The sequence below is a fragment of the Eionea flava genome, from assembly GCF_055393785.1.
Genome location: NZ_AP036018.1, coordinates 2100172 through 2157842 on the forward strand (window position 1 = coordinate 2100172; position 57671 = coordinate 2157842).

Annotated in this window: 57 protein-coding genes and 1 other RNA gene (2 of these 58 only partly in view); 21 read left to right on the top strand and 37 right to left on the bottom strand. The window is 43.5% G+C overall.

Annotated features, from left to right (window positions below):
- A protein-coding gene (locus ACZ5O6_RS09175) for a hypothetical protein (protein WP_464283503.1) crosses the window boundary here: on the bottom strand, positions 1 to 175 show its 5' end (the start). The gene continues 620 nt to the left of window position 1, outside the view; the window shows 175 of its 795 coding nt (coding positions 1–175); its start codon is at positions 173 to 175; its stop codon lies off the left edge, out of view.
- 110 nt (positions 176 to 285) lie between these two features.
- Positions 286 to 867 carry a pilin gene (locus tag ACZ5O6_RS09180; RefSeq protein ID WP_447091859.1) on the bottom strand — a complete coding sequence of 194 codons (582 nt, stop codon included), beginning with the start codon at positions 865 to 867 and terminating at the stop codon, positions 286 to 288.
- Between the two features lie 365 nt (positions 868 to 1232).
- On the opposite strand from ACZ5O6_RS09180, the gene pilB reads away from it, so the two are divergent.
- From pilB to yacG, 5 genes are all read left to right on the top strand, one after another.
- Positions 1233 to 2954, top strand: a complete 1722-nt coding sequence (pilB, locus tag ACZ5O6_RS09185) for a type IV-A pilus assembly ATPase PilB (protein ID WP_447091858.1) — start codon at positions 1233 to 1235, stop codon at positions 2952 to 2954.
- A 79-nt stretch (positions 2955 to 3033) separates the two neighbouring features.
- Entirely contained in the window at positions 3034 to 4248 is a 1215-nt protein-coding gene (locus tag ACZ5O6_RS09190) for a type II secretion system F family protein (RefSeq protein WP_447091857.1), read from the top strand.
- A 35-nt stretch (positions 4249 to 4283) separates the two neighbouring features.
- Positions 4284 to 5171 (top strand): prepilin peptidase, encoded by an 888-nt coding sequence (locus ACZ5O6_RS09195; RefSeq protein ID WP_464283504.1) that lies wholly within the window; start codon positions 4284 to 4286, stop codon positions 5169 to 5171.
- Positions 5172 to 5195: 24 nt separating this feature from the next.
- Positions 5196 to 5795 (top strand): dephospho-CoA kinase, encoded by a 600-nt coding sequence (gene coaE, locus ACZ5O6_RS09200; protein ID WP_447091855.1) that lies wholly within the window; start codon positions 5196 to 5198, stop codon positions 5793 to 5795.
- 63 nt (positions 5796 to 5858) lie between these two features.
- Positions 5859 to 6038 (top strand): DNA gyrase inhibitor YacG, encoded by a 180-nt coding sequence (yacG, locus tag ACZ5O6_RS09205; RefSeq protein ID WP_447091854.1) that lies wholly within the window; start codon positions 5859 to 5861, stop codon positions 6036 to 6038.
- A 137-nt stretch (positions 6039 to 6175) separates the two neighbouring features.
- Here the strand turns inward: yacG and mutT are convergent, their stop codons facing one another.
- From mutT to rsmI, 22 genes are all read right to left on the bottom strand, one after another.
- Positions 6176 to 6604 carry an 8-oxo-dGTP diphosphatase MutT gene (gene mutT / locus ACZ5O6_RS09210; RefSeq protein WP_447091853.1) on the bottom strand — a complete coding sequence of 143 codons (429 nt, stop codon included), beginning with the start codon at positions 6602 to 6604 and terminating at the stop codon, positions 6176 to 6178.
- Between the two features lie 86 nt (positions 6605 to 6690).
- Positions 6691 to 7905, bottom strand: coding sequence for a bifunctional glutamate N-acetyltransferase/amino-acid acetyltransferase ArgJ (argJ, locus tag ACZ5O6_RS09215; protein WP_447091852.1), 1215 nt, complete (start codon positions 7903 to 7905; stop codon positions 6691 to 6693).
- A 153-nt stretch (positions 7906 to 8058) separates the two neighbouring features.
- Entirely contained in the window at positions 8059 to 10782 is a 2724-nt protein-coding gene (gene secA, locus ACZ5O6_RS09220) for a preprotein translocase subunit SecA (protein ID WP_447091851.1), read from the bottom strand.
- 191 nt (positions 10783 to 10973) lie between these two features.
- Positions 10974 to 11903, bottom strand: a complete 930-nt coding sequence (locus ACZ5O6_RS09225; RefSeq protein ID WP_447091850.1) for a M23 family metallopeptidase — start codon at positions 11901 to 11903, stop codon at positions 10974 to 10976.
- Positions 11904 to 12147: 244 nt separating this feature from the next.
- Complete coding sequence (gene lpxC, locus ACZ5O6_RS09230; RefSeq protein ID WP_447091849.1) at positions 12148 to 13059, bottom strand: UDP-3-O-acyl-N-acetylglucosamine deacetylase; 912 nt, start codon at positions 13057 to 13059, stop codon at positions 12148 to 12150.
- 411 nt (positions 13060 to 13470) lie between these two features.
- Positions 13471 to 14628, bottom strand: coding sequence for a cell division protein FtsZ (gene ftsZ / locus ACZ5O6_RS09235; protein WP_447091848.1), 1158 nt, complete (start codon positions 14626 to 14628; stop codon positions 13471 to 13473).
- Between the two features lie 64 nt (positions 14629 to 14692).
- Positions 14693 to 15919 carry a cell division protein FtsA gene (gene ftsA / locus ACZ5O6_RS09240; RefSeq protein ID WP_447091847.1) on the bottom strand — a complete coding sequence of 409 codons (1227 nt, stop codon included), beginning with the start codon at positions 15917 to 15919 and terminating at the stop codon, positions 14693 to 14695.
- Between the two features lie 3 nt (positions 15920 to 15922).
- Entirely contained in the window at positions 15923 to 16816 is an 894-nt protein-coding gene (locus tag ACZ5O6_RS09245; RefSeq protein WP_447091846.1) for a cell division protein FtsQ/DivIB, read from the bottom strand.
- A 14-nt stretch (positions 16817 to 16830) separates the two neighbouring features.
- Positions 16831 to 17799, bottom strand: a complete 969-nt coding sequence (locus ACZ5O6_RS09250; RefSeq protein ID WP_447091845.1) for a D-alanine--D-alanine ligase — start codon at positions 17797 to 17799, stop codon at positions 16831 to 16833.
- 15 nt (positions 17800 to 17814) lie between these two features.
- On the bottom strand, positions 17815 to 19260 hold the full coding sequence (murC, locus tag ACZ5O6_RS09255; protein ID WP_447091844.1) for a UDP-N-acetylmuramate--L-alanine ligase: 1446 nt from the start codon (positions 19258 to 19260) through the stop codon (positions 17815 to 17817).
- Positions 19250 to 20392 carry an undecaprenyldiphospho-muramoylpentapeptide beta-N-acetylglucosaminyltransferase gene (murG, locus tag ACZ5O6_RS09260; RefSeq protein WP_447091843.1) on the bottom strand — a complete coding sequence of 381 codons (1143 nt, stop codon included), beginning with the start codon at positions 20390 to 20392 and terminating at the stop codon, positions 19250 to 19252. The genes murC and murG overlap by 11 nt, the downstream gene beginning before the upstream one ends.
- The gene (gene ftsW / locus ACZ5O6_RS09265) at positions 20389 to 21591 is read right to left on the bottom strand and encodes a putative lipid II flippase FtsW (protein WP_447091842.1); all 1203 of its coding nucleotides are present in this window, start codon (positions 21589 to 21591) and stop codon (positions 20389 to 20391) included. The genes murG and ftsW overlap by 4 nt, the downstream gene beginning before the upstream one ends.
- Positions 21588 to 22934: a UDP-N-acetylmuramoyl-L-alanine--D-glutamate ligase gene (gene murD, locus ACZ5O6_RS09270; RefSeq protein WP_447091841.1), complete on the bottom strand. Its 1347-nt coding sequence runs from the start codon at positions 22932 to 22934 to the stop codon at positions 21588 to 21590. Before murD ends, ftsW begins: the two co-directional genes overlap by 4 nt.
- 72 nt (positions 22935 to 23006) lie before the next feature.
- On the bottom strand, positions 23007 to 24089 hold the full coding sequence (mraY, locus tag ACZ5O6_RS09275; protein WP_447091840.1) for a phospho-N-acetylmuramoyl-pentapeptide-transferase: 1083 nt from the start codon (positions 24087 to 24089) through the stop codon (positions 23007 to 23009).
- Positions 24083 to 25468: a UDP-N-acetylmuramoyl-tripeptide--D-alanyl-D-alanine ligase gene (locus ACZ5O6_RS09280; protein ID WP_447091839.1), complete on the bottom strand. Its 1386-nt coding sequence runs from the start codon at positions 25466 to 25468 to the stop codon at positions 24083 to 24085. The genes mraY and ACZ5O6_RS09280 overlap by 7 nt, the downstream gene beginning before the upstream one ends.
- Positions 25465 to 27024 carry a UDP-N-acetylmuramoyl-L-alanyl-D-glutamate--2,6-diaminopimelate ligase gene (locus tag ACZ5O6_RS09285; RefSeq protein ID WP_447091838.1) on the bottom strand — a complete coding sequence of 520 codons (1560 nt, stop codon included), beginning with the start codon at positions 27022 to 27024 and terminating at the stop codon, positions 25465 to 25467. Before ACZ5O6_RS09285 ends, ACZ5O6_RS09280 begins: the two co-directional genes overlap by 4 nt.
- Positions 27024 to 28826 (bottom strand): peptidoglycan D,D-transpeptidase FtsI family protein, encoded by a 1803-nt coding sequence (locus tag ACZ5O6_RS09290; protein ID WP_447091837.1) that lies wholly within the window; start codon positions 28824 to 28826, stop codon positions 27024 to 27026. The genes ACZ5O6_RS09285 and ACZ5O6_RS09290 overlap by 1 nt, the downstream gene beginning before the upstream one ends.
- Positions 28819 to 29130: a cell division protein FtsL gene (gene ftsL, locus ACZ5O6_RS09295; protein WP_447091836.1), complete on the bottom strand. Its 312-nt coding sequence runs from the start codon at positions 29128 to 29130 to the stop codon at positions 28819 to 28821. Before ftsL ends, ACZ5O6_RS09290 begins: the two co-directional genes overlap by 8 nt.
- Before the next feature lie 79 nt (positions 29131 to 29209).
- Positions 29210 to 30142: a 16S rRNA (cytosine(1402)-N(4))-methyltransferase RsmH gene (gene rsmH, locus ACZ5O6_RS09300; RefSeq protein ID WP_447091835.1), complete on the bottom strand. Its 933-nt coding sequence runs from the start codon at positions 30140 to 30142 to the stop codon at positions 29210 to 29212.
- A gap of 2 nt (positions 30143 to 30144) precedes the next feature.
- On the bottom strand, positions 30145 to 30588 hold the full coding sequence (mraZ, locus tag ACZ5O6_RS09305) for a division/cell wall cluster transcriptional repressor MraZ (protein WP_447091834.1): 444 nt from the start codon (positions 30586 to 30588) through the stop codon (positions 30145 to 30147).
- Between the two features lie 356 nt (positions 30589 to 30944).
- Positions 30945 to 31327, bottom strand: an RNA gene (rnpB, locus tag ACZ5O6_RS09310) — RNase P RNA component class A.
- Between the two features lie 49 nt (positions 31328 to 31376).
- Entirely contained in the window at positions 31377 to 32249 is an 873-nt protein-coding gene (gene rsmI, locus ACZ5O6_RS09315; protein ID WP_447091833.1) for a 16S rRNA (cytidine(1402)-2'-O)-methyltransferase, read from the bottom strand.
- Positions 32250 to 32274: 25 nt separating this feature from the next.
- Between rsmI and ACZ5O6_RS09320 the strand changes: the two genes are divergently transcribed.
- The 4 genes from ACZ5O6_RS09320 to ACZ5O6_RS09335 are packed head-to-tail and all read left to right on the top strand — an operon-like array spanning position 32275 to position 35932.
- On the top strand, positions 32275 to 34269 hold the full coding sequence (locus ACZ5O6_RS09320) for a penicillin-binding protein activator (RefSeq protein WP_447091832.1): 1995 nt from the start codon (positions 32275 to 32277) through the stop codon (positions 34267 to 34269).
- Between the two features lie 40 nt (positions 34270 to 34309).
- Positions 34310 to 34681 (top strand): YraN family protein, encoded by a 372-nt coding sequence (locus tag ACZ5O6_RS09325; protein WP_447091831.1) that lies wholly within the window; start codon positions 34310 to 34312, stop codon positions 34679 to 34681.
- A 41-nt stretch (positions 34682 to 34722) separates the two neighbouring features.
- Positions 34723 to 35313 (top strand): SIS domain-containing protein, encoded by a 591-nt coding sequence (locus tag ACZ5O6_RS09330; RefSeq protein WP_447091830.1) that lies wholly within the window; start codon positions 34723 to 34725, stop codon positions 35311 to 35313.
- Positions 35314 to 35350: 37 nt separating this feature from the next.
- Positions 35351 to 35932, top strand: a complete 582-nt coding sequence (locus ACZ5O6_RS09335; protein ID WP_447091829.1) for a BON domain-containing protein — start codon at positions 35351 to 35353, stop codon at positions 35930 to 35932.
- Positions 35933 to 36006: 74 nt separating this feature from the next.
- Here ACZ5O6_RS09335 and ACZ5O6_RS09340 read toward each other — a convergent pair whose 3' ends face one another.
- The 8 genes from ACZ5O6_RS09340 to zapE all read right to left on the bottom strand — a co-directional run bounded on the left by ACZ5O6_RS09340 (position 36007) and on the right by zapE (position 43280).
- On the bottom strand, positions 36007 to 36624 hold the full coding sequence (locus ACZ5O6_RS09340) for a Yip1 family protein (protein ID WP_447091828.1): 618 nt from the start codon (positions 36622 to 36624) through the stop codon (positions 36007 to 36009).
- A 147-nt stretch (positions 36625 to 36771) separates the two neighbouring features.
- The gene (locus ACZ5O6_RS09345) at positions 36772 to 37191 is read right to left on the bottom strand and encodes a ClpXP protease specificity-enhancing factor (RefSeq protein ID WP_447091827.1); all 420 of its coding nucleotides are present in this window, start codon (positions 37189 to 37191) and stop codon (positions 36772 to 36774) included.
- A gap of 39 nt (positions 37192 to 37230) precedes the next feature.
- Positions 37231 to 37863, bottom strand: a complete 633-nt coding sequence (locus ACZ5O6_RS09350) for a glutathione S-transferase N-terminal domain-containing protein (protein WP_447091826.1) — start codon at positions 37861 to 37863, stop codon at positions 37231 to 37233.
- Positions 37864 to 38012: 149 nt separating this feature from the next.
- Positions 38013 to 40238 (bottom strand): ubiquinol-cytochrome c reductase, encoded by a 2226-nt coding sequence (locus ACZ5O6_RS09355; protein ID WP_447091825.1) that lies wholly within the window; start codon positions 40236 to 40238, stop codon positions 38013 to 38015.
- A complete protein-coding gene (gene petA / locus ACZ5O6_RS09360) occupies positions 40238 to 40840 on the bottom strand; it encodes a ubiquinol-cytochrome c reductase iron-sulfur subunit (protein WP_447091824.1) in 603 nt (200 codons plus the stop codon). Before petA ends, ACZ5O6_RS09355 begins: the two co-directional genes overlap by 1 nt.
- Positions 40841 to 41122: 282 nt before the next feature.
- Positions 41123 to 41515: a 30S ribosomal protein S9 gene (gene rpsI, locus ACZ5O6_RS09365; protein WP_447091823.1), complete on the bottom strand. Its 393-nt coding sequence runs from the start codon at positions 41513 to 41515 to the stop codon at positions 41123 to 41125.
- A 13-nt stretch (positions 41516 to 41528) separates the two neighbouring features.
- A complete protein-coding gene (gene rplM / locus ACZ5O6_RS09370; RefSeq protein ID WP_447091822.1) occupies positions 41529 to 41957 on the bottom strand; it encodes a 50S ribosomal protein L13 in 429 nt (142 codons plus the stop codon).
- Between the two features lie 210 nt (positions 41958 to 42167).
- Positions 42168 to 43280, bottom strand: coding sequence for a cell division protein ZapE (zapE, locus tag ACZ5O6_RS09375; RefSeq protein WP_447091821.1), 1113 nt, complete (start codon positions 43278 to 43280; stop codon positions 42168 to 42170).
- Between the two features lie 257 nt (positions 43281 to 43537).
- On the opposite strand from zapE, the gene ACZ5O6_RS09380 reads away from it, so the two are divergent.
- Both ACZ5O6_RS09380 and ACZ5O6_RS09385 read left to right on the top strand, forming a co-directional pair.
- Positions 43538 to 44020 carry a Z-ring associated ZapG family protein gene (locus ACZ5O6_RS09380; protein WP_447091820.1) on the top strand — a complete coding sequence of 161 codons (483 nt, stop codon included), beginning with the start codon at positions 43538 to 43540 and terminating at the stop codon, positions 44018 to 44020.
- 32 nt (positions 44021 to 44052) lie between these two features.
- Positions 44053 to 45186, top strand: coding sequence for a trypsin-like peptidase domain-containing protein (locus ACZ5O6_RS09385; protein WP_447091819.1), 1134 nt, complete (start codon positions 44053 to 44055; stop codon positions 45184 to 45186).
- Between the two features lie 100 nt (positions 45187 to 45286).
- On the opposite strand, the gene hisD is transcribed toward ACZ5O6_RS09385, so the two are convergent.
- From hisD to ACZ5O6_RS09410, 5 genes are all read right to left on the bottom strand, one after another.
- The gene (gene hisD, locus ACZ5O6_RS09390) at positions 45287 to 46594 is read right to left on the bottom strand and encodes a histidinol dehydrogenase (RefSeq protein ID WP_447091818.1); all 1308 of its coding nucleotides are present in this window, start codon (positions 46592 to 46594) and stop codon (positions 45287 to 45289) included.
- Positions 46591 to 47220, bottom strand: a complete 630-nt coding sequence (gene hisG, locus ACZ5O6_RS09395) for an ATP phosphoribosyltransferase (RefSeq protein ID WP_447091817.1) — start codon at positions 47218 to 47220, stop codon at positions 46591 to 46593. The genes hisD and hisG overlap by 4 nt, the downstream gene beginning before the upstream one ends.
- A 38-nt stretch (positions 47221 to 47258) precedes the next feature.
- Positions 47259 to 48521 carry a UDP-N-acetylglucosamine 1-carboxyvinyltransferase gene (gene murA / locus ACZ5O6_RS09400; RefSeq protein WP_447091816.1) on the bottom strand — a complete coding sequence of 421 codons (1263 nt, stop codon included), beginning with the start codon at positions 48519 to 48521 and terminating at the stop codon, positions 47259 to 47261.
- Between the two features lie 73 nt (positions 48522 to 48594).
- Positions 48595 to 48825, bottom strand: coding sequence for a BolA family protein (locus ACZ5O6_RS09405; RefSeq protein ID WP_447091815.1), 231 nt, complete (start codon positions 48823 to 48825; stop codon positions 48595 to 48597).
- A 112-nt stretch (positions 48826 to 48937) separates the two neighbouring features.
- A complete protein-coding gene (locus ACZ5O6_RS09410) occupies positions 48938 to 49585 on the bottom strand; it encodes an MlaC/ttg2D family ABC transporter substrate-binding protein (RefSeq protein ID WP_447091814.1) in 648 nt (215 codons plus the stop codon).
- A 275-nt stretch (positions 49586 to 49860) separates the two neighbouring features.
- Between ACZ5O6_RS09410 and ACZ5O6_RS09415 the strand changes: the two genes are divergently transcribed.
- The 10 genes from ACZ5O6_RS09415 to ACZ5O6_RS09460 all read left to right on the top strand — a co-directional run.
- Complete coding sequence (locus tag ACZ5O6_RS09415; RefSeq protein WP_447091813.1) at positions 49861 to 50814, top strand: calcium/sodium antiporter; 954 nt, start codon at positions 49861 to 49863, stop codon at positions 50812 to 50814.
- A 76-nt stretch (positions 50815 to 50890) separates the two neighbouring features.
- Positions 50891 to 51862, top strand: a complete 972-nt coding sequence (locus tag ACZ5O6_RS09420; RefSeq protein ID WP_447091812.1) for a KpsF/GutQ family sugar-phosphate isomerase — start codon at positions 50891 to 50893, stop codon at positions 51860 to 51862.
- 13 nt (positions 51863 to 51875) lie between these two features.
- Positions 51876 to 52430, top strand: a complete 555-nt coding sequence (locus tag ACZ5O6_RS09425; RefSeq protein WP_447091811.1) for a KdsC family phosphatase — start codon at positions 51876 to 51878, stop codon at positions 52428 to 52430.
- A gap of 9 nt (positions 52431 to 52439) precedes the next feature.
- The gene (gene lptC / locus ACZ5O6_RS09430) at positions 52440 to 53045 is read left to right on the top strand and encodes an LPS export ABC transporter periplasmic protein LptC (protein ID WP_447091810.1); all 606 of its coding nucleotides are present in this window, start codon (positions 52440 to 52442) and stop codon (positions 53043 to 53045) included.
- Complete coding sequence (lptA, locus tag ACZ5O6_RS09435; RefSeq protein ID WP_447091809.1) at positions 53032 to 53556, top strand: lipopolysaccharide transport periplasmic protein LptA; 525 nt, start codon at positions 53032 to 53034, stop codon at positions 53554 to 53556. Before lptC ends, lptA begins: the two co-directional genes overlap by 14 nt.
- 9 nt (positions 53557 to 53565) lie before the next feature.
- Complete coding sequence (gene lptB / locus ACZ5O6_RS09440) at positions 53566 to 54291, top strand: LPS export ABC transporter ATP-binding protein (protein ID WP_447091808.1); 726 nt, start codon at positions 53566 to 53568, stop codon at positions 54289 to 54291.
- A 323-nt stretch (positions 54292 to 54614) separates the two neighbouring features.
- Entirely contained in the window at positions 54615 to 56189 is a 1575-nt protein-coding gene (locus tag ACZ5O6_RS09445) for an RNA polymerase factor sigma-54 (protein ID WP_447091807.1), read from the top strand.
- A 36-nt stretch (positions 56190 to 56225) separates the two neighbouring features.
- Positions 56226 to 56669, top strand: coding sequence for a PTS sugar transporter subunit IIA (locus ACZ5O6_RS09450; protein ID WP_447091806.1), 444 nt, complete (start codon positions 56226 to 56228; stop codon positions 56667 to 56669).
- A gap of 129 nt (positions 56670 to 56798) precedes the next feature.
- Positions 56799 to 57662 (top strand): RNase adapter RapZ, encoded by an 864-nt coding sequence (gene rapZ / locus ACZ5O6_RS09455; protein ID WP_447091805.1) that lies wholly within the window; start codon positions 56799 to 56801, stop codon positions 57660 to 57662.
- Positions 57655 to 57671, top strand: the 5' portion of a protein-coding gene (locus ACZ5O6_RS09460; RefSeq protein ID WP_447091804.1) for an HPr family phosphocarrier protein. 253 nt of this gene lie beyond the right edge of the window; 17 of the gene's 270 nt are visible here — the first part of the coding sequence; its start codon is at positions 57655 to 57657; the stop codon falls past the right edge of the window. The genes rapZ and ACZ5O6_RS09460 overlap by 8 nt, the downstream gene beginning before the upstream one ends.

Below are 57671 nucleotides of genomic sequence, written 5' to 3' on the forward strand. Positions count from 1 at the left end.
TAGCAATAATAAGAAAGAAGTTATCAATTCTGAGCATTTCTGCAAAAGGGGAAGGGAACCAAACGATAAAAACCCATAGCAAAACAGCTGTTAGGGCAACAGCAGACACCAAAGCATGAAGCAGCATTGGTTTTAATTTAGACTTTATGATAGTAATTAATGTGGTAACTTTCACTTTATTAACTACCTTTTGACATACTAGCCAAACAAGCCATCGACACGCCCAACGATCAAACCAATAAAAAAGGGCGCTGGCGCGCCCTTCTTGAGAAACTAATTAATCAATTATCGGCATTCTGATGGCGCAAAATTGGCATTTAGATTGCCATTCGGAACATCTTCAGCAAATCCCCTAGCGACCGACACAGCCTCAGTAGCTGAACCGCAAGCCCATGCCATTCCACCGGTATTACCATTACCCACAGCAGTGCCCCAAGCAGTATACTCGGGTATGCCTGCGTCACTACCACCAGTGATCATATATGGCGTATATACCAACGTATTAGATGTGTTAGTAATACTACCAACATTAGCTTCATTATATGTAACCGTCAACTGACCACAGGTAGCACATGTACCCTCACCCTCACCAACATTAAAAAGGACACTTCTCACATACGTGGTTGAGGCGCCGTTACCACCCGCTCTAGCATTCCACGTATCCATTGTGGCATCAAGCTCTACACCTGTTGCACCACCTCTAGCAAACACTTTTTTAGCATCTGCGGCAAGCGTTGTGCCTTCCGATATACGAGAAATAACCTGCTGCTCATTATAAGCAGGCAATGCTACTGACGCTAAAATGCCTACAATTGCCACTGCAATCATAAGTTCGATTAATGTAAAACCACTTTGATGTCTTTTCATAATACTCACCTATTTTAAATTTTTAATGTGTATGACGTTATTGAAAGTTTATATATTTTTCCAACTATGAATAATCATTTAGCGTGCCAACTTTTTTAACACATAGATATACGCTAAAACATTGAGAAGTTTTAACTAAAAGTATTTATTAACAAACACCACCATGAAAAAAGGTGACCAAAAATGTCACAAAAAGACATTGAATTACCGAAAAATGGCTAACGTGCCAATTTTTAGTAGTAGACTAAGGTATTAAATTCAGCAACCTAATACACGAACCTATCACTAACGCACATCCACTAACCATTGATTTGTTGGGTAGAGTAATACAGAATCGAGGTTTAAAAATAAGAAGATACTGTTTTATGAGTACATTAATGCCATTGAGCGGTCTAGCTAAAAGGCTAACCTCAGAAAAACTTGTTGAAGAACAAGACATGCAAAACTATCTGGCAGCAAGCCAAAAAAAGGGGATAGGCTTAGTTGACTATCTTGTTAAAGAGCTAGTCTTGGACGCATTAACAATCGCGATTGTAGCTACAAGAGAATTTGGCACTCCACTATACAACCTAGCAATACATGAAAGTAATCAATTCCCTATAAATTTGGTCGATAATAAACTGGTCAGCAAGCACCGAGTGATGCCATTATTTAAACGTGGCAACCGACTTTTCTTAGCTGTTACAGATCCTACCGATTTGCAAGCCTTAGACGATATCAAGTTCAACACAGGGCTAACCATTGACCCTATTTTGGTTGAAGCCGATAAGTTAGATGAAACCATTGAAAAATTTTTAACCTCTCAGGAAGAAAGCCTAGGTGAGACACTTGGAGGCCTAGACGAAGACAATTTCAGTGATATAAACCCAGAAAACGTTGATGAACAAGAAGAGGAATCAACAGACGCCGACGAAGCCCCTATTGTTAAATTTATTAATAAAATATTAGTGGAAGCCATTAGACAGGGCGCTTCGGATATTCACTTTGAGCCTTATGAAAAAAGCTACCGGATTCGATTTCGTACTGATGGCGTATTAAATGAAGTACAAAAGCCACCGGCTAATTTAGCGACACGATTGGCTGCTCGCCTAAAAGTGATGTCGCAAATGGATATTTCCGAGCGTCGCATACCGCAAGATGGTCGTATTAAATTAAAGATTTCTCGCAGCAAATCTATTGATTTTCGTGTTAACACACTACCTACACTATTTGGTGAAAAAATAGTGTTAAGGATACTTGACTCTTCATCAGCTAAGATGGGTATTGACGCACTCGGATATGAAGATGCACAAAAACAATTATTTATGGATGCGCTCAATCAACCACAGGGTATGATACTGGTGACAGGGCCAACCGGTAGCGGTAAAACCGTGTCACTCTATACTGGCTTAAATATTCTTAATACGAGCGAGCGCAATATATCTACCGCCGAAGACCCTGTTGAAATTAACCTAGAAGGCATTAATCAAGTACAGGTCAATAATCGAGTCGGGCTAACATTTGCTGAATCACTGCGATCATTTTTACGCCAAGACCCCGACATTGTAATGGTAGGGGAGATCCGCGACTTAGAAACGGCTGAGATTTCTATTAAGGCAGCACAAACCGGTCACTTAGTCTTATCCACACTCCACACCAATAGCGCTGCAGAGACGTTGACCCGCCTGTTAAATATGGGCGTCCCTACCTTTAACGTTGCAACAACCGTCAGTTTGATTATTGCACAGCGCCTTGCGCGACGCTTATGTCATCACTGCAAAAGCCCAATGGATGAACTGCCCGAAGATGTATTAAAAGAAGAGGGGTTAGCAGAGTCAGTCATTGATGTGCCGCGACAAGAGTGGCAACTTTTTAAAGCCAATGGGTGCCCAAAATGTAACAAAGGTTATAAAGGCCGAGTCGGAGTTTACGAGGTAGTAAGAATAACACCCCAAATATCCCACCTAATTATGGAAGGTGGCAACTCTTTAGATATTGCAAAACAAGCTCAAGCTGAGGGCTTTTATAATTTACGTGTTGCCGCATTGCGTAAAGTTGCACTAGGACTGACGACTCTAGAAGAAGCCAACCGTATCACAAAAGACTAATTAGACACTGTGTTATAGTATCCAATTAATTAAACGAATTTACTGACACTCAACCTTCTTCCTCACGTGGATTAATTTTATGGCATCACCTCAATCTACTACTTTTATTTATAAAGGTATCAATCGCAAAGGGAAAAAGGTTGAAGGAGAAATTTCAAGCACTTCCCAAGCACTAGTTAAAGCGCAGCTTAACAAACAAGGAATAAGGCCAAAGGTCGTTCGCAAAAAACCAAAGCCACTATTTAGCGGCTCAGGCAAAAAAATTAAACCCATAGATATCGCTTCATTCACACGCCAATTGGCGACCATGATCAAAGCAGGCGTTCCTTTAGTTCAAAGTTTTGATATTGTGGCTGACGGTGCTGACAACCAATCAATGAAAGAATTAATCCTTAATATTCGGACAGACGTTGCCTCTGGTACAGGCTTTGCCGCCAGCTTACGTAAGCAGCCTAAATATTTTGACGATTTATTTTGCAATCTCGTAGAAGCAGGAGAGCAAGCAGGTGCCTTGGAAGCATTACTTGACCGACTTGCCACCTACAAAGAAAAAACAGAAATATTAAAAGCTAAAATCAAAAAAGCGCTCACCTATCCTATTGCCATCTTACTTATCGCGGCCGTGGTTACAGGAATATTGCTTATAAAAGTCGTTCCGCAGTTCGCTAGCACATTTGATAGTTTCGGAGCTGATCTCCCTGACTTTACACTTTTTGTATTAAATCTCTCTGAGATAATGCAAAAATACTGGCTGCTAGTCGCAGGAAGCATTCTTGGTATTGTTGTACTGTTCAAGTTTTATTATAAAAAGTCTCACGGCTTAAGAAAAAGCACCGATAAATTTTTACTGAAAATGCCTATCGCCGGCAAGATAATATACAATTCCATTCTTGCTAGATATGCACGGACGCTTTCGACCACTTTTGCCGCAGGTGTTCCTCTTATCAACGCACTGGAGTCCGTAGCAGGCTCAACCGGCAACATCATTTATGAGGAAGGCGTATTATCAATAAGAGACGATGTTGCTACAGGCATTCAATTAAATGCATCAATGCGTAGCTCTGGCCTGTTTCCCAGCATGATGTTACAAATGACGGCAATAGGCGAAGAGTCTGGTGCATTAGACGCAATGCTTGATAAATCTGCAACATACCATGAAGATATTGTGGATAACACGGTAGACAGTCTTTCATCACTTATAGAACCTATTATTATGGCCATACTTGGTGTACTTGTAGGTGGTTTGTTAATAGCCATGTATCTGCCGATATTTCAAATTGGTAGCGCAGTTTAGAAAATACAAAAAACCGTTAATACATGGTTGAACCTATGGAATATTTTTTTCTACAATTTTCAGAATTTCCAATTATATACTATCCACTTGGAGCACTTATAGGCTTATCCATTGGCAGCTTCCTAAACGTCGTCATATACCGCATCCCCAAAATAATGGAGCAGGAGTTTCGCTCTGAATGCTGTCATTTTTTAGATATAAAAGATAAAAAAAAATCAGCTCAAAAACTAACACTTTCTACTCCTCGCTCTACCTGCCCAGCATGTAATACCGCTATAAAACCTTGGCATAATATTCCGGTTATTAGCTACTTATTATTAAAAGGGCAATGCGCTTATTGCGGTACAACAATTAACGCACGCTACCCTATTATCGAAGCGGCTACCGGCGTATTGAGCGTATGGGCTATTTACAGCCTAGGTTTTTCTATTGAAGGCTTAACCGCTTTGCTCTTGTTGTGGGCATTGATTTGTTTAACGATGATTGATATCGACACCCACCTTTTACCTGATAGTATTACCTTACCGTTACTGTGGCTTGGGCTAATAGTCAATAGTTTTGGTTTTTACACGAGTCTAGAAAACGCTTTATGGGGAGCCGTTTTTGGTTATTTATCATTATGGTCTGTTTACTGGTTATTTAAATTAATCACCGGCAAAGAAGGCATGGGCTATGGCGACTTTAAATTATTAGCCGCATTAGGCGCGTGGATGGGGTGGCAATTTTTACCGTTAATTATTTTACTATCTTCTTTTGTAGGTGCTGTTATCGGTATCGCCGGCATTATTATTTTAGGTAAAAACAAAAACATACCTATCCCTTTCGGGCCTTATTTAGCTATAGCCGGGTGGATTGCTTTTGTATGGGGCGATCACATTATTAACTATTATTTAAACAGCTTAGGGCTAATGGGCTATTACTAATTGCGTAGATCTGTCGACAACAACATGACATTTATTTTAGGTGTTACCGGGGGCATTGCTAGTGGCAAAACAAGCGCGACTAAGGCTTTTCAATCACTAGGCATTAATGTTGTTGATGCCGATATAGTGGCTAGAGAGCTTGTATCTTTAGGTTCCCCTGCGCTATCGACCATAAGCCAGCACTTTGGTAAAAGTATTTTATTGGATTCTGGCGAGTTAAATCGTCAACAATTGCGTGAAATTATTTTTTCTCAACCTGAAGAAAAAACATGGCTAGAGAGTACATTACACCCTCTTATTAGGGAGGCAATTCAACAACAGTTATTATCAATAACATCTCCCTATGGTATTTTATCTTCACCACTGCTATTCGAAACACAACAGAATACGTTGACTCATCGAACACTCGCCATTGACTGCCCAACGGCATTACAAATAAAAAGAGCAAGTCAGCGTGACAGTGTTGAACACTCGCAAATAGAGCGTATTATACAAACGCAATTATCGAGAACGGAGCGCAACCAATGCGCTGACGATATTATTATTAATGACGGAAACCTTGAACAGCTAACGAAAAACATTGAGGATTATCACAACAAACTATTAACGGCTATCAACAGATAGGCTTCTTGAGTGACACCCTAAAATGACACATAAAATAGTTTATTACCCAAAAAGAGCATCACAATGACAAGCGAACTCCCCTGTCCTCAATGTAAAAAAAGCATACTGTGGAATGACGACTTTCCCTATCGACCATTTTGCAGCAAACGCTGCCAACTTATTGACTTAGGGGCATGGGCAGACGAAAAATTTTCGATCCCTGTAAGCGAAGAAAACAACAATGATGGCAACTGGGAACAGTAGTAAAGGAAAGGCCATGAAGTGTATAAAAATGAGCGATATACATTGTCTACTGCTGAATAAAACCGCTACTTTATGAGTATCTGCAGATGATTCTTGCACGATGCGCCGCGCGTAGAAAAAGTCACTAATAGCGACAGTTATAAATGAGATAACTGCAATTGCAAAGCTTGAACAATCGCTTGATTAGCTTCGGGGAAAGGGTAATTATCCAGCTCGCTAATACTCACCCATTGAATAGGTTGCGCTTCTTTACCGCGAGCCACGCCTTCAAAACTTTGACTTAGCCATACATCTAATAACACACGTTTATCACCATAATCGTGCTCGACTTGCTGAAAAGGTGTAGCCTGCGTAATTTTTACATCGACTTCTTCTATAAACTCTCTGACTAAAGCATCAAATGCCGTTTCATTTTTTTCAACTTTGCCCCCGGGAAACTCCCACAAATCGCCTTGATGCTGATGCGACGCTCGCTTAGCTAATAGAATTTTTCCATTCGTATCTTGCAAGATACCTACAGCAACGTGAACCATTTTTTTTGAATCGGCTGGAGTCGTTTTTGTCATTGATTACATTTTTCCTCGATACCCCCTTGTGGGGTAAACGCCGCATGAGAGTGAAATGGTTTTCGTGTGAAGCTCTCCAATAATAACTACGTTCTATACTCAGCATTAATAGTTACATATTCATGAGATAAATCGGTGGTCCAAATTGTTTCGGAAAAACGCCCTCGATCCAACACAACACGCAACGTAATATCCTGCTGATCCATGACTAACTGGCCCGCCTCTTCGGTATAACTGCTGGCACGCCCACCATTTTCGACAATTAATTGATCGCCTAAGTACACCCGCAACCGTTCAACATCCAACGCATCAACACCTGCATAGCCGATAGCCGCCACAATACGCCCCCAGTTAGGATCGGAAGCAAAGCACGCCGTCTTCACCAGCGGTGAATGCGCAATCGCATAAGCCACCTGAAGACACTCATCCGCTGTAGCGCCTTGCTCAACATGGATCGAAAGAAATTTCGTAGCGCCCTCACCATCGCGAACAATCATTTGTGCTAATTCGGTGTACACTTCGTTAATCGCTTGCTCTAAGCGCTGATAAAACGCACCCGACGTACTATCAACAACAGACGATGTCTGGTTAGCGGCCATCAATAGGCAACTATCATTGGTCGAGGTATCACCATCAATCGTAATACGGTTAAATGACTGATTAGCCGCATTAAACGACAACACATCTAACACATCTTTGCTAACCGTCGCGCTAGTCGCCACGAATCCCAGCATAGTCGCCATATTCGGATTAATCATTCCCGCGCCTTTGGCAATACCATTAACAACGACGGTTTCACCTTCGTATTCGAACGAACGCGTAGCGCCTTTAGGGCAAGTATCTGTAGTCATAATACTTTGCGCCGCCAGTGACCATTGCGCTTCGCTAAGCTGGTCAAAAAGTGCAGGTAAGGCATCGATAATTTTTTGAGCAGGTAATAGCTCGCCAATCACACCGGTAGAAAATGGCAGCACTTGTTCACGTTTGATCCCAGCGTGAGAGGCAATGGCAGAACAGCAATCTAGTGCAGCCGCCATACCTAATTCGCCGGTACAGGCATTGGCATTACCTGAATTGACAACAATATAAGACGGCTGATGCTTAATATGCTCTCTACATACAGCAACAGGCGCTGCACTGAATGCATTTTGTGTAAATACACCAGCAACCGTGGCATTGCTGGGTAGCGCTATCATCAATACATCAAGTTGGTGATTTTTTTTGATACCCGCACTGACAGCATTCAGTTTGATTCCCGAGATAGGAGGCATTTCTGGAAAAGGTAATTGACCTACAGGCATACAAGTCGTCTCGCTAAAAGTATTGGTGGGTATGGCTAGCCGTTCTTTTTGCCATAGTATTTCACACCGGTATAGACAAAAATTGAGTAGATTCCGGTTTTCACCGGAATGACGGAGCTAAATGTCAACGATCGGGCTAAGTGTCGACGCATGTTAGAGCTTGCCGTGGCATTGCTTATACTTTTTCCCTGATCCACAAGGACAAGGCTCGTTACGTCCCACTTTTTTACCCTCGCGCACAAAAGTTTGTTCATCTGCCGGTGGTTCTTGGCTCTTATTATCTGCCGTTAACGATGGAGAATCAGCATGTTCCATTTTCATTTCAGCTTCCATTTGCCGGCGGCGTTCAGCTTCCATCGCAGCCATTTGCTCTTCTGACACTGGTTCAACTCGTGTCACGATACGCACGGTTTCTTCTTTAATCGTTTGCAGCATCGATTGAAACAACTCGAATGATTCACGCTTATATTCTTGCTTAGGATTTTTTTGCGCATAAGCCCGTAAACCAATCCCTTGACGTAAGTGATCCATATTCAGCAAATGATCTTTCCACTGCATATCGAGCACTTGCAACATCACTTGTTTTTCAATTTCTATCAAGCTGTCAGATAAACGCTCACATTTTTTGTCATAAGTTTCTTGAATCGCAGCCGTCAATTTTTCTAACAACGTTTCTTCGTGCAATGACGGATCATCGTCTAGCCATTGCTGCACTGGTGCTGGAGTATCAAACTCAGATTCGATGTATTGCTGCAAACCTTCAACATCCCATTGTTCCGCCATACTTTGCGGTGGTACAAAACCGCTATACGTGTCGCTAACTACATCCCTACGAATATGTGTAATAACATCACGAATGGATTCTGCCTCAAGAATTTCATTACGCTGATTATAAATCACCTGACGCTGATCATTCGCTACATCATCAAACTCTAGCAACTGCTTTCGAATGTCAAAGTTACGCCCTTCTACTTTTCGCTGTGCTTTTTCAATCGCGTTAGAAACCATACGATGCTCAATAGCTTCGCCTTTTTCCATACCGAGTGCTTGCATGAAATTACGCACACGGTCAGAAGCGAAAATACGCATCAGATTATCTTCCATCGACAGATAAAAGCGTGATAAGCCAGGATCACCCTGCCGACCTGCACGGCCACGCAATTGGTTATCGATACGACGAGATTCGTGACGCTCTGTACCCAAAATATGTAAACCGCCCGCTGCCATTACGGTATCATGGCGCTGCTGCCAGTCGGCTTTAAGTGCGTCGACTTCTGCCTCTGACGCAGAGTCCCCTAAGGTAGTTAGTTCAACCTGCAAGTTGCCCCCAAGAACAATATCAGTACCGCGACCGGCCATATTAGTTGCGATGGTTATTGCACCCGGACGCCCTGCCTGAGCAATAATTTCAGCTTCTTTTTCGTGGAATTTAGCATTGAGAACATTGTGAACTAGCTTGTCTTTATCGAGTCGCTGGGATAGTGCTTCTGATGATTCAACAGAAGCTGTTCCCACCAAAATGGGCGCATTATTTTTTTGGTATTTTTTAATATCTTCAACAATGGCATCATATTTTTCTTCGATGGTGAGATATACCAAGTCATTCAAATCTTTCCGCTGGACTTCACGATTAGTCGGAATAACGACAACATCTAAACTATATATTTGTCGAAATTCAAAAGCCTCGGTATCGGCCGTGCCGGTCATCCCCGACAGCGTAGGATATAAACGGAAGTAATTTTGGAAAGTGGTCGATGCCATTGTTTGAGATTCATTTTGAATCGACAAAGCCTCTTTCGCTTCAATCGCTTGGTGTAAACCCTCCGATAAACGGCGGCCCGGCATGGTGCGGCCGGTATGCTCATCAATCAACAACACTTCACCATTCTCTACAATGTAATCAACATCTTTCTGGTACATGGAGTGGGCTTTAAGTGCAGAATGCACATGATGAAGTAAGCTCAGGTTAGTCGCTGCATACAGGCTTTCGTCTTGTTCAAGTAAGCCAGCCTTAGTGAGCAGTTCTTCTATACGCTGATGACCTTTTTCTGTTAATTCTACCTGCCGCTGTTTTTCATCAATGGTAAAGTCGATACTCTCATCAATTTCTGCATCTTTTTCAGTGGCGATAGGCTGGCCTTGTAACTTGGGAATAATACCGTTCATCGTCCGGTAGAGTTCTGCGTTATTGTCGACCTGTCCTGAAATAATTAACGGTGTTCGCGCTTCATCAATAAGAATAGAATCTACTTCATCGATAATGGCAAAATGCAATGGGCGCTGTACCCTATCTTCTTTTGCGAGCGCCATATTATCGCGCAAGTAATCAAAACCAAATTCGTTATTTGTGCCATAGGTAACATCGGCTTGATACGCAGCCTGCTTATCTTCCAGAGCCTGCATAGAGTGCACAACACCCACAGTCATCCCTAAAAATTCATAAATAGGTGTCATCCACTTGGCATCACGACTAGCCAGATAGTCATTCACGGTCACAATGTGAACACTACCGGTTAACGCATGTAAGTAAGCGGGTAAGGTAGATACCAATGTTTTACCTTCACCTGTGCGCATTTCTGCAATACGCCCTTCATGTAAAGTGATTCCGCCGATAAGCTGCACATCAAAATGCCGCAAGCCTAGTGTACGTTTGGACGCCTCTCTAACCACTGCAAATGCTTCGGGAATGAGACTCTCTATGGTCTCACCATCTGACAAACGTTGCCTAAACACGGCTGTCTTTGCTTTCAGCTCATCGTTTGAGAGCGATACCATATCGTCCTCTAGTTGGTTTACTTTGCTAACCAACTTACCCATACGTTTGATTTCACGTTTATTTTTGGAACCAAACACGGTGCGAACTATTTTATTGAACATAACTGACCTAAATTATTATTGTAGGAGCGACTACGGGCTCGTCTCGTTTAAAACATTCGAAACGTACATCGCTACGAATAGATGGTAATTAAGTGGGTGCAATATGCGGTAAATCAACCCGTTAAGCGTCTGTAATAGAGGCTATCTATTAGGAAAAGGTTGTTACCGCTGTTAATTAACCTGGAGGGATATTATCGGTAAGTACGATTGATATAAGAGGCCGGATCGACTGTACGGCCGTATTTATAAACTTCAAAATGCACATGAGGGCCGGTAGAACGACCTGTGCTGCCCATTAGGGCGATGACTTGTCCTTTTTTAACAACATCACCTATTTTTACTAAATTCTTCTTATTATGCGCATAGCGTGTTTGAAAGCCATTACCATGATTCACTTTGATCATGCCACCGTAGCCTGCACGCTCACCGGATTCAATAACAACACCAGAAGCTACCGCAACAATTTCGGATCCCATCTTGCCTGCAAAATCAACACCGCTATGCCAAGCTACCTTCCCAGTAAAAGGGTCTGTACGGCGGCCAAAGCGTGATGACATCCAGCCTTTAAGCACAGGGCGGCCAGCCACAAATACGTCATTTTGAAAGCTACGATCTACCATCAATGATTCGAGCGTTTCTAGCTGCTGCTCTCTATCATCAATTTTATCGGCTAATTGATTAATGAGGTCTATGAACTTAGGAGGGGTATGGGAGTCACCCAATTCAGCGGTTTCTGGACCACCAACGGCGGGCTGTTGCGTAAAATCAAACTCACCTTGGTCAAGGTCAGCCATGCTAGTTAAGCGCTCACCTAGCGCGTCAATTCTGACGAGACGGCCTTGCAGCTCAGCCATTCTCAGTGTCATCGCAGACAGCGTTTCTTGTGATTCTTGTTTAACGTCTTCGAGGGCTTGCTGTTGCTCTGCTAGCGTATCATCCCATGCCTGATTAGCCATATCTGTCATCAGACCATCGGCCGCTATTTTATTAGACTCATGACCAATATAAATGCCAGCTCCCAAGGGTAAACCAAGAAAGCAAAGTGACAATAGGGCTCTCGTCCAACCAGCTAAGGTGAATTGACGAGTTTTCCCTTTATTATTAACGAGTATGACTTTCACAATAACCAATATACATCTTATGGGTGAAACTAAATTCAAATACTAAAAGCAAATAATGCTATGTAAATAGAGTATAGATGACTTTCTAGCGATTCCTGCTGGAAAAATTAATTTGATCTAAAAAAAGTGTTTTTATAGCTAGAATTATTATAAAAAGAGAATTTAACTATGCATGGCGCAATATAGCTTATTTTTTCACCAAAAAAAAGCCATAAACATACGGCTTTTTTACTGTTTCTCTACCTTAAACCGCCAGTATTGGCTTGGCATACGAGATAGGTGCCGCACTATCGTCTTCAAACGTTACAACTTCCCATGCATCTGGTTGTGAAATCAGCTTTCTTAGTGACTTATTATTCAACGCATGACCTGACTTATGCGCACAAAATTCACCTATTAGGCTATTACCTAATAGATAAAGATCGCCAATAGCATCTAGTACTTTATGCTTAACAAATTCATCTTCATAGCGTAAACCGTCCTCATTAAGCACACGAAAATCATCAACAACAATTGCATTATCCATGCTGCCACCTTTAGCGAGACCTTTGGACCGCAAGTGCTCAATTTCATGCATAAAACCAAAAGTGCGCGCACGACTCACTTCTTTCACAAAAGAGGTACTGGAAAAATCAACCGAGGCATGCAACGAACGATCTTTGAAAGCAGGGTGATCGAAATCAATACTGAAACTGACTTTAAAACCATCGAAAGGACGAAAGCTGGCGGTTTTATCGCCATCTTCAACGGATACCGACTTTTTGATGCGAATAAACTTTTTAGGCGCAGATTGCTCTTGAATGCCCGCAGACTGAATCAAAAAGACAAAAGGCCCTGCACTACCATCCATAATAGGTACTTCAGCGGCACTGACCTCGATAATCGCATTATCGATACCCATACCCGCCATGGCAGAAAGCAGATGTTCCACCGTGGAAACTTTTACATCGCCACTTACAAGGGACGTCGATAGTGTCGTATCACCAACATTCTCGGCTTTAGCTGGAATATCTACCGATGGCTCTAAATCTACACGCCTAAAAACAATACCATAATCCTCAGGCGCGGGTTTTAAGCACAAGTACACTTTATCACCGGTGTGTAAACCAACACCTGTAGCCTGTATTTCGTTTTTCAATGTTCGTTGGCGAATCATTATAAGTTGTTGTCCTGTAAGGAATTTTTAATAGATAAAAATTCGATAGATAAATCGTAGACGATGGTTATTGATAATACAAACATGCATACCAAAAAAGGCGCGCATTGTAACAGCATTTATTCGCTAGCTCTATGCGACTTTACTATGACCTATCAGCGGCGCTGATAAACGCCACGATAAGCCGATGGGAAAGAATTCACATAAAACGAGCCTGCCTAGCGGGCAAAGCATAATGAATTCAAGGGGAAAGAATCCATCATGAACATCGCCCATTTTAGCAGTCAAGCCAACAACCACCATAAGGTTAAACTATCAATCAATGACAAGCCTTCTTTAAGAAAGTTCCTCAATGGGTTAACACATCGCTAAACCAACACAGCAACTGCTTGCTTTACTTTACAATTTTACTTAGTCCGCTTGGTTTCTTAAGAAAGCGGGGATATCAAGGTATTCAAAATCCTTGTCCGATACAGGATGATCTGCTTCTACCGCAGCCGTCGCTGCACTTGTGTTGCGCATAACGGTAGGACGATCCAATTCACTATAATTGGTTACGGGCTGCTTACGTGCATTATTAACAACCATTTCAGGTGCTTTTTTCTGCACTTGAGTATCTTGTAGGCCGGTAGCTACTACAGTCACTCGAATTTCATCACTAAGCTCGGGGTCAATGACCGTACCCACAACCACTGTTGCATCGCCCGCTGCAAATTCTTCTATGGTTTCACCCACTTCGTTGAAATCCCCCAAAGAAAGATCTAAACCTGCTGAGATGTTCACCAAAATACCACGAGCACCTTGCAAATTAATGCCTTCAAGTAACGGACTTTTAATGGCAGCTTCAGCGGCTTCACGAGCACGACCTTCACCAGAGGCAGAACCACTACCCATCATTGCCATGCCCATTTCAGACATCACTGTTTTCACATCGGCAAAGTCAACATTAATCATACCGGGGCGCATAATAAGATCTGCAATACCTTGTACGGCACCGAGTAATACGTCATTAGCGGCTTTAAAGGCTTCGATTAAACTGGCTGAAGCTCCCAAAACAGATAGTAAGCGCTCGTTAGGAATAGTAATGAGTGAATCAACATGCTGCTGCAACTCAAAAATACCTTCGTCTGCAACAGCCATACGCTTCTTGCCTTCGAACGGAAAAGGACGAGTCACAACCGCAACGGTTAGAATACCCATTTCTTTGGCCACTTCGGCCACAACCGGTGCAGCACCAGTACCTGTACCACCACCCATACCGGCGGTAATGAAGACCATATCCGCTCCTTGTAGTACTTCAGCAATACGCTCGCGATCTTCGATGGCAGACTGACGGCCAACCGCAGGATTTGCTCCAGCGCCTAGACCTTTAGTCATATCACCGCCCAATTGCAGGGCTGTGCGTGCATCAACATCACGCAATGCCTGCGCATCGGTATTTGCGCACACAAACTCTACACCCTCGACATGTGACTCCATCATATGACGTACAGCGTTACCGCCACCGCCGCCAACACCCACAACTTTAATCACTGCGTTTTGCGGCATATTCTCTACTAATTCAAACATGGCATTTCCCCTTTTTTTAAAATACGTAAATAACTATTGATATCAAAATAATAAACACAAATGATTAATGGCCGCCTTGGAACCAGCGTTTCATTTGCTGTAAAAATGTTGGCTTACTTTCTTTGTAAACCGTACGGCCGTCTTGATGTCGTTTTTGCGCATAGTGCAACAAACCAACACCCGTTGAATAAATAGGATTACTAACAATATCAGACAGGCCTTTAACATGCTGAGGTGCACCTAAACGCACAGGAATATGGAAAATTTCTTCGGCCAGCTCGACCACTCCTTCCATTTTTGCTGTGCCTCCGGTCAGAACGATGCCGGCAGCGATTAAATCTTCAAAGCCACTACGACGTAGTTCGGCTTGTACTAATGTAAATAACTCGTCATAACGCGGTTCAACGACTTCGGCTAATGATTGTCGAGAAAGTGCGCGAGCTGGTCGCTCGCCAATACTTGGCACCTGTATCGTTTCATCAGCACCCGTTAGCTTGGCCAAGGCACACGCATATTTAATTTTAATATCTTCCGCATGTAATGTCGGAGTGCGTAAAGCCATCGCAATATCGTTAGTTACCTGATCACCCGCGATCGGGATCACACCGGTGTGACGAATGGCTCCATCAATAAATATTGCAATATCTGTTGTACCACCACCGATATCTACCATGCACACACCTAGCTCTTTCTCATCTTCGGTGAGTACTGAGTAGCTAGACGCTAACTGCTCCAAAATAATATCTTCTACTTCTAAACCACAACGTCGAATACATTTTTCAATATTCTGCGCAGCATTAACTGCACACGTAATAAGGTGAACTTTCGCCTCTAAACGCACACCTGACATGCCTAATGGCTCTTTAACACCTTCTTGACTATCGATCAAATACTCTTGTGGCAAAATATGCAGCACTTGTTGATCAGCAGGAATAGCAACCGCTTGCGCGGCATCAATCACACGATCAATATCCTGACTAAATACTTCTCTATCTTTAATCGCCACGATACCGTGCGAATTCATACTACTAATATGGCTACCGGCAATACCGGCATAGACGGAATTAATTTCACAACCTGCCATCAATTCAGCTTCTTCGATCGCACGTTGAATAGATTGTACGGTTGATTCGATATTGACTACCACACCCTTTTTTAAGCCGGTTGAGCGATGTGAACCAATGCCAATAATTTCTAATTCGCTGCCATTTAATTCACCAACGATGGCAACGACTTTGGATGTTCCGATATCCAAACCGACAATTAAGTTACTTTCTTGATTCTGCGACATTATTTAACCCCTTGCATACTGTTTATCGCTCGTTTTTCGCTGCCTTATTGTTGGACGATACACCGAACTATTTATTTCTTTAATGATTGTATCGATCTCATCAAGCTCTTCTTGATTCTGACGATGACTTTCAACTTCTTTCCAACTAACCGCTAAACCATTGGGATAACGAAGATCTATCGTATCGATATTCATGGTTATATTTAGTACTTCCTGATCTAATAAATAAGTAAAACGCTGTAATTTTTTATTCATTTCACCTCGCCCAATCATTATTTTCCACTGATTAGCCAATTCTATTCGCCAAACACCGCGACGACTTTTCTCTAACACCTTAATCGATAAACCATACTCGCTTAACATGCTCGCTAGTACAGAATATCGTTGCATAATAATTTCTGCATCTTTCTCTTCCCCTACTAATACAGAAAGTTGCGTTAAGTGCGAATCACCAGCCAGAAAAATAATCTCTCCGCGAACATTAACAAAGCCGTCATTACTCCATCGCGCAATAGGAATCTGTTCTTTAACGATGACTTCTAACTTGTCAGGCCAGCGCCGACTTAAATCAACACTGTCTACCCATGGCATCGCTTCCAATGTAGCTTTAATACGGCTTATGTTTTCTCCAATAAAACTGCCGCCAATCATTTCTTTTGCGATGGATGTCATATCTTGTTCGGAGACATAATCAAACTGCCCTTTAACAACAATACTCGCGATAGGACGATTTAAAAAATCTTGCGTAAACCTCGCACCATAAAACCCAATAACGCCTAATAAAAAAATACCTATTACGGTAACCGATAAAATACGTAGCACTGTGCGTATTTTTTTCAAAGGCAAAGAAAGCGGCTTTTTTTCTTTTACCCTAATTCGTCGGTTGCTTTTTTTCATCAAAATAATTTTATTTAATGATCTGCAATTGCCAGAGGGGAAATAATTTCTCCTACTAGCTCGTCAAAGCTATACCCTGCAGCTTTTGCTGCCATAGGCACTAAGCTATGGCTCGTCATGCCCGGTACGGTATTCACTTCCAATACATTAAACGCATTATTTTCATCACGCATGATATCCACACGCCCCCAGCCTGAACATTGAAGGCTATTAAATGCAGACAATGCTAGCTGTTTAATTTCTTCTGTCTCTTGATCATTTAAGCCACACGGACAAATGTATCGCGTTGTATTATCTCGATACTTTGCATCGTAATCATAAAACACTCGATCGGTTTCTAGTTTAATCACGGGCAAGGCTTCGCCATTGACAATAGCAATCGTATATTCATCACCAACGAGCACTTTTTCAGCCAAAACGGTGGCATCATATTCGGCTGCTACCTGGTACGCTGCTTTTAGCTCTTGCGCGCTATGAGCAAAACCCATCCCAATACTTGAGCCCTCATGTGCAGGTTTGACCATGGCGCTACCGCCCAAATAATCCATCGCTTTTTCAAAGTCAGTCGTCTGACTCAATACAACAAAAGGTGATGTCGCAACACCAACGCCTTTCCACAATTGTTTGCTTAACAACTTATTCATCGCGAGGGCCGATGATTGTGTATCACTACCCGCATAAGGAATATTCAACAGTTCTAACAACGCTTGTAATCGACCGTCTTCACCAATACCGCCATGCAATACAATAAAAGCCGTATTAATATTTGCTTGTAAAATTTTCTCAACGACATCACCGGTAAGATCAATAGCCACTGCGTCAGCACCGAGATGACGTAACGCATTAAATACGGCTTGACCGCTTTCTAATGAAACCTCGCGTTCGGCTGACACACCACCAAATAGCACGCCTATACGACCTAAATCGGATAGTTTATTTATCTTTTTTTCCATTGCTTGCTTATTACTACTCATATTATTCATTAACTGACTATCGACTTACGACAACTCGCGTTTAGCTAACTCAACAGCCAAGCCACCAACGTTGCCTGCTCCCTGTGTCATTACAATATCATTAGGCATAACCACTTCTTTGACGATCGCTGGAACGCCATCAACCCCTTCAACAAAAATAGGATCAACTTTACCGCGATTACGAATACTACGACTCAAATGGCGGCCATCTGCACCCACAATAAGCTCTTCACCCGCAGAGTAAACATCTAACAAAATAAGCACATCGACTTTTGATAATACATCGATAAAATCTTCATAAAGATCTCGTGTACGAGAATAACGGTGCGGCTGATAAACCATCACCAAGCGCCGCTCAGGCCAACCTGCTCTTACTGCCTGAATGGTCGCGTCAACCTCACGTGGATGATGCCCGTAATCATCGACCAACATAGCAGTTCCATTTTCTGCCGCATCATCCTGACTCTTGACGGGGTATTCTCCGTAGATTTGGAAACGACGACCCACGCCTTCAAAACTAGATAAGCCTTGCTGGATCGCCTCAGCGCTTATATTTTCATCATTAGCGATAGCAATTGCCGCCAGCGCATTAAGCACATTATGTTGGCCTGGCATATTCAGTTGAATCTCAAGTTGCTCCCCACCAAGATGGGTACTTTGTACTGAGAACTGTGTACGGGTTTTATCTTGGCTAACATTTATTGCGCGGTAGTCATTACCTTCGTTAAAACCATACGTAATCACCTGACGAGAAATGTCTGGCAACAACTCCTGAATCACTGGATCATCACCACACACCACTAACAACCCATAAAAAGGTAGATTGTGAATAAACTCAATAAAGGTTTTTTTCAAACGAGAAAAGTCACCCTCATAAGTATCCATATGGTCAGCATCGATATTGGTGATGACTGCAACCATCGGTTGTAAATGTAAAAATGATGCATCACTCTCGTCAGCTTCTGCGATCAAATATTGACTGGTCCCTAATTTAGCATTGCTGCCAGCGCTATGAACAAGACCACCGATAACAAAGGTGGGGTCTAACTTCGCGGCAGCAAAAATAGAGGTAATCAAACTCGTTGTTGTGGTTTTTCCATGCGTGCCTGCAACAGCAATACCATGCCGATAACGCATTAACTCCGCTAACATTTCTGCACGACGCACAACAGGAATTCGATGTTCGCGGGCACTAACAATTTCTGGGTTATCTTCATCAACAGCACTCGAATTAACAATAACATCGGCGCCAATAACATTTTCCATGTGATGACCAATAAATATATTCGCTCCCATGGCTTTTAAACGATCAACCACGGCTGAGCCACGTAAATCAGAGCCCGATATTGTATAACCTTGATTCAATAGTACCTCTGCAATACCGCTCATTCCTGCACCACCAATACCAATAAAGTGGATACGCTTAATACGGCGCATTTCGGGTACGCAAAAATTCATACTAGACGGCATGGCTCGTCCCCTTTGTCGATGAAGCACATAATGCCTCGCAATAATCTGTCACACGCTCGGCTGCTTGAGGAAGAGCAAGCGCATGCAATTTTGTTTTCATAATGGATAATTTTTGATGATCAGCCGCTAATTGAGTTAAGCATTTTGCTAATTCAGTACTCGTTAGTGATTGCTGCTCAATTAACAATGATGCCTCACTATCCACCAACCACTTAGCATTGTGGTATTGATGATTATCAATCGCTGAAGGTAAAGGAATAAAAATAGCAGGCACACTCGCAACGGCGATTTCACTCACAGTTAGCGCCCCTGCACGACAAATCACAACATCCGCCCACTGGTACGCCGCAGCGACATCACCAATAAACTCTTCTGTCGTTGCTTTGATGCCTAATTGAGCATAAGCCTCGGTAACCGTCGACTGTTTGCCTTGACCTGTTTGGTGTAATACCTCGATATTTAACGGTAAATTTTTCTCTTTTATGGTCGATAGTAATTCGGCTATAGCATGAGGCATGACATCGTTAATAGCTTTGGCACCTAAACTGCCACCAGTAATTAATAGATGAAATGTATTGTTTGATGCTTGAGCAGTTAAACATCCTGAAGCAACCGACTGATGTAAATTAACAATATCGCTACGCACAGGGTTACCTACATGTACAGCATTCGGCAATGCCCCAGGGAAGGCAGATAAGGTTTTAGCGGCTAGTTTATTAAGCAATTTATTAGTACTACCTGCGACCGAGTTTTGCTCATGGATAATTAATGGCTTACCCATCAAACGCGCAGCAATGCCACCTGGAGCCGCAACAAAACCACCAAACCCAACGACAATATCAGACTGTGTTTTTCTTATAACCTTCATTGCCTGAAAAACTGAACTCAAGAGATACAATGGCGCCAACAATTGCTGCAATATATTTTTACCGCGAAACCCTTTAACTGGTAACGCGTAAAAATCAATATGGTGATTAGGTACTATGGTTGATTCCATACCTGATGTTCCCAACCACGAAACACTAGCACCACGCTTCTGCAATTCTTTCGCGACAGCTATTGCTGGAAAAATATGGCCGCCGGTGCCACCAGCCATCACTAAGTAGCGGCATGCTTTATTTGTCGCTGTCATCGTGCTGCCCCTCTTTTTGTGGGCCTTTTGCTTTCACCAACCAGTGCGCAATCCAAGTCATAATCAATCCGTAAAACTAACGCTACTAACAAACAAGTAATAATGAGGCTACTGCCACCATAGCTAATAAAGGGCAGGGTTAAGCCTTTTGTCGGCAAAAAGCCTGACGCCACGCCAACATTAATAATGACTTGTGTCGTCAATAAAATAGCCACGCCAAACACGGCTAATGCACTAAATACGTCTTCTCGTTCCATGGCCTTTTTAGCGATGGCAAAAATATGAGTGATCAGTAAAAAGAATATAGCCAACAAACAAAGTACACCGACAAAACCATATTCTTCTGCAAAAATCGCAAACACAAAATCTGTATGTGCTTCAGGAAGATAAAGTAACTTTTGTATACTATTACCCATTCCCAAACCCCACCATTCGCCTCGTCCAAAAGCAATAAGTGATTGCGTAAGCTGATAACCGCTATCAAACTGATCTTTCCATGGGTCTAAAAAAGTCACGAGTCGTTTCATGCGATAAGGCGTAAAGAACGCTAATGCGGCCAAAATTCCCAAACCGGAAAAAAGCAACAAAATACACTGCCAAAGTTTAGCGCCTGCTAAAAACAACATTCCACCCACGGTAACTGCTAAAACAACCGCTCCGCCAAAATCTGGCTCTAATAGGAGCAACCACATTAATAGCACTAGCATTAATAGTGGTTTAAACAATTCTTTCCATTGCGTCTGTAAAACATAATGGCTATTGGATAAATAACTAGCAAAAAATATAACGCCGCATAACTTTACAATTTCAGATATCTGAATCGTAATGGGACCTAATTGAATCCAACGCTGGCTACCATTAACACGCTTGCCTATACCCGGCACAAGTACAATGAGTAGTAATACACAGGCAATCAAAAATAGTACCCAACCGTACTTTTTCCAAAAACTAGTAGGAATGCTTAACATCACCACACTCGCCACAAGGGCAATGCAGAGATACGCGAGATGACGTTTAATAAAAAACCACGGATCGTTATAGTTAACGGCCGAATAGTCGATCGATGCCGAAGCAATAATAATGATACCCACCGAAATCAAAATAGCCGAAAGCAGCATGACCGAGTAATTCAACCCAACATTCGTATGTGGCGGAGAATACAATGGCGATGATAACGGGAGTTGACGTAGGCTTATCATGCCGCTAACTCCCTAACAATTTGAGAAAATTGGCAACCACGATCCTCAAAACCTGCAAACATATCAAAGCTGGCGCAAGCGGGTGATAACAAAACAACATCACCGTTGGCGGCATATTCTAATGAGCGTTTAACCGCATCACTTAATGTCGATTCGTTAATACAGCTAACAACAGAAGCCACCGCTTGTTCAATCATCGGCGCATCGCGGCCGATAAGAATGGTGCACTTCACATGTTTTTCTATCGTCGCCATCAGCGGTGAAAAGTCCGCCGCTTTACTTTCGCCACCGGCAATCCATACGATATTTTTACCGTCAGCAAAACCATCAATCGCAGCTAATGTGGCGCCTACATTTGTTGCTTTAGAATCATTAATATATATAGCGCCATTGATTGTTTCGACATACTCACAACGATGCGGCAAGCCTCTATAACGCTTTAACGTTGAAAGCATTTTCGCCATATCAAAACCCGCTGCCGTGCCCAGCGCTAAAGCTGCCTGCGCGTTAAGCTGATTGTGCCGGCCTTTTATAGCAATATCTTCTACCGCAATTAATGGAGAAAATTGGTAACTAATCGATGTTTTATCCCCTTGCTGTAAAACACCAAAGCTCTTCATATCTGATGCATCACTGCCAAAGCTAATGACTTTCGCATCTTTAGCGAGGGGCGGGTGAGTCAGTGCATCTTGGCGATTGATAACCACGGTTTGTGCGTGTCGATAAATGCGTTGTTTTGCCTGATGATATTCCGCAAAAGAAGCGTAGCGATCCATGTGATCATGGCTAACATTCAAGACTGTTGCGGCAATCGGTTTAAGCGAGGACGTTGTTTCTAACTGAAAGCTTGACAGCTCCAACACAAAAATATCGATGGCTTTTTGCGCCAGTAACTCAAGCACCGGCACACCCAAATTGCCTCCAACACCGACGGACAAACCACATGACTCAGCCATTTCGCCCACCAATGTTGTGACCGTTGACTTAGCATTCGAACCAGTAATGGCAATAACCGGCTGCTTCACTGCGCGTGCAAATAATTCAACATCGCCAATAATAGAAACACCTGCTGTATGCGCTGTTTGCAATTCGGGCGTCTGCAAACTTAAACCTGGGCTAATCACAACTTCACTGGCCTGCATTAAACGCTCTTCATCTAAACCGCCTAAATACAGCTCGACATCACCAAATTCTTGTTTAAAAACTTCAAGATTAGGTGGAGATTCACGTGAATCCATAACAACAAAATGCTGTTGTGTATCGCGCAAATAGCGGGCAACCGACAAACCGGTCACACCAAGACCGATAACGACGATAGATTGTGAACTGGCAATCAGTTGCATATTATTTTTACTCTAACGCTCTCAATCATTCTGTTTATAGATACCGACCCATTCGGCATAAAAAATTAACCATTAACGTAGTTTTAGTGTGGCTAAACCCAGCAACACTAGCATCACTGTGATAATCCAAAATCGCACAATCACCCGAGGCTCTGGCCAACCTTTTAATTCAAAGTGATGATGAATCGGTGCCATTCTAAACACCCGTTTACCGGTTAACTTAAAAGAAGCTACTTGAATAATGACCGACACCGTCTCCATGACAAAAACGCCACCCATAATAAACAAAACAATTTCATGACGAATAATAACGGCGATAACACCCAGTGCAGCTCCTAAGGCCAAAGCACCGACATCCCCCATAAAAACTTGGGCTGGGTAAGTGTTAAACCATAAAAAACCTAAACCCGCACCACCGAGTGCCGCACAGAAAACTAACAACTCACCCGCGCCTGCAATATAGGGAATATGCAAATAGCGAGAAAACTCAACATTACCCGCAAGATAAGCAATGATACCTAAAGCTCCACCCACCATTACTGTTGGCATAATCGCCAAACCGTCTAAACCATCGGTTAAATTAACCGCGTTACTGGCACCGACGATAACGAGGTAAGTGAGTAAGATATAAGCCAAACCTAAATCGATACTGACCTGTTTAAAGAAAGGAATAATCAACGCTGTCTCTGCTGGAGTAGCCGCATATTGATATAAATAAATGGCTGCACCTAAACCAGCAACAGATTGCCAAAAATATTTCCAACGTGCGGGCAAACCACGCGTATCTTTTTCAACGACTTTTTTATAATCATCAACAAAACCCACTGCACCAAAAATACCGGTCACGATTAGCACTACCCAAACATAACGATTATCGAGATCTGACCAAAGCAGTGAGCTCATAAAAATGGCTAGCAAAATCAGCGTACCTCCCATCGTTGGCGTACCTGATTTTGACAAATGTGATTCAGGGCCATCATCTCTAACCACTTGCCCAACTTGCAAAATATTTAGACGGGAAATCATCCATGGGCCAAGAATAAAACTAATCACTAACGCAGTTAATACCCCTAAAATACCTCGTAATGTCAGATACTGAAAAACAGCAAAGCCGCCATAAAATTGTTGTAAATATTCTGCCAACCACACTAGCATTGCGGGGTACCTCGTAATGTTAAGGCTGTCACTACTCTATCCATGCGAGCACTGCGTGAGCCTTTAATAAGAAAAACTGTATTGCTATTTGCCTGTTGTTTCGCCTCATCAATAAGCTCACCCACATCGGCAAAATGCTTTTTATCGCCTTCAAAAATGGTATGAGCAAGCTGCGACTGCTCTCCCAACGTTAACAAGCAATCAATATTTTTTTTTGCAGCATAAGCGCCTACTCTTTTATGCGCGGCTTCTGACTCACTACCTAGCTCACCCATATCACCCATGATTAATACTGTGCGAGCAGACATATCCGCCAGCACATCAATAGACGCACAAAAAGCATCGGGGTTGGCGTTATAACTATCATCAATTACTGTCGAGTTATTCATACCTTCCAAACACTGCAAGCGACCCGCTACTCCACGAAAGTCACGCAAGCCCTTTTCTATAGAGTGCAAGCTAACACCCATTGCCAGAGCACACGATGATGCCGACAGTGCATTAGCAACGTTATGTAGACCCAACACAGATAGCGAAATAGCGACTTCAATATCATTGGCCTGCAATTGAAAAGACGCACAGCCATTAGATTGTTGCTGTATGTTACGAGCAACAATATTGGCGACAGCATCGGGTTCTGCAGAAAAGGTGAGTGTTGCTCGCTGCGCATTTTTCGCTAACCACTGAGGAGCATATTGATCAGCAATATTAATGATTGCCACACCATCTTGAGCAAGGCCGTCGTAAATTTCGCCCTTACCTTTGGCAATATTTTCGATAGATCCGAAACCTTCAACGTGTGCTGACATAACATTATTAACAACAGCCACATTAGGCTTTGCTATCTGCGTTAAATAAGCAATATCACCAACTGCACTGGCTCCCATTTCTATTACTGCGTAGCGATGTTTCACACTGAGCGATAGCAATGATAATGGCACGCCGATGTGATTATTCAGATTGCCTTTGGTGGCAAATACGGCATCGCCTGCTTCAACACGCAAAATGCTCTCTAGCATGCCTTTAACGGTGGTTTTACCACTGCTGCCCGTGATGGCAACCAACTTACCTGAAAAGTGGTCGCGCTGAGCCTGAGCGATATCCCCTAAAGCTTGGGTTGTATCGGCGACTATCCATTGGGGCAGTTCACTTCCCACTATTTCTTTTTCTACAACCAAGGCACTTGCACCTTGCTTGTGCGCCTCGTCAATAAAGTCATGCGCATCAAAACGCTCACCTTTTAACGCAACAAATAAATCACCAGCCGACATATCACGGGTATTAATACTGACTGATTTGATTATCAAGTCTTTATCCGGGTGAACAACCGTCCCACCAAACTGATCAACTAACGACAACAATGAAATGGGAGACATCATAATCGACACTCCCTTTGGTGAATGGCATTTTGTGCAACGAGCTGGTCACTAAAATGCAACTTTTCTTGCCCTATAATTTGGTAACTTTCGTGACCTTTACCAGCAATGAGAATCGCATCTCCCGATTTAGCCTCTTCCACCGCCAAGCAAATCGCTTGCTCACGATCCATAATGACTCGATGACCAGACCGGGAAAAACCCTGTGTAATATCTGCAACAATACTCTCCGGGTTTTCGGTACGCGGATTATCATTCGTCACTATAACGTGTTGCGCATAACGCTCAGCAATAGCGGCCATTAATGGACGCTTATCTGCATCTCTATCACCACCGCAACCAAATACGCAATACACATCACCGTTCACTTGCTCATTGATAGCTTGCAAGGCATTCTGCAAAGCATCAGGTGTATGTGCAAAATCAACCACAATCTGAAGCCCTAATTTATTTTCTAGCGATTCCATGCGGCCATCAATCGACATCAAATAGGGCACTAAAGAAATAGCTTTTTCAAGCTGCCCCGCTTCATCAAAGATACTTAACACGGCCAATAAATTAGACAAATTAAACTCACCAACAAATGGCGTAGATAGCGAATAAACGCCCTCTTTAGTATGCACGTTAGCCAGTGTTTGGCTGTTGGCATGGCGAACATTGCTCAAATAAATATCTGCATTAGCGTTATGAATACTATATTGAGTGACCCGCACTGAAGGCGCTATTTGCTTTATTAACTCAACGCCAAATTCATCATCTACATTGATAATGGCGTGTTCCACCGAAGACATACAAAACAATCGAGACTTCGCCTCGCCATACGCTGCCATATCACCGTGATAATCGAGGTGATCATGCGTCAAATTGGTAAAAATAGCCGTGTTAATATCAAGCGCAGCAACACGATACTGAGACAGTCCATGCGACGATACCTCCATCACAAGACGAGTAATAGGCAAGTCATTGGACGATGCGCAAGTCGATGGCGCCATTAATTCAGAGCATAATCGCTGCACACTAATCGCATCCGGTGTGGTCATCCCTGTCGACGATAACGCTAACGATGTACGATATTGCTGATTAGTTTGCAAAGCACACACACCTACGCCTGTCGTCCCAATAACTCCCGCGGTCTCACCGAACAATGCAGCTAACTGCGCATACATTTGCGCACAACTGGTTTTACCATTCGTACCGGTAATGCCAACCACAGGCACATAGCGCGTTGGGTGAAAATAAAAATTCCCCGCAATCTCACTCAAATAATTTTGCAAATTAGGTATGGTAATGACCGGAACAGAGTGGCTATTACTCTCGATAGGCATATCACAAAGAATCGCAAGCGCACCTCTACTCACTGCATCGGCAATATACTGCTGTCCATGCACAGACACTCCTTGTACAGCAACAAATACATCGCCTTTATTAATGGCTCGACTATTAATTGATAGTCCATGTATGGCTACATGCGCTAACTGGCCCGGCAAATAATCTAATAACGCATGAGGCAATAGCTGCCCAAGCGTAAACACATCCGCTTTATCCTTATAAAGTGCCATCACGACAATGGCTCCTTATGCTTAATTTTTGACTGACTTTTAGTTAACTTTTTACGATTTGACACTGCGGTCGTTGGATATTTTTTTTGCGCCTGCTGCATTTTAATGTCATCGGGTGGCACTTGTAGCAACTGCAAGCCGCGTTCAACAACGGTTGCGAATACCGGAGCAGCTACCTCACCCCCATAATACTGGCCTCGACTCGGCTCATTCACTACAACAACAGCAACAATTTTTGGGTCATCTGCAGGCGCAAAGCCAGCAAACAAAGAGGTATAGCGATTATCTGAATAACCCGACTTGCCCACTTTGTGAATCGTGCCGGTTTTTCCTGCAACAACATAGCTATCAAGATTAGCGCGCTTCGCGGTTCCGCCGGGTAACACAACCGTTTTGAGCATATCCACCATTTGGTTGGCAATTTTTTTATCAACAACCGATTCTATCGAAGGCGCTTGATCTATTTTCAATAAAGAGACCGGCTTTTTATTTCCATTATCAGCAATCACCGAGTAAGCCTGCGCCAACTGCAATGCATTGAGAGTTAAGCCATAACCAAATGAAAAGTTCGCCTGCACAATAGGCTGCCATTTTGAATGGTTAGGCAAAATGCCTACCGACTCACCGGGAAAACCCGTACCCGTTGTTTGCCCCAAACCTAACCGAAAATACAAATCGCGAATATCGGTCGCCTCTAAATCAAGGCTCACTTTGGTCAACCCTACCTGACTAGACTTCGTTATGATTTTTGTTAAATCCATCACGCCGTAATTAACCGGATCAAGCAATGTTTTTTTACCCACACGATAATAACCGGGGTGCGTATCAATGGTTGAACTTGGATTGTATCGCCCGGTTTCTAATGCAGCCATAATGGTCAAAGGCTTCACGGTAGATCCGGGCTCAAACTGATCGGTCATTACACGATTGCGTAACGCTTTGGGGGTTAAACGCCGACGGTCATTAGGGTTAAACGATGGTTGGTTAACCATCGCCAATACTTCGCCGGTTTCAGCATCCAACATAACCATCGAACCCGACTCTGCATTATGCGCCTTCACCGATGCTTTAAGTTCTCGGTAGGCCAAATACTGTAAACGAAGATCGATACTGAGACGAATATCCTTACCCGGAGTTGCGGTATCAAGCTGCGCCACATCTTTGATAATACGACCCGACAAATCTTTCAACACTTGCTTACGGCCAACACTTCCCGTCAACCAATCATCATAGGCTAACTCAACTCCTTCTTGCCCCTTATCGTCAATATTGGTAAACCCCACTAAATGCGCGGTGACTTCACCTGCAGGATAAAAACGCTGATATTCTTGCTGACCATAAACACCCGGAATGGAGAGCGACAAAACACGCTCTGCCGCTTCTGGTGCGAGCTGTCGTTTAAGGTACATAAATTCTTTATGACGAAAGCGCTGCACTTTATTCGCGAGTTTTTTTCGATCTAAGTCCAAGGCATCAGCTAAAGCATTCCATTCGCTCTCTTGCTTTTTAAGCTGCTTAGGATTTGCCCATAGTGATACAACCGGAGTACTCATCGCCAACGGCTCGCCATATCGATCAGAAATCACACCCCGATAAGCCGGGATAGTTTCTGTGCGCAATGTTCTCGCTAGACCTTGCCCCTGTAAAAACTTAAATCCTCTTTCACTATCAGGCAGTACCTGCAATTGAACCAAGTGCCATAACAGTAGTGACAATACGACACATAACAAAAATGCGACGCCATAAAAGCGCCAGCGATAAATAGCTCGTCGTTCGTCTTTTTTATTCGTGAATTTATTCATCAACAGCCACCACAACTAGTTGCTGACCTACAGGTATTTGCATACCTAAAGTATCAACGGCTGTTTTTTCAATACGCTCAAATGAAGCCCACGCACTCTCTTCAAGTAGGTACTTTCCCCATTCAACTTGCAAAGCATTACGCTCGCTACGTAATACTTCTAATGCATTAAACTGATTACGAGTATCAAAAGATGAATAGATGACGATTAATGCTGAGGACAACACCGCTAACCACAGCACGCACACCCAAAGCATTTGCTGGCGAAAGGCTTTTTTCTTTTCAATATGAGATAAGCTTTTCATGGTTGTCGGTTATTTTATAATTATGATAAAAAGGGTTAATAAATTTCGATGACTTGAATACCGGCATCAACAATGGTCGTTATGCGATTTTTTCAGCAACACGCATGACCGCACTACGCGCTCTTGGGTTATTGAGCAACTCTTCTTTACTTGCTTTAACTGCTTTTCCAATATTGCGCATGCGTTTATTTAATTGCGCATCGCGAATAGGTAAACCGAGCGGTAGGTCATCACCCTTAACTTGCTGACGAATAAAACGCTTAACGCGACGATCTTCCAGAGAATGAAAACTAATAATAACCAGGCGTCCACCTATCGATAACGCCTCCAAGGCTTGCTCCAAGGTCGCATCTAAATCTGTCAGTTCATCATTAATATGAATGCGGATTGCTTGGAACGCACGTGTCGCTGGATGCTTACCTTTTTCCCATGCAGGGTTCGCTTCGGATACTACTTTTGATAAATATTGAGTGGTAGCGAATGGCTCAATAGCTCGAGCCTCGACAATTGCTCTCGCAATACGTTTAGAAAAACGCTCTTCGCCGTATTCTTTTAACACCCAAGCAATATCTGACTCACTCGCCGCATTAATCCATTCTGCCGCCGTCTGCCCTGTCGACCGATTCATTCTCATATCTAGCGGGCCATCGTTCATAAAACTAAAACCACGCTGAGCTTCATCTAGCTGCGGGGACGACACGCCCAAGTCAAGCAAAATACCATCCACAGTTCCTTGCTGCTCACGCGCTTCCAACCATTCAGTGAGTTGAGCAAATGAACCATGCTTAATAGCAAATCGTTTATCGCTGGAAAAGTTTTGTATAGCCTCGGCAATCGCCTGCTCATCTTTATCAATCCCCATAAGCTGTGCAGTTTCAGATAAACGATTGAGTATTGCTTTACTGTGACCACCGCGCCCAAAAGTTCCATCAATATAAAACCCTGAGCAATCAGTAATTAGCGCGTCAACTGCTTCATGCAGAAGAACGCTTTGGTGTATTTCCTGACTCATCGTTATAGTGCCAGTGTTTGCATGCCTTCCGGCATAACATCATCATCTATCGGCGAATCGATATAGCGAGAGAACTCCTCTTCACACCACAACTCTAAACTTTTACCTTGTCCAACCAGCATAAGTTTTTTCTCCATCCCAGCGTACTCACGCAAGGTAGGCGGAAGCAATACACGGCCGTTGGCATCTAACTCAAGCGGAGATGCATGACCAATCAATAGCAACTTAGCTCGACGAGACACTTTATTAAAGCTAGGCAATGATTCGATTTTAGGCAGTATTTCTTGCCACTGATCCTCAGGGAAAACGTGTAAGCAACGATTTTCCGTATGAGCAGTCACCACAATCCGGCCACTGCAAACCTCTTGCAGTAACTCACGCACACGAGTAGGGATTGCTATACGCCCCTTCGCATCCATATTGATTGAATGACTACCTAAAAACATACTTACCCACTAAGCTCCACAATTTTTCAGAAAAAGGTTTAAAAAACCACAAATATTCACTTTTTCCCACATTATGACACTATATTGACCCACAAATTAATGTCAATAGAAGTTGTTGGGAAATGAGACGAAAATCGTATTCTTTGCAGAGAAAAAGTAGCTAAAAAGCAGAAAAGTGTTGAAAAACAGCAGGAAAAACAACAATAAAACAATGAAAAACAGGAAGATAAAAACACTTCTTAAAGTAACTTGTTAAGAGTGAGACTATTTTATTATTTAAAGAAGGTTTTTTGAGACAGAAATGTCATATTGAATGGTCAGCTTTAGGAGTGACACCCCCAAAAGCAGAGGGTAAATATCGGAGCTGGCCTGTAAGCCGGGTTCTGTCGTGGACAATCATTCATCTACGATGTACGTCACCGCACATCTTTAGCAATCTACCCGAATCCAACGCGGATCACGCCTTATGCCTTACAGCAAACGGATTCCTATTTGATCTTGCTCCGAGTGGGGTTTACCATGCCACAAACGGTTACCCGTTGCGCGGTGCGCTCTTACCGCACCATTTCACCCTTACCGACTATAAATAGCAGGCGGTTTATTTTCTGCTGCACTTTCCGTAGGCTCGCGCCCCCCAGGCGTTACCTGGCACTCTACCCTATGGAGCCCGGACTTTCCTCTTAACACCACCGTAATGACAAAGCATTAATAGGTATCAAGCGATTGCCGAGCCAGCTCCGAAATGCAAGATAACGGCTAGCACAACTAATTACAAGCATTTAGGTGATTCAATCACCTACACTCTCATCTTTAACTGATAATGCCCATTGATAAAGGTCGCGCTTTTTAAGGCCGGTGGCTTTAGCACCTATGGCAGCGGCAGTTTTTACAGGCACGTGCTCAAGTAACGCAGCCATCCATTGTTTGACCTCATCACTGATGCCCAATTCACTAACAGAAGGCTTGGCCACCCCTTTAACCAGCACAACAAATTCGCCTCGCTGCTGATTACCATCTTGCTCAAGCTGCTTAATTAAAGACTCGACTGCCCCCGACAAAACCGTTTCATAAGTTTTTGTGAGTTCGCGAGCCAAGACGACATGACGCGCCACACCCAGTTCTGCCATCAGATCCCGTAGACTCTCCAATATGCGATGAGGCGACTCATAAAATACGGTAGTTCTTCCCTCATCCACCAGAGCCCCAAACACTTGGCGACGAGAAGATGATTTAGCTGGTAAAAAGCCTTGGAACGTAAACTCATTACAGGGAAGTCCTGATACGGATAACGCTGCAATGACCGCACAGGCACCGGGCAAAGGCACAATGGGTATGTCACGCGATCTAGCCGCATTCACCAAGTCGTAACCGGGATCAGAAATAAGCGGCGTACCCGCATCCGAAATTAAGGCAACCGACTCACCACCCAACAGCAAGGATAAAATCTTATCCAAGCGTTGTTCATTACTGTATTCGTGATAGGCAATCTGGCGTGTTGAAATACCAAAATGTTGTAGCAACTTCCCACTATGACGGGTATCCTCAGCAGCAATAATATCGACTGTATTGAGCACATCAATCGCTCGCTGAGAAATGTCGCCTAAGTTACCAATCGGTGTCGCGACAATATATAAAACACCATAATTGTGATCTGCTACCATTCAGAAAATACTCTAGAGAAATATTATGTTATTGAAACATATTAACCGCATACTCATGAACATTCAGGCAAAATTTATTCTTACATTATGCGCAACGGTGCTATTAAGCCTTACCGCCTGCACGACGCCAACAAAGGATAATTCATCAACAATCACGACAAACTCGACGACGAGCCGAAGTGAGCTACTGGCACAAGCACAACAAGCCGAGCAACTAGCGCCTCTCGAAAAAAGCCAAACCTTATTAACGGTAAGTGAACGCTTATTATCCATGCAGGCCGAAATAGAAGCCAGACAAACGCTACAAAAAATAGATACATCACTTTTAAATAATAGCGAGCGTGCGCGCTATCTAATAAGTATCAGTGAAGCGTACTTATCTGCTACTCCGTCTACCATTTCATCATTAGCCATCCCTAAGCTAACAGACGAGCAGCTAGTTAATGCGATCAATAATGCCAGCATAGAACAACAGCAGGCGTTTTATCGTAACAGTGCCTCACTTTATGAAATAACCGGCAACGCCGCCAGCAGTATCCAACAACGGATAACGCTCGACACATTACTCGCCGACGACGTTTCCCTACAGCGCAATAGCAATCAATTATGGGCTTATCTATCCAGCCTTGACATAAACACACTTGAGCAAATCAACACAACAACCTCAAATACGGGCAACGTGATGAAAGGGTGGATTGAACTAGCCACCACCCAAAGAGATGCTTCTCAAAATTTAAACACCCAACATCAATCATTAAAAGCGTGGCAAGATCGCTATGCGCAACACCCAGCCAACATTTACCTACCTGATAGCCTACGCTCTTTAGACGCACTGATTGCCGAACAACCTCAACACATAGCATTACTACTTCCATTAGAAGGAAAGCTAGCAAAAGCCGGGGAAAGCATTCGAGATGGTTTTTTTGCCGCCTACTACAACCACCAAAATACGCAATCAAACACGCCAAAAGTAACGCTATACGATACCGGCAATAACAATATTGACAACATTTATGAGCAAGCCATCGGTAATGGAGCAGATTTAGTCATTGGACCTTTATCCAAAAAGAATGTAGATATTCTTTCCCAAAAAAATAATACCCAAGCACCCATACTCGCGCTCAACTACATCGATGAAAAACCTTTCGCCGACCCAGTGAACGACCCAACAAGCATTAACCCAAAAAACACCTCAGCTAGCACTAACACTGAACAAGAAAAGCCAGAAGAAACACAAGCACTCGCTCAGCAAGCATCATCGGCTTTTTACCAGTTTGGACTATCGCTCGAAGACGAAGCAACCCAAGTCGCCGACAAGGCATGGCAAGATGGTCATCGACGAGCACTGATTATTGCCTCACCTGCTGACTGGAGCCATCGAGCCACCCAAGCATTTATCAACCAATGGCAAGCGCTGGGGGGAACCATCGCAGAAAATACCACACTAGATCAAACCGATAGCTACTCAGATAGCATTCAGCAGGCGCTTCACATAGACCAAAGTAAAGCTAGGGCGTCAGCATTAAAGCGATTGTTTGGCCGCTCATTTGATTTTGAGCCTCGGCGCCGACACGACATTGATATGATTTTTCTGGTAACACGAGCAAGAGAAGGCACTCAAATAAAGCCTACCCTTAATTTCTACTACGCGAGCGATTTGCCGGTATATGCCACAAGCCAGCTCTACGCAAGCACGAATAGCAAAAGCCAAAATACAGACCTTAATAAAATTCAGCTAACCGTAATGCCTTGGATAACACAAGAAAACAATCCCGAAAAGATAACACTAGAAACACATAGCAACATGACACCCGGCTATGAAAAACTATATGCTCTAGGCGTGGATAGCTTCTTGATATCATCACGACTTTCTCAGCTATCACAACCAAACAGCCCACAATTATATGGCGCCACAGGCCAATTAACGATGGACAACCATGGCCGTATTTCACGCCAACAAGACTGGGCCATCATTAGCAACGGAAAACTAGAATTATTACCTAGAGACAATAGCTATTAGATTAAGCCTCTTTTTATAAACGACAGAAAAGGAATTCGTCATGACAAATCTTAGCGGAAAAAAAGCCGAAACCGCGGCCAAGCACTATTTATGTCAGCAAAAATTAGCCTTTATTGAGGAAAATTACTCATGTCGCCAAGGCGAAATTGACTTAATTATGAAAGAAGACAGACAATTAGTTTTTGTCGAAGTAAAATATCGTAAGAACAATACATTTGGCGACGGCTTCGAGCATGTAACTTGGCACAAGCAGCAACGCATTATTAAAACCGCACGCCATTATTTACATACTCATAAAATAGGAGAGACTGTAAGCTGCCGGTTTGACGTGGTAAGCATTACACCCTCACCCACAAAACATAGCGCCCCCTTATCTATCCAATGGATTAGAAATGCCTTTACACTCTGCTAGTGCTTTTTATTAGCATCACTTACTCCCCCAACAGGTTAACGATGTTTGAAGAACGTATATATCAAATTTTCCAATCGAGCGTGAATGCAAAAATCCAGTGTAGCGAACAATTATTGCCTCACATTGTAGAAGCAAGCGCCATTATTGTAGAAAGCCTGTTAAACGGTAACAAGCTATTAACCTGCGGTAACGGCCCTTCGGCAGCTTTAGCGCAATTATTCACCAACAACCTAATCAATCGATTCGAAAGGGAGCGACCCAGCCTACCGGCAATTACTCTCGGCTGCGACTTAACGAATGTGACATCGATTGCCTACGAAAGCAGCTTTAATGAAATTTTTGCTAAAGAGATTCGCGCGCTAGGCAACCCCGGCGATGTACTAGTCATCTTATCTTCAAGCGGTAATCCTTCGAACTTATTACAAGGCATACAAGCCGCTCACGAAAGAGGAATGCGCGTTGTAACTTTAAGTGGTCGCGATGGAGGGAACTTATCTTCTCTTTTAGACACTGAAGATAAAGAACTACTGGTACCTATCGATTCTCGATCTCGAATACACGAAATTCATTTACTCATATTATTTTGTTTATGCGACTTAATTGATGAACAATTATTTAGCTCTACAGAATAAAATCCATACAACAAGCAAATTAAGGTAACCGCCAACAATGAAAACTCTGAAAGCTATCGGTCTTGTTAGCGCACTTGTGTGCCTATCCGCATGCACAACCATTATCGACAATACGACCAATCAACCTATTGAAACCGATCCTGGTGAACGTTCGTTTGGCACCTATTTAGACGACCAACGACTCGAAGTCATTGCCAGCGTTAACATCAATAAAGCCGATCCTGACTTACGACTTGCCCATGTCGACGTTACCAGCTTTAACAATATTCTCTTGCTAACAGGCCAAGTACCTAACGAAGAACTTAAACAGCTAGCACAGCAAACCAGTGAAAAAATTCATACTGTGCGCAAGGTCTACAACGAATTACAGATAAAAGGCAACACAGCCCTTCTTGTTCGAACGAATGATTCTTGGCTATCTACCAAAGTAAAAGGTGCATTTATTGCTGACGATATTATTGACAGCTCAAAGATTAAAGTAATTGTAGAAGATGGCGTGATTTACTTAATGGGCTTACTCACACAGACCGAAGCAGAATATGCATCAGGGGTTGCCAGCAGCATTAGCGGAGCTCAGGAAGTCGTCAAAGTATTCGAGTATGTCGACAACAACGAGTAAGTAGTAGTAAGCAGGTATAAAAAAAGCGGGATATCCCGCTTTTTTTATACCTGTACTTTACGGCTCATTAACAATTAGTCCACATAAATCGGACCAACACCGGTATTCCATAGAATTACCGCGGCAACACGAACAATCACCATAAGTACCAATCCTACTGTGACCACAGAGCTAGCATACATAAAAGCTCGATCCTTATCGATATTCATCAAAATAGGAATACCCTCATAAATGAGATATACCGCATAGGCACCCGCAATCCCTGTAGCAATTGCGTTAACCCAAATATCCGGATAAAGACCAAATACACCAGCCAAGAATACAGGCGTGGTGACATACACCGCCAGCGCCGTCCCCTCATAATGACGTTTTTCAGCCGAATCTTTAACACCGTAGGTTTTGGCCATAAAATTGATAAATTCGCCTAAAATAAAAACACCGAAAAGCAAAGCAAAATAAGTTAGACCACACAGCTCTAACGCGCTAGCCGCAGTAAGACGAACCGGCTCACCACCACCGACACTCCAACCAACTTGCGTGACGCCGATATAAAAACAAATAGTGGGAATAAGCGCCAAGATTGGAACATGACTCAAAAAAACTTGCTTGAACGAATGCCTCTCGCTGCGAATCGCTTTCCACTCGCTGTCGGGATGCAACATAATACCAAGGGTATGTTCTAGAAATGCCATGTGAAACCTCTTTATTTTTCTGTTTATTACATTATTTTTTTTATTTGAACGCTATTAAGTATTGATGACAAAGGCATTTTTCACCAATAAGAAATAGAAATAAAAAAATAATAGTAAATACTCAAAAAGAATAAGCAGATGACACCGCTATTTGACAACCTTTAAGCTGGGTCTTTTCTTATCGCTAGCTGAAGGCTTAGGGTTTGACGGGCCTGGTGTTGGAGTAGGCGTGGATGGGGGCGGACTATCAAGCTCTGGCTCGGCCTCGAAAATCATTCCTTGCTGATTCTCTTTTGCATAAATGCCCATTATTGCTGCATATGGAACATATATATCTGTAGGAACACCACCAAAACGAGCACTGAAGGACAAATCATCCCCTTCCATGGAAAATTCACTAACCGCAGAAGGCGAGATATTTAATACGATCTGCCCATCTGGGTTAACATGATCTTGGGGCACAAGCACGTCGTCATGAAGTGTATTAACCAATAAATAAGGCGTGCATTGATTATCAACAATCCAATCATACAACGCACGCACTAAATAAGGTCTACTAGAACTCATTCTAGACATAATGATGCCCCGTAAAAGTCATTATCGCGATTATGCTCGCATTTCTCTTTCAAGCTCAGTCAAGCTTTCTTGGAATGCTTCACGCGCAAACAATCTTTCCATGTAATCATGTAAAGGTTTTGTTTGGCGAGTATTTGGAAGCTTTACACCAAAATGATCCAAGCGCCACAAAACAGGAGCAAGACAACAATCAACTAATGTAAATTCTTCGCTCATAAAAAATGGTTTTTCAGCAAAAATAGGCGCGACGGTAGTGAGACTTTCTTTAAGCTCTTTTTTTGCCGCAGCCACTGTTTCAGCATCGGTATTAGCGACAATAGCATCAACCAATGGCGACCAATCTTTTTCTATTCGATGCATCCACAAACGACTTTGCGCACGAGTAACAGGGTACACAGGTAAAAGAGGTGGATGAGGAAAACGTTCATCCAAATATTCCATCATCACCTTAGACTCATACAATACCAAGTCTCGGTCAAGCAATACCGGCAAAGAATTGTAGGGAGTTAGCTCACAGACCTCCTCAGTTAACTCTGTAGGGTCTATATCTTCCAAGTCGTAAGTGACACCCTTCTCTGCCAATACGATTCTAACACGATGACTGTAATGATCCTGAGCATCAGAAAAATACGTCATTGATGAGCGTTTGGTAACAACACCCATTGCTTCACCTCAAATAATAGTTGATTGTCGATTTATGCGTCACTTCATGAATGCACATAACAAGAAATAAAAACGGCTTTATTACCCAATATATTTTTAAAATACATCACGCAATAAAGCCGCAGGATTCTAACATAAAAATGAGGCGCTTAGTGGATACCTTTCCAGTACTCGCGATTTAACAAGAAGGTAAATACAAACAATACCACTAAGAACAATAAAACAAATACGCCTAAGCGCTTACGTTCTTCAGCGATAGGCTCACCAAGATATTCAATAAAGTTGACCAAATCATAAATAGCTTTATCGAACTCTTCTTCACTCATCGACCCTTCAATATCACCTTCAACCAATGCACCACAATGCTCATCGGTTACCGCTTCGCCTAAGGCATTTCTTTCGACATTGCCATAGCCATCCAATTTAGGGCCCGGGCCGCAGTTCAACAAACCCTGCAATTCCATCATGACATGAGGCATACCGACGTTAGCAAACACACGGTTATTAACACCTAATGGGCGACTCGGATCGCTGTAGAAATTACGCAAATACGTATACAACCAATCGGGTGAACGCACACGAGCAACCAAAGTAAGATCTGGTGGTGACGCACCAAACCACGCTTTTGAATCAGCAGGACCCATTGCAATCTTCATCAATGAACCAATTTTTTCATCACCAAAAATAAGGTTGTCCTTCATGACATCGTGAGGAATACCCAAATCATCAGCAACACGCTCATAGCGAGAATACTGAGCAGAGTGACATGCCAAACAATAATTCATAAACCACTTAGCACCGCTCTGCAATGACTCTTTATCTTTTAAGTTAGTTTCATGGGCATCACAAGGAATCCCACCACAATCAAATGCACCGCCTGCAGCAACCGCCTTAATAGGCAATACAGTCATCACCACAAAGAACAACAAGCCTAATAGAACAATACCTAAGGGCAAACCTTTAGGTTGCGTTCTTGTCGGCTCTTTTCCTACCGTATCTTTTGCCGTTAATGCTGGCAACAAAATAGTTAATACTGCCAAAGCAACGCCAAAGATACGAATAAAAGCAGGGACTTCTTTGTCCATAGCGCTAAACGATATGTTGAGCAACAATAAACCCAGAGCAATACAAATAATCCAATTGAGTATTGATTTCACCTTAGGATTTTCTGGGTTAGACCAGACAGGCATCGTCAAGAAAAACACAAAGTAAAATACTGTACCCAACTGAGACAGTACAGTACGACCATCGGTTGGCGCCTTAACACCTAAGTAGCCCAATACCACGAACGTTGAAGCAAATAACAACAACATGACCTTCGGCAGCCAACCTTTATAACGAATAGAACGCACAGGACTTTTATCTAGCCAAGGCAAGACAAACAAGATCGCAATAGCAGCGCCCATTGCCATAAAGCCCAACAGTTTCGCTGTAAATACACCACCCAGATCAATGGTTACCGCACGTAAAATCGCATAAAACGGGGTAAAGTACCAAACCGGCGCGATATGCTCAGGCGTTTTAAGATTATTGGCCGCCTCAAAGTTGGCATATTCTAAAAAGAACCCACCCATTTCCGGCATAAAGAATAAAACAAAACAGAACACAAACAAGAATACTGTAATACCCACCAGATCATGGACTGTATAGAACGGATGGAAAGGAATACCGTCTTTTGGCACGCCGTTCTCATCTTTATTTTTCTTAATATCAACACCGTCAGGATTGTTTGAGCCCACTTCGTGCAACGCCAAAATATGCAACACAACCAAGGCCAATATAACGATAGGAAGTGCTATAACGTGTAGCGAGAAGAAGCGGTTAAGTGTAATCCCAGAGATAAGGTAGTCACCTCGAATCCACTGCACTAAGTCCTCACCCACATAAGGGATCGCACCAAATAGAGAAACGATCACCTGCGCACCCCAATAGGACATTTGTCCCCAAGGCAATACATAGCCCATGAATGCTTCTGCCATTAAGGCTAGGTAGATAGTCATACCGAATATCCACACAAGCTCTCGCGGAGCCTTGTAAGAACCGTAAAGCAAGCCACGGAACATATGTAAATAAACAACAACAAAGAAAGCGGAAGCGCCCGTTGAATGCAAATAGCGAATCAACCACCCCCACTCAACATCACGCATGATGTACTCAACTGATGCAAAAGCACGCTCAGCAGACGGCTCATAACTCATTACCAACCAAATACCGGTCAGCAACTGGTTAACAAGCACGATGAGTGATAAAACTCCAAAAAAATACCAAAAATTAAAATTCTTTGGTGCGTAGTATTTACCCATATGGGTATCCCACGCACGAAGCACTGGCAAGCGATCATCGATCCAGCCTAACAAACCTGTTGCTTTACTCATTATGCTGCGCCCCCATCTTCACCAATAACAACCACTGTATCTGTCTCATAAAAATGTGGTGGCACCTCTAGATTCGTTGGCGCAGGAACATTTTTATAAACACGGCCAGCCAGATCAAATTTAGAACCGTGACAAGGGCAGAAGAACCCACCTTGCCATGCATCGCCACCCAAGTCTTTCGCTCCCACATCAGGGCGAAATTTAGGCGCGCAGCCTAAATGGGTACAAACACCTAACATAATCATAAACTCAGGATTTATCGAACGGCTATCTTGCCCAGTAATGTATTCAGGCTGAACAGACTTTTCTGAGCCAGGATCACTAATATCACCTTCAACTTTAGATAATCCATCAAGAGCTTCTTGCGTACGGCGAATAATATAAACAGGCTTACCTCGCCATTCTTCGGTGATCATTTGCCCGGGCTCTATTTTGGCAAGATTAACAGTCACTGGCGCACCGGCGGCTTTCGCCTTCGCACTCGGATTCCAAGACCCTACAAACGGCACCATAAAGCCAACGGCACCTGCCGCACCCACTACAGAGGTGGCCGCAGTCAAAAATTTACGTCGACCTTGGTTCACTACTTCGCCATCACTCATGACGTTTTTCTCCCCATCACTGCTGATTTTTACCTATTTAAAGGAATGTAATTTTGATATTTCCAGTAAGAAGGCCATTAGATTTTGCGCTTATATACGATTTATATACGTAAGGTATCGCACGACCTACTGCTATTGCACTCACAATTAACCGGCACATGGTAATGAAATTAGACCACAGTGACAAGAATCGCCACACATTATGTACGTATTATTAACTTTAAGACAAAAAAAATGCCCAGACCGAAACCGATCTGAGCATATTTTGAGCACAATTCGCAATTAACGTTTTGAGAACTGTGGCTTCTTACGTGCTTTACGTAGACCAACTTTCTTACGCTCTACTTCACGCGCATCACGAGTAACGTAACCCGCTTTACGTAGTGCAGGACGATTTTCTTCGTCATACTGCATAAGCGCACGTGTTAAGCCGTGACGAATAGCACCTGCCTGACCAAAACTACCGCCGCCTTTAACCGTAGCATTGATATCGAATTGCTCAGCAGCTTCTAATAACTCAAGCGGCTGACGCACGATCATACGCGCTACTTCTCGACCAAAGTACTCTTCAATAGTACGACCGTTAATAGTAATCGCACCCGTACCTTTAGTAATAAATACACGAGCAGTCGATGTTTTACGTCGGCCTGTACCGTAATATTGAGTCGCTGTCATAATAAACTCCTAATTATAGTGTCAGTTCTTGCGGTAACTGAGCAGCATGTGGGTGCTCGGTACCGGCATAAACTTTCAATTTTTTATACATTGCACGACCTAACGGGCCTTTAGGTAACATACCTTTAACCGCGATTTCGATGGTGCGCTCAGGAGCTTTATCAATCATTTTTTCAAAGCTGAGTGACTTAATTCCACCAACATAGCCTGTGTGACGATGATACATCTTGTCTTTTGCCTTATTGCCCGTAACACGAACTTTTTCAGCATTAACAACAACGATATAGTCGCCAGTGTCTACGTGTGGAGTGTACTCAGGTTTATGCTTACCGCGTAAACGGGTAGCAATCTCTGTAGCCATACGACCGAGAGTTTTGCCATCAGCATCAATAACATACCAGTCACGTTTTACCGTTTCTGGATTGGCACTTATAGTCTTCATGTTGTGGTTGCCTTTATTGAACCGTGAAATACAGGATTTACTTCCGCCATCCGCAAAAACAAGCAAACAGTTAATATCGGAAATAAGTCCATCCAAAAAAAAGAGCGCGAATTCTATACAATTGCCCAACCATAAGCAAGCAATATATATTCGAAAGAAATGCTATCGACAAGCCACTGAACTTAAGGCGATTTTACTTAACCGCCCAATTCATGGCTTATGCGGGCGAGAGAGATACTCATGACTTTGCATCTCCAAAAGGCGGCTGACGGTACGCTCGAACTCAAAGACCAACCGGTGACCACTGTACAAGCTATTGAGCGGCTTGTCGGCAGAAATGATGAGCTTAACGCTGCGATCATAAAATTCATCCACTAGATTAATAAACCGCCGCGCCTGATCCTCTCGTTTTTCGGAAAGCTCGGGAATATTAGATAGAAGTACAGCATGGTATTCACACGCAAGCTCAATATAGTCATTCTGCGATCGGGGGCCATCACACACAGCCATAAAATCAAACCACACCACATCCTCTGCATGATAGCGAGCCTGAATAACACGCCCTTCAATCTCCAAATCAAAGACTTGACTAATTTTTTCCTTATCAGGCACCAAGCTATAGAAACTCTCATAGAGGCTTTTGTCTGCACCTTCGTCTAACGGATAATGATACAACTCTGCTTGTTCCAAGCTTCGCAGGCGATAATCCGTTCCTCCGTCAATATTAACAACCTCGGTATGCCGATTTAGCAAATCAATAGCCGGTAAAAAACGAGCACGCTGAAGACCATCTTTATAAAGCCCATCAGGAATAATATTAGAGGTGGCAACTAACGTTACTCCCTGCTTAAATAGATCGTCAAACAGTGTCGCCAAAATCATTGCATCAGTAATATCAGACACAAAGAACTCATCAAAACAGATGACTCGAGCTTCTACAGCAATTTTTTTTGCAACGATCTGTAACGGATTTTTTTCGCTATCTAGTTCTGCAAGATCACAGTGGACTCGGCGCATAAAACGATGAAAATGCGCGCGCATCTTGCGCTCAAATGGGAGACTCTCGTAGAAATTATCCATAAGATAGGTTTTTCCACGACCGACGCCCCCCCAGAAATATAAACCCCTTATAGGTACGCGATGGCTCGACAAGGAAAAACCATTCAGCACCCGAGTAATCCAGCGTGTTTTGTCCATATGATGAGCCACCAATGATTCGTATAGCGACTGCAACTTATTAACGGCGAGTTGCTGAGACTCATCAAATAAGAAATCTGGGCGTTGCAAATCTTTCTTATAACGCGCCAAAGGGGATAAATTCATTACACATAAACCTACAATTAAATAAATGCGTATTATAACGCAAGCGTTCCATTCTTTTTTCACTCATAAACATACGAGTAAAAAAGCAATATATATTATCTGTGGTGCATTCCGAGCTAGGCTGTATTCATAGAATAAAAAAGCAGGTTTTAGAGTGCGCCACGGGTTATATATTTTAATCACCTATATGCTCTAACGTTTTACTCTTCACAGACTTGAGCGTATTATCTGCTTATACACTTTACGAGGAGAAACCTGTGTTTTCATTGACCACTCTGCTTATTGCTGCAGCAACCGCGTTTATCGCCGGATGTTTATTAAGCCTATTACTCAATCGATCACTTTCACCCAGTGAAAAAAAATCGCGCGCACTAGAAACTCGTCTCCAAGAAACGGAAGAAAAGCTCACTAACTACCAACAAGAAGTCACAGACCACTTCGCTCAAACAGCACAATTAGTGAACAATTTAACTCAAAACTATAAAGATGTTCACGAACATTTAGCGGGTAGCGCTCTCAAGCTAGCCAACGTTGACATTAGCCGACAACTGCTTTCAACCGGTGTTAACGATAATGACAAACCACTAAATGATAACGAAGAAACGTTTCAACCACCTAAAGATTGGGCTCCCGGAGAAGGTGCTCTTAGCGAAAGTTATGGCCTAGAAAAAGAGCGCGACGCACTCGTTAAAGAAACAACACCTGAAAGCCCGCTCAGTCAAAGCAATACAAGCCAATAATTAATTGAGCAATGTAATGACCAAAGATAAGCATGCGTAAACTATTTTCATTTTTAGGCTGGCCTATCGCTATTGGCATTACCGTTGGCCTAATCACCGTACTGGCAACACCCAGTCTACGCTACACACTTGGGCAACAACTTAGCGCCCAATTTATACCCGCCAATCAGCAGCCCATATCATACGCAGACGCTGTCAGCCGCGCAGCGCCAGCTGTTGTAAATATTTTTTCACGCAAGCGTATTAACTCACCGCGCAACCCACTGTTTGACGACCCTCTGTTCAGACACTTTTTTAACAGTGCCGACATCCCTCAACAGCAACGTATGTCTGCTGCGCTAGGCTCTGGTGTCATCATCAATAATGAGGGGTACTTACTCACCAACGACCATGTCATTGCTGATTCTGAGGAAATTATCGTCTCTCTATATGATGGACGAGAAATGCGTGCAGAAGTTATTGGTTCAGACCCCGAAACAGACTTGGCAGTATTAAAAATTTCCGCCAAAAATATTCAATCCATTACGCTAGGCGAACCACAAAAAACTCGAATTGGCGATGTCGTTCTTGCGATCGGCAATCCGTTTAGTGTCGGACAAACAGTCACCCAAGGAATTATTTCCGCCACGGGACGACATGGTTTAGGCATTAATGTTTACGAGAATTTTTTACAAACAGACGCCGCCATCAATCCAGGAAATTCTGGCGGCGCACTGATTGACGCGCGCGGCAAACTTCTAGGTATTAACACCGCCATATTAAACAATAAGTCATCAGGCTCTGGCGTTGGCATTGGCTTTGCTATTCCTGCTGACATTGCCGTCAATATCATGACCGATATTATCGCTTCCGGGCAAGCGATTCGAGGATGGCTAGGTATTGAAGCGCGCACATTAGATGAAGGCATTATTCGCACTTACAACTTACAAAGTGGCAGCGGAGTAATGATTACAAGCATTTATCCAAACGGGCCGGCAGACAAAGCCGGCATTTTGGTTGGCGACATTATTACGCATATCAACCAAAAGCCCATCGTCAACGGTCGTGAAGGTATGAATTTAATTGCTAGCGTTAGACCTAACGATTCGGTACAGGTGACAATATCAAGAGAAGGGAAATCTCAGCGGTTAAGCGCGACTGTCGGGACACGCCCTAAAAACTTATAGAACCACAGCGATAAACTTTTACTCAGTAGTACCCATAATAACCAAAGCGGCGAACGCTCCTTAAGCTGACCACTTTGCTATTTACTACCAATCGTCAATATCAATCGCTACCATCAAGAATACGGTATTCTGCCGATCGAGCATGAGCCTCAAGGGACTCTCCCCTCGCTAATACAGAGGCTACCGCACCTAAACGACTTGCACCCTCGGCAGAGCAATAAATTAAGGAGCTACGTTTTTGGAAATCATAGACACCCAAAGGCGAAGAAAAACGCGCTGTTCCCGATGTTGGCAACACATGATTGGGGCCCGCACAATAATCACCTAAGGCCTCTGACGTATGGCGCCCCATAAATATAGCGCCCGCGTGACGAATATCATCTATATAGGATTCTGGATCATCAACAGATAACTCAAGATGCTCTGGCGCGATACGATTAATAAGCTCGATCACTTCTTGCTTATTCGCAGCAAGAATTAACGCACCTCGGTTTTGCAAAGACACTCGAGCAATAGACTCACGAGACAACGAAGGCAGCAAGGCTTGAATACTTTGATCAACACGCTCAAGAAACTCTGCATTATCTGTAAGCAAAATCGCTTGGGCCTGCTCATCATGCTCAGCCTGAGAAAAAAGATCCATCGCAATCCAATCTGGATCGGTATGACCATCACAAACAACCAGTATTTCCGATGGCCCCGCAATCATATCAATCGCCACTTCACCGAAAACGGCACGCTTAGCGGTAGCCACATAGATATTGCCCGGACCAACAATTTTATCTACTTTAGGGATCGATTCCGTCCCATAAGCTAGCGCTGCAATCGCCTGCGCACCGCCAATCGTGTAAACCGCATCAACCCCAGCTATTGCTGCAGCCGCTAGTACCAGCGGATTAACCTCACCGTCAGGTGCGGGCACCACCATGACAACCTCACTAACACCTGCAACCTTGGCCGGAATCGCATTCATCAAAACAGATGACGGATAAGAAGCCTTACCTCCGGGCACATAAAGACCAACACGATCCATTGCCGTCACCTTTTGACCCAACACCGTGCCGTCATCCTCTGTAAACTGCCACGACTGCTGCACTTGGTGCTCATGATACGCACGCACTCTATTCGCAGCCGTTTCTAGGGCATTACGCTGATCAGTCGGCAAGCCTGCTAATGCATCGTCAAGAGCCTGCTGAGATATAGTCACTTGAGTGATATTGCTCACAGAGCGTCGATCAAAACGATTCGTGCAATCTAATACCGCTTGATCGCCATCACGCTTTACATTTTTCAATATTTTATCGACGGTTGCAGCAACTGCAGGGTCGGAAACAGAATCCCAAGCTAACAAGGCATCTAGTTTTTTAGAGAAACCACCGTCGGTCGTCGATAAATGTGAAATCGTCACGACACGACCGCCCTTGCAACCGCATCAACTACAGGTTGCATCAACGCATGCTTCATTTTCATGGATGCTTTATTAGCAATAAGACGTGAGCTAATGTCGGCTATCTCTGTACGCGCCTCTAAACCATTGGCACGCAATGTATTACCGGTATCGACAATATCCACAATCTCATCGGCCAACCCCATGATCGGCGCTAACTCCATTGCACCATATAGTTTAATAAAATCGGCTTGCCGCCCCTGCTCTGCATAAAACTGCCTAGCAACATTGACATATTTTGTCGCGACTTTGATACGCCCACTTTTTTCTGGCTCACCTTTAATGCCTGCTGTCATTAGTTTGCAACGAGCAATACCCAGATCAACCAAGGAATACAAACCATCCCCGCCATGCTCCATTAGCGTATCTTTTCCTGCAATCCCTATATCTGCAGCACCTAGCTGTACATAAGTGGGAACATCGCTACCGCGAAGCACTAACAAACGCACGTTGGCTACATTCGTTTCAAAGGCCAACTTGCGGCTTTTCTTAATATCTTCTGCAGGGACAATGCCAGCCACTGCCAACAATGGTAAGGTTTCTTCTAGGATACGGCCTTTAGTTAAGGCCAAGGTAAGCTGAGACATACGATACTCTTGAATAATAAAATAGCAGGGCAAAGCCCTTAACCCGGGACACGACGAATGTTGACGCCCAACATTTGCAATTTTTCTTCAATACATTCATAACCACGATCGATGTGATAGATACGGTCAACCACTGTGTCGCCATCGGCCACTAAAGCCGCAATCACCAAACTCGCCGACGCGCGTAAATCCGTTGCCATTACCGGCGCCGCCTTCAAACGCTCAACACCGGTAACTAAAGCCGTATTTCCCTCTAAGGTAATTTGGGCTCCCATACGATTTAATTCGTGAATTTGAATCAAACGATTTTCGAAAATAGTTTCGACCACCGTAGAAGAACCTTCTGCAACCGCATTCATTGCCGTAAATTGTGCCTGCATATCCGTGGGAAACGCAGGATACGGCGCCGTTTTGAGGCTCACAGCTTTAGGTCGACGCCCTTCCATATCTAATGCAATCCAATCTTCACCACTCGTGATAATAGCACCCGCCTCTTCTAACTTAACGAGCACCGCTTCCAATATATCGGGGCGAGTATCTTTTAGCTTCACCGAACCACGCGTTGCGGCTGCTGCCGCTAAAAAAGTGCCGGTTTCTATCCGATCAGGCATAACCTGATAATGGCACCCCTGAAGACGGTCGACACCCTCAATGGTCAGAGTGTCCGAACCTATACCTTCAATTTTGGCGCCCATCGCAATTAAGCAGTGGCTTAAGTCAACAATCTCAGGTTCACGCGCAGCGTTTTGCAATACCGTACGCCCTTCGGCTAGCACAGCAGCCATCAGAAGGTTTTCTGTACCACCTACGGTAACAGTGTCCATAAAAATATTAGCGCCTTTTAAGCGACCATTACTTTTTGCACGAATATAACCTTCATCCACTTCAATAATTGCCCCCATTGCTTCCAATCCACGTAAGTGAATATCAACAGGACGACTACCTATCGCACAACCACCGGGGAATGAGACGTTCGCCTCGCCATAACGAGCCAATATCGGGCCTAATACTAAAATTGATGCGCGCATCGTTTTTACCAACTCATAAGGAGCGGTGTACTCCTTAATCGTATTGGCATCGATCTCAACCGTCATTTTTTCATTCAACGTAATCGACAACCCCATGCTACGCAATAAAGCCAACATCGTTGTAATATCGTTAAGGTGAGGCAAGTTACCAATTTGAATGGGAGAATCAGCAAGAATAGTAGCGGCCAAAATAGGCAACGCGGAGTTCTTAGAGCCGGAAATTCGAATTTCGCCACTTAAGGCTCCGCCGCCTTTGATAATGAGTTTATCCATGAATATATACTATGTAATTAATAAGGAAATAAGGTGAGAAAAACTAAAAATGATGGCGCCAATATGTCAATCGCTACCCAGCTTCTTCAGGAGTCAGTGTTTTCATATTCACCGCATGGATAACACCACTGGCAATATGTTGTGAGAGTGCGGCGTACACGTTTTGCTGTCGCTTCAACGTGTTAAGGCCATCAAATTCGCTACTAACTATACGCAGCGCCACATGGCTGCCTTCGACCTCAACTTCAATAGTAACGGCGTTAATATGCTGCTCTAAAAGGGATTTAATGACATCAGGTTCCATAATACTACTCAATAGATAGGTTAATAATTGCGAATATTTGTCTACGTCGACTTAATTAGTGAAAAACCATCGAAAAAGGCCGCAGTGTAATCAATATTCACTAGCAATGCACTTAAAGGACACCTTTTTCCCACTCTTCGATTGTTTTGATCACATCACCGTCATTTTTTTCTACCGCTGCAGCAAATTGCCCACGGAATGTTTGACCAAAATTAATGCCATTAAGAATCAGGTTAATCATTTTCCACTGCCCTTGGCGGTTCATCGCCATCGAGTAAGACACTTTTGTCACACCCGACGAGCTGGAAACTTCTTGTAAAACAGTTGTTCGGCGCGCATCACCCAAAGGCTCTTGAGGCGGTTTAACGTCAATAGACAAACCCTTAAAGCCAGACAAACCCTTACCATAGGTATTCACTAAACCTTTTTTAAACACCTCTGCAAACATACGCTGCTGCTCTTTAGACAATCCTTCTCCATGACGACCTAGCACGCCACGAGCGATATAATCAAAAGCGACCACAGGATCGAGTATCTCTGAAATTTTTTGGATAAAAAGATCAATATCTGCTGCAGGATCAATGCCCGTTTCCAAAAGCGCCAATACATTTTGTGTTGTTTCATGTACCACTTGATGGGGAGCAGAATCAAACGGCTGTGCCTGAACATTGGTCACAGCCAACATTAAAACGCAGACAGAAATAACATTGACTACTAGCCGACGCAGCGCTTTAAATAATAATTGATAGCCATTCAACATAAGATTTCCTTTAAAATAAGATTACGTCATTCTTTACCGCATACTAATGCAGCAAAAATCGTACTGACAATCGCTTCACATGACGAGCAAACGCCATAAAAACATACCTTAATAGCAAGACCACCAAGTTACAGTAAACAACTGAACACAGCATGAATAATTGCTGACTTTTAAGGCCGCACACTATACCATTTGCCGCCTTCAACTGACATGACATAAACCATTTTTCTGGCAGGCAAATACAATTTACTGCCGTCAATTACATGAGAGCAAGTATGATAACAAGTATTTTACCGTGGCTAGCCATACTCGCTGGATTTGCAGGACTAATATGGAGCGCTGATCGGTTCATTGATGGCAGTGCTGCTATTGCCAATAACTTTGGCGTCCCCAAATTATTAATCGGCCTAACCGTTGTCGCATTTGGCACCTCAGCCCCGGAAATTGTGGTATCCGTCAGCGCTTCTTTGCGTGGCGCGGGCGAAATTGCTATCGGTAACGCGATTGGGTCTAATTTAGCAAACATCGGCTTAGTTCTCGGCATAACAACGCTACTCGCTCCCCTTACCTTTAAACATCACATGCTACGACAAGAAGTGCCTATTATGCTGGCGATTATGGGCATTGCTGGATGGTTTTTGTATAACGGTGAACTCAGCCAGCGCGAAGGAATACTTCTCGTATCACTCATGATTCCATTAATCGGGTGGTTGATTTACAACAAAAAGCAACACCCCGAAGAGGAAGAGGACATCCCATCTATGGGCATGCTAAGTGCTGCACTCTGGTTCGGCATTGGCCTAGCACTCTTGGTGACTAGCGCTGAAGTACTGGTATGGGGAGCAACCACCATTGCGACAGGGTTCGGCATTAGCCCACTCGTGATAGGGCTCACTGTCATTGCCATCGGTACGAGCTTACCCGAGCTTGCTGCATCAGTGATGAGTACACTCAAAGGGCATTACGATATCGCCATTGGCAATGTTATCGGCTCTAATATTTTTAATTTGCTGTTAGTCGCTGGCATACCTGCCATTATCCATCCACTATCGATGACGGAGGATGTTTTTTACAGAGACTATCTTTCAATGATTGCACTGACCGGTGCCCTATGCCTGCTTATGCTCTGTGCCGTTTTTATTCGCAAAAAGCCAACCATTGGCCGCATGTCAGGCATCGCTCTCTTGATACTTTATGTAGGATATTACACACTGCTAATCTTCGGCTGATACAATAAAATCGACCAATAACAGCGATAATGATGGCTCATTACCCCCTACTTTCTTCAAAATGATCAACAACATTATGACAACAGCAAACTATATTGATATTGGCAAACGCACGATTGAAATGGAGGCGCAAGAAGTGCGACGACTGATTGATCGTATCGACGACACCTTCCACAAAGCCTGCGAGCTCATGGCAAATTGCCAAGGAAAGGTCATTATCACCGGCATGGGGAAGTCGGGACATATTGCAAAAAAAATTGCAGCAACACTAGCCAGTACGGGCACTCCCGCTTTTTTTATCCATCCGGGAGAAGCTAGCCATGGCGACTTAGGGATGATTGATAACAATGACGTCATTGTGGCGATTTCAAACTCTGGCAACTCAGCAGAAGTTGTCGCACTCATCCCTCTTTTTCACCGCCTAAAAACACCACTAATAAGTATGACGGGGAATAGCGACTCACCACTGGCTCTAGCCGCTGACGTCAATCTCGACATTAGCGTTAATTGCGAAGCCTGCCCTCTCGATCTTGCGCCGACGTCTAGCACGACAGTTACACTTGTGATGGGAGATGCACTCGCGGTTGCTCTTTTAGAAGCCAAAGGATTCAGCGCGGAAGACTTTGCCTTTTCTCACCCGGGTGGCGCATTGGGCAAAAGGCTACTGCTTAAAGTATCGGACATTATGCATACCGCGAGCGATATACCTCGCGTTGATTGTCAGCTATCGTTAAGCGATGCACTATTAGAAATGACACAAAAAGGCTTGGGCATGACCACAGTTATTGATCAAGATGAACAACTGGCTGGCATATTTACAGACGGAGACCTGCGAAGAACTATCGACTCAGGACAAGACATCAGACAAACCCGCATTGACACCGTTATGAATACATCTCCCAATACCATCAATGAAGGCATGCTCGCTGCAGAAGCGCTAGGGTTAATGGAAGATAAATCGATTACATCACTCGTGGTATGCAATACTCAAGGCCAGCTCACCGGTGTTATACACCTGCATGATATTTTACGATCAGGCATTCTTTAATGAGCATTTTTTAATGAACAATAACGCATTAACACATCCCGTCGTTGCCGACGATATTATCCAACGGGCAAAAGACATTACTCTGCTTGTACTCGACGTGGATGGTGTTCTTTCCGATGGAAGATTATTTTTTTCAAATAGCGGCGAAGAAATTAAAGCTTTTCACTCACTCGACGGGCACGGCATCAAAATGCTTCAGCGTTCAGGTGTAGATGTTGCCATTATTACTGGACGCACCAGCCATATCGTTGAACGACGAGCCCACAGCTTAGGTATAAAATATTTATTACAGGGCAGAGAAGACAAGCTGAATGCATTAACAGAGCTGCTCGAACAACGCCCTACCGAATATAGTAATATCGCACACATGGGAGACGACTACCCAGACTTAGCCTTAATTCGTCGAGTAGGCCTAGGGCTAACAACCGCCAATGCACACTACGCCGTCCAACACTATAGCCATTGGCAAAGCCAATTCAATGGTGGCGAAGGCGCTGTTAGAGAAGCCTGTGACCTCATTATGCGAGCACAAGGCACTTTCGATGATGCGCTCGCCAATTATCTATAGCTAGACATTATGAGTAAATTACATATTGCCGCCATCATTGGCCTATCACTGATACTGTGCTTTATTCTCTGGCAATCCCCACCCCAATTATTAAAAGAATTAGGTGATAGCGATACAACTCAAGCATCAATACACCCTGATGGTTTTTTAGTGAACTCAAAAACGACTCAATATAACGAAGACGGAAATATTTCACACATAATGACCAGCGATAGGACTCACTATTTTCAGCCTGAAAACGCACCCCACTATAGCTTGCTCACCACCCCCTATATCCGCGCATACGACACAACATCCATGGCAACTCAAAAAGAAGCCAATGCTACATGGCAAGCCTCCTCTAAAGCCGCAAAAGCAACTGACGATGACAAGGTAATCACCATGAGTGGTGACGTATTACTCATACAACAGGCCAATACCCAAAACGCACCAGCAACAACGATAGAAACTGAAACCCTATTGCTTAAGCCAAACGAGCAATACGCGGAAACTGACAAACCTGTTATCATAAAAAACGCCTCTGGAGTGACCACATCAACTGGAATGACGGTTTCACTAGACAAAAATACAATTGAGTTACTATCAAATGTTAGGAGCCGGTATGAGCCTCGTTAAACCCGTAGCACTTACTCTATTTGGGATATACAGCATGATGTTAATCATGCCTCAAGCCGCTATGGCGCTGCCGGATGATAGGCAGCAACCCATTAATGTCAGCGCAGACAAAGCAAGAAAGAACAGCAACCAAGGGCTGACGACTTATCAGGGTAATGTCGTCATCACACAAGGATCAATCCGCATCACCGGCGATGAAGTTGCCATTTACGACGACAATGGCCAAGTGAACAAAATGATCGCTAAAGGCCAGCTAGCGGAATTTAGGCAGCGACCCCAAATAAATGAGCCAGAGACGATCGCTAACGCCTCAACCATTGAATACGATATTAATGACGAAACACTTGTCCTGCTAGACAATGCCAAATTAGAACAGGCTGGGGATATCACCACCAGCAATAAAATCACTTATGACATGAAGAGCACAATAGTGAATGCGGGAGATGATAATGGCCGAGTCATTATGACACTTCAACCATCCAACCCGACCGACCAAAAAACACAGCCCTAGCCTTTTACTATGCCCAGTCTACACGCTACACATCTTGCCAAAAGCTACAAAAAACGCCCTGTCGTTATCGACGTTTCAATGACCGTAAAAAGCGGGCAAATTGTGGGGTTGCTAGGGCCAAATGGTGCCGGTAAAACCACCTGTTTTTATATGATTGCGGGCCTAATTCCTGCTGATAGAGGGGCTGTCAAAATTGACGACAACGATATTAGTGAACTGCCAATGCATGGTCGAGCGCGCGCAGGTATTGGCTACCTACCGCAAGAGGCCTCGGTATTTAGGAAGCTCACTGTCAGCGAAAACATTTTAGCCATATTAGAAACACGTAAAGAGCTTAATCGTACACAACGCCTAGAAAAGCTAGAAACCTTACTGCAAGAATTTCACATTACGCATATTAAAAACTCCCTTGGCATGGCGCTATCTGGCGGAGAAAGACGACGTGTCGAAATTGCCCGAGCACTTGCAACAGAGCCTACGTTTATTCTTTTAGACGAGCCATTCGCTGGTGTCGACCCCATCTCGGTGAACGATATAAAACAAATTATTACTCACTTACAACAACGCGGCATCGGCGTGCTAATTACCGACCACAATGTACGCGAAACACTCACTATCTGCGAAAAAGCCTATATAGTCAGCGAAGGCCACATTATTGCTCAAGGCTCACCCGATGAAGTGCTACAAAACGAGCAAGTTAAAGCCGTATACCTTGGTGATAATTTTTCACTTTAAACAGCGTTTCACCACCCAAGCCTGAACAAAAAGCAACCAGTGAAGCGGGACTGCTTTGCCTAAACTATAAAAGGCATAAGTCTTGCTTATCACCCACTGACTGACTAGAATCATAACAGTTAATAAATATTTCATTGGCATAGCACCATAGATATAGATACCCTATTTACGCTCGCCAATTAACTTATACAGGTGCAGATAGATACCGCTCCTTTACGTTCAATTGAGACCTTTGCACGAAAGCTATTTTGCCCTCATTTCACGCAAAGATTTCAATAGGTGTTTTAGGCCTCACTCAGACAGTAACGAGATACGTTGGCGAAATGAAGCAATCACTACAGCTAAAAATGGGGCAAAGCCTCACGATGACCCCTCAGCTACAGCAGGCCATTCGCCTGTTGCAGCTTTCTACTCTCGATTTACAGAATGAAATTCAAGAAGCTCTCGACAGCAACCCCATGCTAGAAGTGGAAGAGAGCTTCAAAAACGATGCCAGCTCAGCAACAGAAACCAGTGTCAACTCGCAATCAGAAACCCCCGCCAAAACAGACGATGGAGCAGATAAAACAACGGATCAATCGATCGGCAGCGACGTATCTGAGCACGATACTCGCGTAGACCGTGACGATAAAAATGATGCATCATCACCAGAAACCGAATGGTCGCAAGATAATATCCCAGACGACTTACCTGTGGATACTAGTTGGGATGATGTATACCAGCCAAGTGGTTCGTCAGCCGCATCGACTCCCAATGAAGACTCAATGTTCGAAGCGCAGCGTAGCGGGTCGGAGAGCCTTCAAGACCATTTAATGTGGCAACTAAACCTTACCCCCTTTTCTGACAAAGACTACTCAATCGCTCTTACGATTATTGATGATATTCAACCCTCTGGCATGCTGTCATCCAATATGGACGATATTATTGAGGGGCTGCAGCGAGCATTGGACGACGTTGAAGAAGATGAAGTGTACGCCGTACTGCATCGCTTACAACAATTCGACCCCCCGGGTGTCGCGAGCCAAAATTTAAGCGAGTGTATTGTTATACAGCTTAATCAGTTACTTCTGCATCACGATTCAAATCAAACGATACCTGGGCTAGAAGCTGCTAAGCGCATCGCAACCGATTATCTGCCGTTACTGGGTACGCGCGACTACAAAACTATTATGCGCAAGCTACGAATAAAAGAAGATGAGCTGAAGTTAGCCATTAGCTTAATTCAAAGCATTAACCCTCACCCCGGCGAAGATATTGGTAGTAGTGATACTGAATACGTGGTGCCAGATGTTTTTGTTAGCAAGCACGAAGGACATTGGCTCGTAGAGCTCAACCCTGATATTGCCCCTAAAATTCGTATTAACGATCAGTACGCCAACTTGGTCAAGCGAGCCGATTCCAGTAGCGACAACACATTTTTAAAAGATAACCTACAAGAAGCCAAGTGGTTTTTGAAAAGCCTACAAAGTCGTAACGAGACACTATTAAAAGTCGCCACCGCTATTGTCGAAAAACAAAGAGGCTTTTTGGATTTTGGCGAAGAAGCTATGAAGCCTCTCGTGCTACACGACATTGCTGACATTGTAGAAATGCATGAATCAACCATCTCTCGAGTCACTACGAATAAATATATGCATACCCCGAAAGGGATATTTGAACTGAAATATTTTTTCTCAAGTCACGTAACAACCGACAGCGGGGGAGAATGCTCTTCTACGGCAATCCGCGCTATTATCAAAAAACTCATTGCAGCAGAGAATACCGCCAAACCGCTAAGTGACAACAAAATCACTAATTTATTGGCAGAGCAAGGCATCAAAGTTGCCCGCCGAACTATTGCAAAATACAGAGAGTCAATGTCAATTCCGCCATCCAATGAACGCAAGCAGCTCATGTAAAGGCACTTAATACAACCATAGAGATTAAACCGAAAAATGGATATACCATCACTTCTATCATCGACTAATGTGCTCTGCCAACAAGACAGTAGCAGCAAAAAAAGACTACTAGAAAATATTGCCGAACACCTTAGCCAAGTGAATCAAGATCTCAGTGCTACCGATACATTCAGCGCTTTAATCGCTCGTGAAAAACTCGGCTCAACAGGAATAGGCAATGGCATAGCGATTCCTCATTGTCGTATTAGCGAATGTAAAAAAATCACTGCAATGCTAGTTACACTAAAACAAGGAATTGACTTTGACGCCATTGATAACGAAAAAGTGGATGTTATTTTTGTCCTAATTGTTCCCGAAGATGCCAATGACGATCACCTTAAAACACTCGCAAGCATTGCGGAGGTGTTTTCAAATGATGCTATTTTACAAAAAGTCAGGCAAGCACAAGACATCGATACCTTAATAAAAGTATTTATTTGATTGACTTTTAACCGAGAAAAACAGCAAACGCGACACCTATATCAGATTCAAAACCATCGGCGTTTAACGAAATAATGAGAATCGCGCGATAAACCAAGCAATGCCATCACATTGCAACATGAGGCAATTATGCAACTGATTATCATAAGTGGTAGCTCTGGATCGGGGAAAAGTACTGCACTTCATGTTTTGGAAGATATCGGCTTTATTTGTATTGATAATCTACCCACCTCGCTAATTACGACATTAGCTAAGCATAGCGCCTCTCTTTCTGATGTTCGGTATGCCATTAGCATTGATGCGCGCAACCATAATAACTCGCTAGAACAACTGCCTGAGATACTCGCTCAAATTTCTCATCACAATTTACAACACCAAATTTTATTTTTCGATGCTACTGAAGATGTATTAATTCAACGCTTTAGTGAAACACGGCGCAAACATCCACTCAGTAACGAAAGCACAGACCTCCGTGAAGCGATTAGTAAAGAACAAAAACTGCTCAAGCCAGTACTTGATGCTGCAGATGTAAGAATTGACACCAGCGAGCTCAAATATCATGATTTACGAGATGTTATTAAACGTCGCTTTCTCGATAGCAATGAAGATAATGCCGCCATCATGTTTCAATCTTTCGGTTTTAAATATGGCATTCCTAAAGATGCCGATCTCGTCTTTGATGTCCGCTGCTTACCTAACCCACATTGGAAACCAGAGCTGCGTGCACTCACGGGTAAAGACAAAGCTGTCGCTGACTTTTTAGACCAACAAGTTGCCGTCGATGAAATGTTTCAGGACATACAACATTTTTTGACACGCTGGCTGCCAAGATACCAAGAAAATAATCGAAGCTATATTACCATCGCTATTGGATGTACCGGGGGGCAACATCGCTCAGTTTATCTTTGTGAAAAGCTCAGTCATCACTTTGGTACCACTGACCTTTCCAACAATATCCAGCACCGGCATAGGGAGCTTGTAAATCATGGTTAGCGAACCACT

What these genes read in the sequence shown, in the direction of transcription:
- secA (WP_447091851.1), bottom strand. Translation starts at nt 10,782, where the DNA reads ATGTTCAATAAAATAGTTCGCACCGTGTTTGGTTCCAAAAATAAACGT.
- zapE (WP_447091821.1), bottom strand. Translation starts at nt 43,280, where the DNA reads ATGAATTTATCCCCTTTGGCGCGTTATAAGAAAGATTTGCAACGCCCA.
- petA (WP_447091824.1), bottom strand. Translation starts at nt 40,840, where the DNA reads ATGAGTGATGGCGAAGTAGTGAACCAAGGTCGACGTAAATTTTTGACT.
- ftsZ (WP_447091848.1), bottom strand. Translation starts at nt 14,628, where the DNA reads ATGTTTGAATTAGTAGAGAATATGCCGCAAAACGCAGTGATTAAAGTT.
- hisG (WP_447091817.1), bottom strand. Translation starts at nt 47,220, where the DNA reads ATGTCTCAGCTTACCTTGGCCTTAACTAAAGGCCGTATCCTAGAAGAA.
- ACZ5O6_RS09290 (WP_447091837.1), bottom strand. Translation starts at nt 28,826, where the DNA reads ATGAATAAATTCACGAATAAAAAAGACGAACGACGAGCTATTTATCGC.
- rapZ (WP_447091805.1), top strand. Translation starts at nt 56,799, where the DNA reads ATGCAACTGATTATCATAAGTGGTAGCTCTGGATCGGGGAAAAGTACT.
- ACZ5O6_RS09335 (WP_447091829.1), top strand. Translation starts at nt 35,351, where the DNA reads ATGAAAACTCTGAAAGCTATCGGTCTTGTTAGCGCACTTGTGTGCCTA.
- pilB (WP_447091858.1), top strand. Translation starts at nt 1,233, where the DNA reads ATGAGTACATTAATGCCATTGAGCGGTCTAGCTAAAAGGCTAACCTCA.
- ACZ5O6_RS09445 (WP_447091807.1), top strand. Translation starts at nt 54,615, where the DNA reads ATGAAGCAATCACTACAGCTAAAAATGGGGCAAAGCCTCACGATGACC.
- ACZ5O6_RS09245 (WP_447091846.1), bottom strand. Translation starts at nt 16,816, where the DNA reads ATGAAAAAAAGCAACCGACGAATTAGGGTAAAAGAAAAAAAGCCGCTT.
- lptC (WP_447091810.1), top strand. Translation starts at nt 52,440, where the DNA reads ATGAGTAAATTACATATTGCCGCCATCATTGGCCTATCACTGATACTG.
- lpxC (WP_447091849.1), bottom strand. Translation starts at nt 13,059, where the DNA reads ATGATTCGCCAACGAACATTGAAAAACGAAATACAGGCTACAGGTGTT.
- ACZ5O6_RS09330 (WP_447091830.1), top strand. Translation starts at nt 34,723, where the DNA reads ATGTTTGAAGAACGTATATATCAAATTTTCCAATCGAGCGTGAATGCA.
- ACZ5O6_RS09415 (WP_447091813.1), top strand. Translation starts at nt 49,861, where the DNA reads ATGATAACAAGTATTTTACCGTGGCTAGCCATACTCGCTGGATTTGCA.
- lptB (WP_447091808.1), top strand. Translation starts at nt 53,566, where the DNA reads ATGCCCAGTCTACACGCTACACATCTTGCCAAAAGCTACAAAAAACGC.
- mutT (WP_447091853.1), bottom strand. Translation starts at nt 6,604, where the DNA reads ATGACAAAAACGACTCCAGCCGATTCAAAAAAAATGGTTCACGTTGCT.
- lptA (WP_447091809.1), top strand. Translation starts at nt 53,032, where the DNA reads ATGAGCCTCGTTAAACCCGTAGCACTTACTCTATTTGGGATATACAGC.
- ACZ5O6_RS09405 (WP_447091815.1), bottom strand. Translation starts at nt 48,825, where the DNA reads ATGGAACCTGATGTCATTAAATCCCTTTTAGAGCAGCATATTAACGCC.
- ACZ5O6_RS09180 (WP_447091859.1), bottom strand. Translation starts at nt 867, where the DNA reads ATGAAAAGACATCAAAGTGGTTTTACATTAATCGAACTTATGATTGCA.
- ACZ5O6_RS09425 (WP_447091811.1), top strand. Translation starts at nt 51,876, where the DNA reads ATGAACAATAACGCATTAACACATCCCGTCGTTGCCGACGATATTATC.
- argJ (WP_447091852.1), bottom strand. Translation starts at nt 7,905, where the DNA reads ATGCCTGTAGGTCAATTACCTTTTCCAGAAATGCCTCCTATCTCGGGA.
- ftsL (WP_447091836.1), bottom strand. Translation starts at nt 29,130, where the DNA reads ATGAAAAGCTTATCTCATATTGAAAAGAAAAAAGCCTTTCGCCAGCAA.
- ACZ5O6_RS09250 (WP_447091845.1), bottom strand. Translation starts at nt 17,799, where the DNA reads ATGAATAATATGAGTAGTAATAAGCAAGCAATGGAAAAAAAGATAAAT.
- ACZ5O6_RS09285 (WP_447091838.1), bottom strand. Translation starts at nt 27,024, where the DNA reads ATGGCACTTTATAAGGATAAAGCGGATGTGTTTACGCTTGGGCAGCTA.
- rsmI (WP_447091833.1), bottom strand. Translation starts at nt 32,249, where the DNA reads ATGGTAGCAGATCACAATTATGGTGTTTTATATATTGTCGCGACACCG.
- mraZ (WP_447091834.1), bottom strand. Translation starts at nt 30,588, where the DNA reads ATGTTTTTAGGTAGTCATTCAATCAATATGGATGCGAAGGGGCGTATA.
- ACZ5O6_RS09190 (WP_447091857.1), top strand. Translation starts at nt 3,034, where the DNA reads ATGGCATCACCTCAATCTACTACTTTTATTTATAAAGGTATCAATCGC.
- mraY (WP_447091840.1), bottom strand. Translation starts at nt 24,089, where the DNA reads ATGCTAGTGTGGTTGGCAGAATATTTACAACAATTTTATGGCGGCTTT.
- ACZ5O6_RS09350 (WP_447091826.1), bottom strand. Translation starts at nt 37,863, where the DNA reads ATGGGTGTTGTTACCAAACGCTCATCAATGACGTATTTTTCTGATGCT.
- ACZ5O6_RS09420 (WP_447091812.1), top strand. Translation starts at nt 50,891, where the DNA reads ATGACAACAGCAAACTATATTGATATTGGCAAACGCACGATTGAAATG.
- ACZ5O6_RS09340 (WP_447091828.1), bottom strand. Translation starts at nt 36,624, where the DNA reads ATGGCATTTCTAGAACATACCCTTGGTATTATGTTGCATCCCGACAGC.
- ACZ5O6_RS09450 (WP_447091806.1), top strand. Translation starts at nt 56,226, where the DNA reads ATGGATATACCATCACTTCTATCATCGACTAATGTGCTCTGCCAACAA.
- ACZ5O6_RS09320 (WP_447091832.1), top strand. Translation starts at nt 32,275, where the DNA reads ATGTTATTGAAACATATTAACCGCATACTCATGAACATTCAGGCAAAA.
- ftsW (WP_447091842.1), bottom strand. Translation starts at nt 21,591, where the DNA reads ATGATAAGCCTACGTCAACTCCCGTTATCATCGCCATTGTATTCTCCG.
- murD (WP_447091841.1), bottom strand. Translation starts at nt 22,934, where the DNA reads ATGCAACTGATTGCCAGTTCACAATCTATCGTCGTTATCGGTCTTGGT.
- coaE (WP_447091855.1), top strand. Translation starts at nt 5,196, where the DNA reads ATGACATTTATTTTAGGTGTTACCGGGGGCATTGCTAGTGGCAAAACA.
- rpsI (WP_447091823.1), bottom strand. Translation starts at nt 41,515, where the DNA reads ATGACAGCGACTCAATATTACGGTACAGGCCGACGTAAAACATCGACT.
- ACZ5O6_RS09385 (WP_447091819.1), top strand. Translation starts at nt 44,053, where the DNA reads ATGCGTAAACTATTTTCATTTTTAGGCTGGCCTATCGCTATTGGCATT.
- ACZ5O6_RS09345 (WP_447091827.1), bottom strand. Translation starts at nt 37,191, where the DNA reads ATGAGTTCTAGTAGACCTTATTTAGTGCGTGCGTTGTATGATTGGATT.
- ACZ5O6_RS09280 (WP_447091839.1), bottom strand. Translation starts at nt 25,468, where the DNA reads ATGATGTCTCCCATTTCATTGTTGTCGTTAGTTGATCAGTTTGGTGGG.
- rsmH (WP_447091835.1), bottom strand. Translation starts at nt 30,142, where the DNA reads ATGAGTCAGGAAATACACCAAAGCGTTCTTCTGCATGAAGCAGTTGAC.
- rplM (WP_447091822.1), bottom strand. Translation starts at nt 41,957, where the DNA reads ATGAAGACTATAAGTGCCAATCCAGAAACGGTAAAACGTGACTGGTAT.
- murG (WP_447091843.1), bottom strand. Translation starts at nt 20,392, where the DNA reads ATGACAGCGACAAATAAAGCATGCCGCTACTTAGTGATGGCTGGTGGC.
- murC (WP_447091844.1), bottom strand. Translation starts at nt 19,260, where the DNA reads ATGCCGTCTAGTATGAATTTTTGCGTACCCGAAATGCGCCGTATTAAG.
- ACZ5O6_RS09195 (WP_464283504.1), top strand. Translation starts at nt 4,284, where the DNA reads ATGGAATATTTTTTTCTACAATTTTCAGAATTTCCAATTATATACTAT.
- yacG (WP_447091854.1), top strand. Translation starts at nt 5,859, where the DNA reads ATGACAAGCGAACTCCCCTGTCCTCAATGTAAAAAAAGCATACTGTGG.
- ftsA (WP_447091847.1), bottom strand. Translation starts at nt 15,919, where the DNA reads ATGTCGCAGAATCAAGAAAGTAACTTAATTGTCGGTTTGGATATCGGA.
- ACZ5O6_RS09410 (WP_447091814.1), bottom strand. Translation starts at nt 49,585, where the DNA reads ATGTTGAATGGCTATCAATTATTATTTAAAGCGCTGCGTCGGCTAGTA.
- ACZ5O6_RS09355 (WP_447091825.1), bottom strand. Translation starts at nt 40,238, where the DNA reads ATGAGTAAAGCAACAGGTTTGTTAGGCTGGATCGATGATCGCTTGCCA.
- ACZ5O6_RS09325 (WP_447091831.1), top strand. Translation starts at nt 34,310, where the DNA reads ATGACAAATCTTAGCGGAAAAAAAGCCGAAACCGCGGCCAAGCACTAT.
- murA (WP_447091816.1), bottom strand. Translation starts at nt 48,521, where the DNA reads ATGGATAAACTCATTATCAAAGGCGGCGGAGCCTTAAGTGGCGAAATT.